Origin of the sequence: Luteimonas notoginsengisoli, from assembly GCF_042648885.1 — a bacterium.
In the GTDB taxonomy this organism is placed as follows: domain Bacteria; phylum Pseudomonadota; class Gammaproteobacteria; order Xanthomonadales; family Xanthomonadaceae; genus Luteimonas; species Luteimonas notoginsengisoli.
In genome coordinates this window covers 254,077-307,625 of the sequence record NZ_JBHRYF010000002.1, presented here as the reverse complement: position 1 = coordinate 307,625, position 53,549 = coordinate 254,077, and the positions used below count along the sequence as shown (strand labels likewise).

Annotated in this window: 48 protein-coding genes and 4 tRNA genes (1 of these 52 running past the window's edge); 23 read left to right on the top strand and 29 right to left on the bottom strand. The window is 68.9% G+C overall.

Features of this window, described 5'->3' with window-relative positions; all coding sequences use genetic code 11:
• The 6 genes from ACFOM9_RS07045 to ACFOM9_RS07020 form a co-directional block, all read right to left on the bottom strand.
• Positions 1–741 (bottom strand): elongation factor Tu (locus ACFOM9_RS07045; protein ID WP_386708127.1); only part of this gene is annotated, 741 nt, incomplete at its 3' end.
• A 90-nt stretch (positions 742–831) separates the two neighbouring features.
• Positions 832–907: transfer RNA gene (locus ACFOM9_RS07040), tRNA-Thr, on the bottom strand.
• 47 nt (positions 908–954) lie between these two features.
• Positions 955–1,028 (bottom strand) — tRNA-Gly (locus tag ACFOM9_RS07035).
• A gap of 16 nt (positions 1,029–1,044) precedes the next feature.
• A tRNA-Tyr gene (locus ACFOM9_RS07030) sits at positions 1,045–1,130 on the bottom strand.
• Positions 1,131–1,274: 144 nt separating this feature from the next.
• Positions 1,275–2,312 (bottom strand): isoaspartyl peptidase/L-asparaginase family protein, encoded by a 1,038-nt coding sequence (locus ACFOM9_RS07025; protein ID WP_386708124.1) that lies wholly within the window; start codon positions 2,310–2,312, stop codon positions 1,275–1,277.
• Between the two features lie 34 nt (positions 2,313–2,346).
• The gene (locus tag ACFOM9_RS07020) at positions 2,347–3,441 is read right to left on the bottom strand and encodes a cyanophycinase (protein WP_386708121.1); all 1,095 of its coding nucleotides are present in this window, start codon (positions 3,439–3,441) and stop codon (positions 2,347–2,349) included.
• A 128-nt stretch (positions 3,442–3,569) separates the two neighbouring features.
• On the opposite strand from ACFOM9_RS07020, the gene ACFOM9_RS07015 reads away from it, so the two are divergent.
• From ACFOM9_RS07015 to ACFOM9_RS07005, 3 genes are all read left to right on the top strand, one after another.
• Entirely contained in the window at positions 3,570–4,154 is a 585-nt protein-coding gene (locus tag ACFOM9_RS07015; RefSeq protein ID WP_386708118.1) for an RNA polymerase sigma factor, read from the top strand.
• Positions 4,132–5,262, top strand: a complete 1,131-nt coding sequence (locus ACFOM9_RS07010; RefSeq protein ID WP_386708115.1) for a FecR family protein — start codon at positions 4,132–4,134, stop codon at positions 5,260–5,262. The genes ACFOM9_RS07015 and ACFOM9_RS07010 overlap by 23 nt, the downstream gene beginning before the upstream one ends.
• Positions 5,263–5,391: 129 nt before the next feature.
• Positions 5,392–8,475, top strand: a complete 3,084-nt coding sequence (locus ACFOM9_RS07005) for a TonB-dependent receptor domain-containing protein (protein WP_386708112.1) — start codon at positions 5,392–5,394, stop codon at positions 8,473–8,475.
• A gap of 224 nt (positions 8,476–8,699) precedes the next feature.
• On the opposite strand, the gene ychF is transcribed toward ACFOM9_RS07005, so the two are convergent.
• The 8 genes from ychF to ACFOM9_RS06965 all read right to left on the bottom strand — a co-directional run bounded on the left by ychF (position 8,700) and on the right by ACFOM9_RS06965 (position 15,758).
• On the bottom strand, positions 8,700–9,791 hold the full coding sequence (gene ychF, locus ACFOM9_RS07000) for a redox-regulated ATPase YchF (RefSeq protein WP_386708108.1): 1,092 nt from the start codon (positions 9,789–9,791) through the stop codon (positions 8,700–8,702).
• Positions 9,792–9,865: 74 nt separating this feature from the next.
• Positions 9,866–10,447 (bottom strand): aminoacyl-tRNA hydrolase, encoded by a 582-nt coding sequence (pth, locus tag ACFOM9_RS06995; RefSeq protein WP_386708105.1) that lies wholly within the window; start codon positions 10,445–10,447, stop codon positions 9,866–9,868.
• Between the two features lie 44 nt (positions 10,448–10,491).
• A complete protein-coding gene (locus tag ACFOM9_RS06990; RefSeq protein ID WP_386708102.1) occupies positions 10,492–11,160 on the bottom strand; it encodes a 50S ribosomal protein L25/general stress protein Ctc in 669 nt (222 codons plus the stop codon).
• A 153-nt stretch (positions 11,161–11,313) separates the two neighbouring features.
• Positions 11,314–12,279 (bottom strand): ribose-phosphate diphosphokinase, encoded by a 966-nt coding sequence (locus tag ACFOM9_RS06985; RefSeq protein WP_386708099.1) that lies wholly within the window; start codon positions 12,277–12,279, stop codon positions 11,314–11,316.
• 128 nt (positions 12,280–12,407) lie between these two features.
• A tRNA-Gln gene (locus ACFOM9_RS06980) sits at positions 12,408–12,484 on the bottom strand.
• A gap of 6 nt (positions 12,485–12,490) precedes the next feature.
• Entirely contained in the window at positions 12,491–13,420 is a 930-nt protein-coding gene (ispE, locus tag ACFOM9_RS06975) for a 4-(cytidine 5'-diphospho)-2-C-methyl-D-erythritol kinase (RefSeq protein ID WP_386708096.1), read from the bottom strand.
• Positions 13,399–14,079: a lipoprotein insertase outer membrane protein LolB gene (gene lolB, locus ACFOM9_RS06970; RefSeq protein ID WP_386708094.1), complete on the bottom strand. Its 681-nt coding sequence runs from the start codon at positions 14,077–14,079 to the stop codon at positions 13,399–13,401. The genes ispE and lolB overlap by 22 nt, the downstream gene beginning before the upstream one ends.
• The gene (locus ACFOM9_RS06965; protein ID WP_386708092.1) at positions 14,076–15,758 is read right to left on the bottom strand and encodes a tetratricopeptide repeat protein; all 1,683 of its coding nucleotides are present in this window, start codon (positions 15,756–15,758) and stop codon (positions 14,076–14,078) included. Before ACFOM9_RS06965 ends, lolB begins: the two co-directional genes overlap by 4 nt.
• Before the next feature lie 108 nt (positions 15,759–15,866).
• On the opposite strand from ACFOM9_RS06965, the gene hemA reads away from it, so the two are divergent.
• Genes hemA through ACFOM9_RS06950 form a run of 3 tightly spaced genes read left to right on the top strand, consistent with a single transcriptional unit; the run spans position 15,867 to position 18,722 of the window.
• Positions 15,867–17,171 carry a glutamyl-tRNA reductase gene (gene hemA / locus ACFOM9_RS06960; protein ID WP_386708089.1) on the top strand — a complete coding sequence of 435 codons (1,305 nt, stop codon included), beginning with the start codon at positions 15,867–15,869 and terminating at the stop codon, positions 17,169–17,171.
• The gene (prfA, locus tag ACFOM9_RS06955) at positions 17,149–18,234 is read left to right on the top strand and encodes a peptide chain release factor 1 (RefSeq protein WP_386708168.1); all 1,086 of its coding nucleotides are present in this window, start codon (positions 17,149–17,151) and stop codon (positions 18,232–18,234) included. Before hemA ends, prfA begins: the two co-directional genes overlap by 23 nt.
• Positions 18,235–18,248: 14 nt before the next feature.
• The gene (locus tag ACFOM9_RS06950) at positions 18,249–18,722 is read left to right on the top strand and encodes a GNAT family N-acetyltransferase (RefSeq protein ID WP_386708165.1); all 474 of its coding nucleotides are present in this window, start codon (positions 18,249–18,251) and stop codon (positions 18,720–18,722) included.
• A 41-nt stretch (positions 18,723–18,763) separates the two neighbouring features.
• Here the strand turns inward: ACFOM9_RS06950 and ACFOM9_RS06945 are convergent, their stop codons facing one another.
• Positions 18,764–19,522: an FMN-dependent NADH-azoreductase gene (locus ACFOM9_RS06945; protein ID WP_386708086.1), complete on the bottom strand. Its 759-nt coding sequence runs from the start codon at positions 19,520–19,522 to the stop codon at positions 18,764–18,766.
• Positions 19,523–19,584: 62 nt separating this feature from the next.
• On the opposite strand from ACFOM9_RS06945, the gene ACFOM9_RS06940 reads away from it, so the two are divergent.
• From ACFOM9_RS06940 to ACFOM9_RS06920, 5 genes are all read left to right on the top strand, one after another.
• The gene (locus ACFOM9_RS06940; protein WP_386708083.1) at positions 19,585–20,499 is read left to right on the top strand and encodes a LysR substrate-binding domain-containing protein; all 915 of its coding nucleotides are present in this window, start codon (positions 19,585–19,587) and stop codon (positions 20,497–20,499) included.
• Between the two features lie 10 nt (positions 20,500–20,509).
• Positions 20,510–21,079 carry a molybdenum cofactor biosynthesis protein B gene (moaB, locus tag ACFOM9_RS06935; protein ID WP_386708080.1) on the top strand — a complete coding sequence of 190 codons (570 nt, stop codon included), beginning with the start codon at positions 20,510–20,512 and terminating at the stop codon, positions 21,077–21,079.
• Between the two features lie 2 nt (positions 21,080–21,081).
• On the top strand, positions 21,082–21,423 hold the full coding sequence (locus tag ACFOM9_RS06930) for a helix-turn-helix domain-containing protein (protein WP_386708077.1): 342 nt from the start codon (positions 21,082–21,084) through the stop codon (positions 21,421–21,423).
• A gap of 172 nt (positions 21,424–21,595) precedes the next feature.
• Positions 21,596–22,372: a polyphosphate kinase 2 gene (gene ppk2, locus ACFOM9_RS06925; protein WP_386708074.1), complete on the top strand. Its 777-nt coding sequence runs from the start codon at positions 21,596–21,598 to the stop codon at positions 22,370–22,372.
• Positions 22,369–22,824: a hypothetical protein gene (locus ACFOM9_RS06920; RefSeq protein WP_386708071.1), complete on the top strand. Its 456-nt coding sequence runs from the start codon at positions 22,369–22,371 to the stop codon at positions 22,822–22,824. The genes ppk2 and ACFOM9_RS06920 overlap by 4 nt, the downstream gene beginning before the upstream one ends.
• Positions 22,825–22,854: 30 nt before the next feature.
• On the opposite strand, the gene ACFOM9_RS06915 is transcribed toward ACFOM9_RS06920, so the two are convergent.
• The 3 genes from ACFOM9_RS06915 to ACFOM9_RS06905 are packed head-to-tail and all read right to left on the bottom strand — an operon-like array spanning position 22,855 to position 25,026.
• Complete coding sequence (locus tag ACFOM9_RS06915) at positions 22,855–23,127, bottom strand: acylphosphatase (RefSeq protein WP_386708068.1); 273 nt, start codon at positions 23,125–23,127, stop codon at positions 22,855–22,857.
• A 4-nt stretch (positions 23,128–23,131) separates the two neighbouring features.
• Positions 23,132–23,755 carry a TlpA family protein disulfide reductase gene (locus ACFOM9_RS06910; RefSeq protein ID WP_386708066.1) on the bottom strand — a complete coding sequence of 208 codons (624 nt, stop codon included), beginning with the start codon at positions 23,753–23,755 and terminating at the stop codon, positions 23,132–23,134.
• Positions 23,752–25,026 (bottom strand): YihY family inner membrane protein, encoded by a 1,275-nt coding sequence (locus ACFOM9_RS06905; RefSeq protein ID WP_386708063.1) that lies wholly within the window; start codon positions 25,024–25,026, stop codon positions 23,752–23,754. The genes ACFOM9_RS06910 and ACFOM9_RS06905 overlap by 4 nt, the downstream gene beginning before the upstream one ends.
• A 206-nt stretch (positions 25,027–25,232) precedes the next feature.
• Between ACFOM9_RS06905 and wrbA the strand changes: the two genes are divergently transcribed.
• The 3 genes from wrbA to ACFOM9_RS06890 all read left to right on the top strand — a co-directional run bounded on the left by wrbA (position 25,233) and on the right by ACFOM9_RS06890 (position 26,755).
• Positions 25,233–25,823: an NAD(P)H:quinone oxidoreductase gene (wrbA, locus tag ACFOM9_RS06900; protein ID WP_386708060.1), complete on the top strand. Its 591-nt coding sequence runs from the start codon at positions 25,233–25,235 to the stop codon at positions 25,821–25,823.
• On the top strand, positions 25,820–26,164 hold the full coding sequence (locus tag ACFOM9_RS06895; RefSeq protein WP_386708057.1) for a DUF2069 domain-containing protein: 345 nt from the start codon (positions 25,820–25,822) through the stop codon (positions 26,162–26,164). Before wrbA ends, ACFOM9_RS06895 begins: the two co-directional genes overlap by 4 nt.
• A 105-nt stretch (positions 26,165–26,269) precedes the next feature.
• Positions 26,270–26,755: an asparaginase domain-containing protein gene (locus tag ACFOM9_RS06890; RefSeq protein WP_386708055.1), complete on the top strand. Its 486-nt coding sequence runs from the start codon at positions 26,270–26,272 to the stop codon at positions 26,753–26,755.
• Between the two features lie 106 nt (positions 26,756–26,861).
• Here ACFOM9_RS06890 and ACFOM9_RS06885 read toward each other — a convergent pair whose 3' ends face one another.
• The 4 genes from ACFOM9_RS06885 to ACFOM9_RS06870 all read right to left on the bottom strand — a co-directional run bounded on the left by ACFOM9_RS06885 (position 26,862) and on the right by ACFOM9_RS06870 (position 33,556).
• Positions 26,862–28,124 (bottom strand): M20/M25/M40 family metallo-hydrolase, encoded by a 1,263-nt coding sequence (locus tag ACFOM9_RS06885; protein WP_386708052.1) that lies wholly within the window; start codon positions 28,122–28,124, stop codon positions 26,862–26,864.
• A gap of 292 nt (positions 28,125–28,416) precedes the next feature.
• Positions 28,417–30,639, bottom strand: coding sequence for a M20/M25/M40 family metallo-hydrolase (locus tag ACFOM9_RS06880; protein ID WP_386708049.1), 2,223 nt, complete (start codon positions 30,637–30,639; stop codon positions 28,417–28,419).
• A 125-nt stretch (positions 30,640–30,764) separates the two neighbouring features.
• Positions 30,765–33,029 (bottom strand): M4 family metallopeptidase, encoded by a 2,265-nt coding sequence (locus ACFOM9_RS06875; protein ID WP_386708046.1) that lies wholly within the window; start codon positions 33,027–33,029, stop codon positions 30,765–30,767.
• Positions 33,026–33,556, bottom strand: coding sequence for a hypothetical protein (locus ACFOM9_RS06870; protein WP_386708043.1), 531 nt, complete (start codon positions 33,554–33,556; stop codon positions 33,026–33,028). The genes ACFOM9_RS06875 and ACFOM9_RS06870 overlap by 4 nt, the downstream gene beginning before the upstream one ends.
• 358 nt (positions 33,557–33,914) lie before the next feature.
• On the opposite strand from ACFOM9_RS06870, the gene ACFOM9_RS06865 reads away from it, so the two are divergent.
• Positions 33,915–35,504, top strand: coding sequence for a tetratricopeptide repeat-containing sulfotransferase family protein (locus ACFOM9_RS06865; RefSeq protein WP_386708041.1), 1,590 nt, complete (start codon positions 33,915–33,917; stop codon positions 35,502–35,504).
• A gap of 127 nt (positions 35,505–35,631) precedes the next feature.
• On the opposite strand, the gene ACFOM9_RS06860 is transcribed toward ACFOM9_RS06865, so the two are convergent.
• Together ACFOM9_RS06860 and sufT are read right to left on the bottom strand one after the other, a co-directional pair.
• The gene (locus tag ACFOM9_RS06860) at positions 35,632–37,902 is read right to left on the bottom strand and encodes a M4 family metallopeptidase (protein WP_386708038.1); all 2,271 of its coding nucleotides are present in this window, start codon (positions 37,900–37,902) and stop codon (positions 35,632–35,634) included.
• Between the two features lie 669 nt (positions 37,903–38,571).
• Positions 38,572–39,123 (bottom strand): putative Fe-S cluster assembly protein SufT, encoded by a 552-nt coding sequence (gene sufT / locus ACFOM9_RS06855; protein WP_386708035.1) that lies wholly within the window; start codon positions 39,121–39,123, stop codon positions 38,572–38,574.
• A 104-nt stretch (positions 39,124–39,227) separates the two neighbouring features.
• Here sufT and ACFOM9_RS06850 point away from each other — a divergent pair, with 104 nt between their 5' ends.
• Complete coding sequence (locus ACFOM9_RS06850) at positions 39,228–39,695, top strand: hypothetical protein (protein WP_386708032.1); 468 nt, start codon at positions 39,228–39,230, stop codon at positions 39,693–39,695.
• On the opposite strand, the gene pdxR is transcribed toward ACFOM9_RS06850, so the two are convergent.
• The gene (gene pdxR / locus ACFOM9_RS06845) at positions 39,616–41,154 is read right to left on the bottom strand and encodes a MocR-like pyridoxine biosynthesis transcription factor PdxR (protein WP_386708029.1); all 1,539 of its coding nucleotides are present in this window, start codon (positions 41,152–41,154) and stop codon (positions 39,616–39,618) included. The two genes, ACFOM9_RS06850 and pdxR, sit on opposite strands and share 80 nt — an antisense overlap.
• Positions 41,155–41,240: 86 nt before the next feature.
• Between pdxR and ACFOM9_RS06840 the strand changes: the two genes are divergently transcribed.
• The 4 genes from ACFOM9_RS06840 (at position 41,241) to ACFOM9_RS06825 (ending at position 46,475) form a co-directional block, all read left to right on the top strand.
• On the top strand, positions 41,241–41,744 hold the full coding sequence (locus tag ACFOM9_RS06840) for a hypothetical protein (RefSeq protein ID WP_386708026.1): 504 nt from the start codon (positions 41,241–41,243) through the stop codon (positions 41,742–41,744).
• A gap of 249 nt (positions 41,745–41,993) precedes the next feature.
• Positions 41,994–44,582, top strand: a complete 2,589-nt coding sequence (locus ACFOM9_RS06835; RefSeq protein WP_386708023.1) for a TonB-dependent receptor plug domain-containing protein — start codon at positions 41,994–41,996, stop codon at positions 44,580–44,582.
• Positions 44,583–44,962: 380 nt separating this feature from the next.
• Positions 44,963–45,886, top strand: a complete 924-nt coding sequence (locus ACFOM9_RS06830; protein WP_386708021.1) for a helix-turn-helix domain-containing protein — start codon at positions 44,963–44,965, stop codon at positions 45,884–45,886.
• A 58-nt stretch (positions 45,887–45,944) separates the two neighbouring features.
• Positions 45,945–46,475 (top strand): hypothetical protein, encoded by a 531-nt coding sequence (locus ACFOM9_RS06825; protein ID WP_386708018.1) that lies wholly within the window; start codon positions 45,945–45,947, stop codon positions 46,473–46,475.
• Positions 46,476–46,563: 88 nt separating this feature from the next.
• Here ACFOM9_RS06825 and ACFOM9_RS06820 read toward each other — a convergent pair whose 3' ends face one another.
• Both ACFOM9_RS06820 and ACFOM9_RS06815 read right to left on the bottom strand, forming a co-directional pair.
• Positions 46,564–47,982, bottom strand: coding sequence for an NAD(P)(+) transhydrogenase (Re/Si-specific) subunit beta (locus ACFOM9_RS06820; RefSeq protein ID WP_386708015.1), 1,419 nt, complete (start codon positions 47,980–47,982; stop codon positions 46,564–46,566).
• On the bottom strand, positions 47,979–48,305 hold the full coding sequence (locus ACFOM9_RS06815) for an NAD(P) transhydrogenase subunit alpha (RefSeq protein ID WP_386708012.1): 327 nt from the start codon (positions 48,303–48,305) through the stop codon (positions 47,979–47,981). Before ACFOM9_RS06815 ends, ACFOM9_RS06820 begins: the two co-directional genes overlap by 4 nt.
• A gap of 242 nt (positions 48,306–48,547) precedes the next feature.
• On the opposite strand from ACFOM9_RS06815, the gene ACFOM9_RS06810 reads away from it, so the two are divergent.
• From ACFOM9_RS06810 to ACFOM9_RS06800, 3 genes are read left to right on the top strand one after another with little or no spacing between them, the layout of a single operon-like run.
• Positions 48,548–49,120, top strand: a complete 573-nt coding sequence (locus ACFOM9_RS06810; RefSeq protein WP_386708009.1) for an RNA polymerase sigma factor — start codon at positions 48,548–48,550, stop codon at positions 49,118–49,120.
• Positions 49,117–49,470 carry a hypothetical protein gene (locus ACFOM9_RS06805; protein ID WP_386708006.1) on the top strand — a complete coding sequence of 118 codons (354 nt, stop codon included), beginning with the start codon at positions 49,117–49,119 and terminating at the stop codon, positions 49,468–49,470. Before ACFOM9_RS06810 ends, ACFOM9_RS06805 begins: the two co-directional genes overlap by 4 nt.
• 3 nt (positions 49,471–49,473) lie before the next feature.
• A complete protein-coding gene (locus ACFOM9_RS06800; protein WP_386708003.1) occupies positions 49,474–49,914 on the top strand; it encodes a DUF3106 domain-containing protein in 441 nt (146 codons plus the stop codon).
• A gap of 308 nt (positions 49,915–50,222) precedes the next feature.
• On the opposite strand, the gene ACFOM9_RS06795 is transcribed toward ACFOM9_RS06800, so the two are convergent.
• Positions 50,223–51,317: an NAD(P) transhydrogenase subunit alpha gene (locus ACFOM9_RS06795; RefSeq protein WP_386708000.1), complete on the bottom strand. Its 1,095-nt coding sequence runs from the start codon at positions 51,315–51,317 to the stop codon at positions 50,223–50,225.
• A gap of 107 nt (positions 51,318–51,424) precedes the next feature.
• Positions 51,425–53,549: the 3' portion of a DUF1631 family protein gene (locus ACFOM9_RS06790; RefSeq protein ID WP_386707997.1), read on the bottom strand. 305 nt of this gene lie beyond the right edge of the window; only the last 2,125 of its 2,430 coding nucleotides appear in the window; the start codon falls outside the window, past its right edge; the stop codon is at positions 51,425–51,427.

The following is a 53,549-nucleotide window of genomic DNA, read 5'->3' as shown; positions in this document are numbered from 1 at the left end:
GATCTCGATTTCGTCGCCCACCTTGATGATCCCGCGCTCGATGCGCCCGGTCACCACCGTGCCGCGGCCCGAGATCGAGAACACGTCCTCGACCGGCATCAGGAACGGCTTGTCGATGTCGCGCTCCGGCTCCGGGATCCAGCTGTCCAGCGCTTCCACCAGCTGCAGGATCGACGGCACGCCGATCTCCGACTGGTCGCCTTCCAGCGCCTTGAGCGCCGAACCCTTGATGATCGGCGTGTCGTCGCCCGGGAACTCGTACTTGGAGAGCAACTCGCGCACCTCCATCTCCACCAGCTCCATCAGCTCGGCGTCGTCCACCATGTCCGCCTTGTTCAGGTAGACCACGATGTACGGCACGCCGACCTGGCGCGCCAGCAGGATGTGCTCGCGCGTCTGCGGCATCGGGCCGTCGGCCGCCGAGCACACCAGGATCGCGCCGTCCATCTGCGCCGCACCGGTGATCATGTTCTTCACGTAGTCGGCGTGGCCCGGGCAGTCGACGTGCGCGTAGTGGCGCGTCGGGCTTTCGTATTCCACGTGCGAGGTCGAAATCGTGATCCCGCGCGCCTTCTCTTCCGGCGCCTTGTCGATCGCGTCGTACGCCTTGAACTCGCCGCCAAACCGTTCCGCGCCAATCTTCGTCAGCGCCGCCGTCAGCGTCGTCTTCCCGTGGTCCACGTGACCGATCGTGCCCACGTTCACGTGGGGCTTGGTGCGCTCGAACTTACCCTTGGCCATGATTTCAATCTCGCTGACGTAGATGTGTGTATTGCTGTTGTGGAAGTTCGGCCGGGGTTGGCCGGACTCTCGCGGAGGCTTCCGCGCATGTGGTGCTCACGAATGGAATCGAACCATCGACCTCCTCCTTACCAAGGAGGTGCTCTACCGACTGAGCTACGTGAGCGATGAAACTGTGTGCGTGTCGCAGGGATATCAATGGAAGAGCAGCAGTGGAGCGGGAGACGGGAATCGAACCCGCACCATCAGCTTGGAAGGCTGAGGTTCTACCGTTGAACTACTCCCGCGACATGCGGAACCGGGTGGTGGAGGGAGGTGGATTCGAACCACCGAAGGCGTAAGCCAGCAGATTTACAGTCTGCCCCCGTTGGCCGCTTGGGTATCCCTCCGGTCTTTTGTGCAAACCCATGAAACAGCCCGCGATTTTGACGTGGGCCGGATTTCATGTCAACGGTGGACATCATCTTTCTTTGCCGGGCCGAGCGTTCCGGCGGTTCCCGGGGCGGCTTCGGCCGAGATCGGTCGCCGGTTTCTCAGGGCGCGACGGCGCCTTCGCCCGGAAGCGCCAGTGATTCGTCCGAATACAGCGCCACGTGGGGCACGCCGTCGGCGCCGATCCAGCCGCGCGCCATGCCTTCGGTGTTGAACGGCATCCCGACCTGGCCGTTGGCCGCCAGCACGATGGCGCCGCCGTCGCCGCCCATGGCCGGGATCTCCTGGTTGATCACCGCCGCGCCCGCCTGGGCCGGGGTTTCCTTCAGGTAGGCCATGCGCGCGCAGATCTCATGCGCCGCGGAGACACGGATGTAGAACTCGCCCCAGCCGGTCCCGGACACGGCGCACTGCGCATTGGCGTAGGTGCCGGCACCGATGATCGGGGAATCGCCGATGCGGCCGTAGCGCTTGTCGGTCATCCCGCCGGTCGACGTGCCGGCCGCCAGGCTGCCCTTCGCATCCAGCGCCAGTGCGCCGACGGTGCCGAAATGCCTGGCAACCTCCGGTTCGGCATGGGCCTGGCCTGCGGCGTCTTCCTTCAGCGCGCGCTGGAGCTGCTGCCAGCGCCGCTCGGTGCGGAAGTAGGACGGATCGACCAGTTCGACGCCCCGCTCCTTGGCGAACTTCTCCGCGCCGTCGCCGGCCATCATCACGTGCGGCGAGTGCTGCATGACCTCGCGGGCCAGCAGGATCGGGTTCCTGACGTGGTGCACGCCGGCAACTGCGCCGGCCATGCGGGTGGCGCCATCCATCAGCGAGGCGTCCAGCTCGTTGCGGCCGTCGTGGGTGAACACCGCTCCCTTGCCGGCGTTGAACAGCGGGTTGTCCTCGAGCACGGTGATCGCGGCGGTGACCGCGTCCAGCGCCGGCTTGCCCGCGGCGAGCTGCTCGTGGCCCTTGCGCAGCGCCTCGGTGATCGCGGCGCGCATCCCGGCCTCGTCGGCCTCGCTGGTGCCGTTGCGCTCAAGCCCGGCGCCGCCGTGGATCACCAGCATGGTGGCGGGGCTTTCGGCGGCGAACGCCGGAACGGCGGCCAGCAGCAGGAGGGCGGCACACAGCGGACGCAACGCATTCATGTGGGAATCCCGGAGCGGAAGAAGTCGAACGATTCTAGCGAGTGGCCGCGCGCGCGGCCGGAGTGGCTTCGCGCAGCACCAGCTTGCCCTGGCTTGCGGTGGCGATCTTTTCGAACGCGGGTGCCTGGACCTCCAGACCCGGCAGCCGCAGGCGGCTGCCCGCGCCGATGCCGATGACCCGCACCGCATCCAACTCCAGCGGCTGGCCGGGCTCGACCCGCCCCGGCGGCTGCGTCGGCTGCACCAGCCAGGCGAAGCCGTCCTGCACGCCGGGATACAGCCTGGAGATCCCGTCGCCATCGATGCACAGCGCCGCACTTTCGTCGATCCCGAGCCCGGCGACATCGGCAACGCCCTCGCTGCGCAGTCTGGCGACGAAGGCTACCAGGCGACCCAGGCGGTCGCGCTTGGCGAAATGGCTGTCGGTGATGACGTCCCGCAGCAACGGCAAGTGCAGGAAATCGCCGACCAGGGTCATGCCCGGGCCGAGCGGGTCGCGCAGCGCCACCTCGGAGGTGATGCTGCCGCCGTCCATCGCGCCGTAGCTCCAGGCGCCGAGGATCGCCAGGCCCGCACTGGTGCCGCCCAGCGGCTTGCCGTCTTGCACGTGGCGGTCGAGGACGTCGTTGAGCGGCGTGCCCTTCCAGTAGCGCACGTAATTGGCCTGGTCGCCGCCGGCGATGAAGATGCCGTCCGCCGCCTCGAGGGTCGCGAGCACCGCCGGGTCGCTGGCGGCCTTGCGGTCGCTGAAGACGAAGGTCTGCGCCGAAGCGACACCGCCGATCTCGCTGTAGAACTCGTCCTGCGCCTCGGCCGCGCCGGACGCGCGCAGGACCACGATATGGCCATGGCCGGCACGCTCGATCATCCAGCGCACGGCCTCGTGCGGCCATTCGCCGCCGCCGACCAGCATCAACCCCGGCTCCACGGGGTCCGGCGTGGCCATGGCCAGGTCACCGATCGTGTAGTAGCGGTAGCCATCGCCCTCGGCGACCGGTGCCGGTACCGGCGGCCCGGCCGTCGCCGCAGCCACGACCCCCGGCAGCAGGCACGCGGCCAGGACCACGCCGGCAAGCAGCCGCGACGGCGCGCGGCTCAGGGAAGCGGACAACTTCGCGAACAGGTGCATGCAGTCGATCCGTGTGGCAATGGCGGTCGTCAAGAAAGAGAAGACGAGCGGCCAGGGCCTTTCCCTACCCGGGGGCAAGGGCTCGCAGGCCACTGCCGCATCGCTGCGAATGACGATAACGTGACGCGATGGACGATTCCCTGGACGACTGGTTCGCACGCGAGATCCTCGTCCACGAGGGCGCGCTGGTGTCGTTCCTGCTTCGGGCCTGGCCCGATCGCGCCGAGATCCACGACCTGCGCCAGGAAGCCTACGTGCGGGTCTACGAGGCGGCCGGCAAGTGTCGCCCGACCACGCCGCGCGCCTTCCTGTTCACCACCGCCCGCCACCTGATCACGGACCGACTGCGTCGCGGGCGGGTGGTTTCGATCGAACCGGTGGGTGATCTGGACGCCTTGAACGTCTTGATAGACGAGGTGTCCCCGGAACGGCGGCTGGACGCGCACCAGACCCTGCACAGGCTGGCCGCGGCGTTCGACCGGCTGCCCCCGCGCTGCCGCGAGGTGATGTGGCTGCGCCGGGTCGAGGAATTGCCGCAGAAGGAGGTCGCCGCCCGGCTCGGCATCAGCGAGAAGACGGTGGAGAAACAGGTCGCCAAGGGAGTCCGGCTGATGGCCGGCTACTTCTATGGCAATGGAGAGGATCGTCGGGCCACGCGGCCCGCCGCGGAGGTCGGCGATGGAGCAGGACATGGACAGCAGCATCCGGATTGAACGCGCGGCCGCCGCATGGCTGGCCCGGCGCGACGCCGGCGGCTGGGCCGCGCGCGACCAGGACGAACTGGACGACTGGCTGGCCGCCTCCACCGCGCACCGCGTGGCATGGCTGCGCTTGCGGGCGGCCTGGCATGAAAGCGGCCGTCTCAAGGCGCTCGGCGCCGGCCTGCCCGCGGGCCAGGTGCCCGCGGCCGGGCGATGGGCGGCGCCCTCGTCGGCGGGCGGTCCGCCGGATCGTTCCACATGCGCGACGACGCGGTGGCTCGATCCTGGTGCGCCAGCAGGCGCGGTCCGACGGCAACCGGTCGATGCGGCGGCGCTGGTATTCGCGCCGAGGCGACTGAAGCCTCAATCCCGCCCGCGGCGTCTGCCTCGCCTCGCCGCCGTCGCCGCGATGGCGGCCGTCGGCATCTCGCTGCTGTTCGGCTGGGGCCTGCATTCGCCCGCCGTGCAGCCGGTGGCCTACGGCACCGCGGTCGGCGCCCTGGAGACGGCCGCGCTGGCGGACGGCTCCGAGGCCACGCTGAGCAGCGACAGCCGCATCGTCGTCGCGCTCTCGCGGCGCGAGCGCCACATCGACCTGCAGCGCGGCGAGGCGTTCTTCCACGCCGCCAAGGATGCGAAGCGGCCGTTCATCGTCGCCGCGGCCGGCCACCAGGCGATCGCGGTCGGGACCCGCTTCGCGGTGCGCCGCGACACCGACGGCATGCGGGTCGTGGTGACCGAAGGTCTGGTGCGGCTGGAATCCGAACCCGGCGCCGACGGCCGGCGCCAGCCCAGCCTGCTGCTGCCGGCCGGCAGCGTGGCGCTGGCCGGACCGCACGGCGTCGTGGTGCAGTCGGGCACCGTCGAACAGGCCAGGCAGGCGCTGAGCTGGCGCGAGGGCTTCCTCGCCTTCCACGACACGTCGCTGGCCGCCGCGGCCGCCGAGTTCAACCGCTACAACGCCCGCAAGATCGTCATCGGTGCGCCGTCGGTCGGCGCGCTGCGGGTCGGCGGCAGTTTCCGCTGGTCCAACGCCGAGGCCTTCGTCCGACTGCTGGAACAGGGATTCCCGGTGCGCGCCGAATACGGCGACAAGGCCATCGTGCTGCACGACCGCTAGGCCATGCCGGGCGCCTGCGGGCGCTGCGGCGGGGCAGGTGGGATTTGAGTCGTTCGTTCGTCACGTAAGGGGAGTAGCGGGCATCGCCCGCATCATCCGGGGAGGGGTCCTTTGTCCAGTCGAGTCCGCATGCTTCCGATCGCCGCAGCCTGCCTGCTTGCGATGTCCGCCTACGCGCAAGCCGAACCTGCGCGTCCCATCAACATTCCCGCCAGCGACCTGGTCACCGCGCTGGACAGCCTGGCCAGGCAGTCGGGCGCGCAGCTGATCTATCGCGCCGACCAGCTGCGCGGCGCGCGCACCCGCGGGGTGCAGGGCAACCTGCCGGCCGACGCGGCGCTGGACCGGCTGCTGCAGGACACCGGATACGTGCCCAGGCGCGATGCGTCGGGCGCGGTGGTGATCGTCAAGGGCGAACAGCACGCGCAGGCGGCACCGCGCCCGGCCTCGTCCCGCCCTGCCACGCCCCCGCCGCCCGAAGCAGCACCGGCGCCGGTACCGGAAACGACCGAGCTGCAGACGATCCAGGTCACCGGCTCGCGCATCCCGCGCGCCCAGATCGAAGGGCCGGCGCCGATCACCCAGATCACGGCCGAAGAGATCCAGGCCGCCGGCCTGACCTCCGTCCCGGACTTGCTGCGCTCGCTGAGCCAGAACAGCGGCAGCGTTTACGGCCAGCAGAACACCACCAACGCGCAGTCCACGCCCGGCTCCCAGGCCGTCGACCTGCGCGGCCTTGGCCCCAACCACACCCTGGTGCTGATCAACGGCCGCCGCATCGCCGACTTCCCGCTGCCACTGAACAGCCGCAGCAACTTCACCGACATCGGCAACATCCCGCTGGGGATGATCGACCGCGTCGAAGTGCTGACGGGCAGCGCATCGGCCGTCTACGGCTCCGACGCCATGGCCGGCGTGATCAACTTCATCCTCAAGAAGTCCACCGACGGCACCATCATCGATTACCGCTACGGCGACACCGAGCGCGGCGGCGGTGAATCCCACCGGCTGACGCTCACCAGCGGCTTCGAACGCGACGCCTTCAGCGGCATCGTCGGGGTGGAGCTGCTGGACAAGCAGCCGCTGTGGGGCACCGACCGCAGCGTGCAGGACTCGACGCTCGACGCGCCGACATCGCGCCGCCGGCTGCCCCGCATGATCGCCCAGCTCTACGACTGGGACGACGATGTCAACATCGCGCCCGCCGACGGATGCGCGGCGCTGGCGGGCCTGAACGAAGGCACCACGGTGTTGGCCGACGACCGCTTCGGCGAACCGTACTGCGGCAGCGAGCGCGCCATCGCGTATCGCACGATCCAGAACGAGCGCAAGGGCGCCAACGTCTACGGTTCGCTCGAATACCGTTTCTCCGATGCCTTGTCCTGGTTCGCGGACGTGCAGTTCGGACGGCAGAAGGTCAAGCTGCTCACCGGCACCAACGGCAACGACGTAACCAGCGACCACATGGCCTGGGAGTTCCACGACCCCGCCTCGACCGACAACAACGACAAGATCTTCTACAACGCCAACACCGGCCATTACGAGATCTGGTCGCGCCAGTTCGCGCCGGAGGAAGTGGGCGGGCTGGAAAACCGGATGAACAGCACCGAGCAGAAGACGCTGGCGGTGACGACCGGCTTCAATGGTGCATTCGGCGAGAACTGGGACTGGGAAGCGTCCTACAACCACTCCGAGTACAAGGCGGTGGTGAAGATGCCGCGCATCAAGGCCGACGTCGCCAACCGATTCTTCCTGGGCGAACGGCTGGGTTACGACGACGATGGCTACGCGATCTACCGGCCCGACCCGACACGCCTGTTCACGCCGCTGACGCCCGCCGAATTCGCCAGCTTCGGCGTGATGTCGACCTGGCATCCGGTGGCCAAGAACAACAACGTCAGCTTCACCGCCAACACGCCCGTCCTGTTCTCGATGCCGGCCGGCGACGTCGGCTTCGCCGGCGCGATCGAGTACGGCGAGCAGTCCTATCGCATCAACCCCGATCCGCTCGCGCTCACGGCCGACGCCTATTACGGCCCACGCTATGGCGACGGCAGCGGCAGCCGCGACCGCTGGAGCGCGGCGGGTGAACTGCGCCTGCCGCTGTTGTCCTCGCTGCAGGCCAGCGTGGCCGGCCGCTACGACCGCTACAGCTACGGCAACCAGGCGCCGGGCAAGTTCACCTACAGCGCCGGCCTGGAATGGCGTCCGGTCGACACGCTGCTGGTGCGCGGCTCATACGGCACCGGGTTCCGCGCTCCCGACATGCACTACCTGTTCGCGGGTGCGGATTACTACCGCACGCTGTCGACGGACTATTACCAGTGCCGCACCGACGAGCCGGATTTCAGCGACGGCGACTGCTATGACGACGGCACCTGGGACGCGAACACGTTCGACGTTTACGCCGGCAACATGCAGCTGGACGTGGAAACCAGCAAGTCGTTCACCGCGGGCTTCGTCTGGTCGCCGACCGCCGATTTCGACCTGGCGGTGGACTACTACAAGATCAGCATTTCCAACCAGGTCCAGGCGCAAAGCCGGGAACGGCTGCGGGTCGACGAGGCCAACTGCCGGCTCGGCGTCACCAACGATGGCACGCCGGTCGACATCACGTCGCCGACCTGCGTGGACGCGCTGGCCCGCGTCATCCGCGAGGATCCGACCGACCCCCTGAGCACCATCACCAGCGTCCACTTCGCCCCGATCAACATCGCCAACGAGGAAACCTCGGGCATCGACGTGACCGCCAACTACCGGTTGCGGACGGCCAGCGCCGGCAACTTCGACTTCAACGCGAACTACAACTGGGCCCACGAGCACACCCGCCGGCAATATCCGGGCGACCCGACCGAGGACATGCTGGACGTCAGCTTCAGCTCCACCACCCTGCCCCGCAGCAAGGGCAACGTCGGCGTGAGCTGGGACAACGGCGCCTGGGGCACCAGCCTGTTCGGCACCTACCTTGGGCGAGTGGCCAACTACGACAACGACGCGTGGACGCCGGCCACCTGGCGCTTCAACGCAGGCGCGCGCTACGACATCACCGACCACCTGCGCGTGTCGCTGTCGATCAACAACCTGCTCGACAAGATGCCGCCGAACGATCCCACTTGGGCCAACTATCCGTACTACGACACTTCGTGGTTCGACAGCATGGGCCGCAGCTACTACGTGCAGATCACCTGGAAGCTGGGCGGCGAGCCTCTGTAAGCGACCGATTGCTTCGCGGCATCGGCAGGGCCCGCCACCGGCGGGCCCTGTTGTTTCCGGGGATGCCGGCACTCGGCAAAGCCTGCGGCCGGGCACGACGGCCCCGCTTTCCATCCAGCATCCTGCAGCTGCGCGCGCGCTGGCTTGCCCACTGGATTCCTAGGCCGCGTCACGACAAGGCCCCGCAATGCGGGGCCCCGTGATGCCGACCGTGTATCGGGAAGTCAGACGTTGAAGCGGAAATGCAGCACGTCGCCTTCCTGCACGCGGTATTCCTTGCCTTCCAGGCGCAGGCGCCCGGCGTCGCGCGCGCCGGCTTCGCCGCGGTACTTGATGAAGTCGTCGTAGCCGATGGTCTCGGCGCGGATGAAGCCCTTCTCGAAGTCGGTGTGGATGACGCCGGCGGCCTGCGGCGCGGTCGAGCCGCCCTTGACCGTCCACGCCCGCACTTCCTTCACGCCCGCGGTGAAATAGGTCTGCAGCCCTAGCAGCTTGTAGGCCGCGCGGATCACGCGGTTCAGGCCCGGCTCCTCGAGACCGATGCTGGCCAGGAACTCGTCGCGATCGGCGTCGTCGAGCTGCGAGAACTCTTCCTCGATCGCCGCCGACACCGGCACCACTTCGGCGCCCTCGCCCGCCGCGCGCGCGCGCACTGCGTCCAGGTGCGGGTTGTCGTCGAAGCCGTCCTCGAGCACGTTGGCGACGTACATCACCGGCTTGAGCGTCAGCAGGAACAGGTCGCGCAGCTGGGCGTGGTCCTCGTCGGACAGCGCCAGCGCACGCGCCGGAGTGCCGGCATCGAGCGCGGCGCGCACACGCGCCAGCACTTCCACCCGCGCCTTCGCGTCCTTGTCGCCCGTCTTGGCCGAGCGTTCGGCGCGCTGCAGCGCCTTGTCGACCGAATCGAGGTCGGCGAGCGCCAGCTCGGTGTCGATCGTCTCGATGTCGGCGATCGGGTCGACCTTGTTGTTGACGTGGATGACGTCGTCGTTCTCGAAGCAGCGCACCACGTGGGTGATCGCGTCGACCTCGCGGATGTGGGCGAGGAACTTGTTGCCCAGGCCCTCGCCGCTGGCCGCGCCGGCGACCAGACCGGCGATGTCGACGAACTCGACCGCGGTCGGCAGCACCTTCTGCGGCTTGACGATCTCGGCCAGCGCATTGAGGCGCGGATCGGGCACGGGCACGACGCCGACGTTCGGCTCGATGGTGCAGAACGGGAAGTTGGCCGCGGCGATGCCCGCCTTGGTCAGCGCGTTGAAGAGGGTCGACTTGCCGACGTTCGGCAGGCCGACGATGCCGCATTTGATGCCCATGTGGATCCGGGGTCTGGAATTCGGGATTCGGGATTCGGAAAGCAGGCGCTTTCCAAATCCCGAATCCCCAATCCCTAATCCCTGCTCGTATGCAGCCGCTTCATCGCCTCATTGAAATCGCCCCGCACCGCCAGTGGCAGCACGTCGAGCGCATCGTCGATCGCCCTTGCGATTTCGATGTCGTCACCGGCGCTCGCGCGCCCCAGCACCCACGGGGTGACCTTGTCCTTGTGGCCGGGATGGCCGATGCCGATGCGCAGGCGATGGAACTTGCCGTGCCCGAGCAGGCGCATCGTGTCGCGCAGGCCGTTCTGGCCGCCGTGGCCACCGTCAAACTTCAGCCGCGCCACGCCGGGCGGCAGGTCGAGTTCGTCGTGCGCCAGCAGCGTTTGCTCCGGCTCGATCTTCCAGAACCGCATCGCCGCCAGCACCGACTTGCCGCTGAGGTTCATGAAGGTCGCCGGCTTGAGCAACCAGACGCTGCGGCCGTCGACGTCGACCTTGGCCGTCTCGCCGAACAGCTTGGCATCCACCTTGAAGCGTTCGCCCGCCTTGTCCGCGAGCACGTCGACAAAACGGAACCCGGCGTTGTGCCGGGTCCGTGCATGTTCGGGGCCGGGATTGCCCAGCCCGACGATGAGTCGCAAGCCTTCCATTCCAATCGCCCGCTGCACCGTGGCGGGTGCAGCGGGCGCTGCGACTACTTCTCTTCGCCTTCCGACGCGTCCTTGCTCTCGGCCTTCGGCGCCTCGGCGGCGGCTTCGTCGCCCTCGGCGGTTTCTTCGGCCTCGACGCGGCCATGGCGGGCCACGACCACGGCCACGTCATGGTCGGAACCCAGCTTGAGCTGCGGGATCTCGACGCCCTTGGGCAGCACCAGGTTCGACAGGTGGATCGTGTCGCCGAGCGCGAGGGTCGACAGGTCGACCTCGATGTTCAACGGCAGGTCGCCCGGCAGGCAGGCGATCGCGACTTCGGTCAGCTCGTGCATGATCACGACGTCGGCGGCCTTGCCGGCCGGCGAGGTGTCGCCGTTGACGAAGTGCAGCGGCACCGACATGCGGATCGCCTCGTTCTGGTTCACGCGCTGGAAGTCCAGGTGCATGATGATCTGCTTGTACGGATGGCGCTGCATGTCACGCAGCAGCACCTTCTCGACCTTGCCCTCGACGTCCAGGTCGATGATCGAGGAATAGAACCATTCCTTCTGGCTGGCGACCCAGGTCTTTTCCTGCTCGAGCTGGATGCTCTGCGGCTCGGCGCTGCCGCCGTAGATGATGGCCGGAATGCGGCCCGCACGACGCAGGCGGCGGCTCGCACCCTTCCCCTCGTCCTTGCGGCCGGTTGCCGTGAGTTTCTGATCGGACATTTCGTTTACTCGCTTTGCTTGTTGTTGACCGCCTCGCGGCGGTTGTGAAGCTCACCCGCGACCAGGCGAGCTGTCGTTCCCGGGATCGGGAATCGGGACTGGAGGCTCGATGCTTCGAATCCCCAATCCCCAATCACGCATCCCGGCCCTGAATCAATCCACGTACAGCGAACTCACCGACTCGCCGAACGCGATCCGGCGGATCGTTTCGGCCAGCAACTCGGCGACGCTGAGCTGGCGGATCCGGGGGCATTGCCTGGCCGCTTCCGACAGCGGGATCGTGTCGGTGACCACCAGTTCGTCGAGCTGCGACCGGGTGACGTTGTCGATCGCCGCGCCCGACAGCACCGGATGGGTGCAGTACGCGACCACCTTGGTCGCGCCCTGCGCCTTGAGCGCCGCCGCCGCCGCGCACAGGGTGCCTGCGGTGTCGACGATGTCGTCGACCAGCACGCAGGTCTTGCCGGCGACGTCGCCGATGATGTTCATCACCGTGGCCACGTTGGCCTTCGGGCGGCGCTTGTCGATGATCGCGAGGTCCGCGTCGTCCAGGCGCTTGGCGATGGCCCGGGCGCGCACCACGCCGCCGACGTCCGGCGAGACCACGATCAGGTTGTCGGTGCCGTGCGCGCGCCAGATGTCGGCCAGCAGCAGCGGCGAGGCGTAGACGTTGTCGACCGGGATGTCGAAGAAGCCCTGGATCTGGTCGGCGTGCAGGTCCACGGTCAGCATCTGGTCGGCGCCGGCCGCGGTGAACATCTTCGCCGCGACCTTGGCCGTGATCGGCACCCGGGACGAGCGCATGCGCCGGTCCTGGCGGGCGTAGCCGAAGTACGGCACCACCGCGGTGACGCTGCTGGCCGATGCGCGCTTGAGCGCGTCGATCAGGACCAGCAACTCCATGAAGTGCTCGGCCGTGGGCGCGCAGGTGGACTGCAGCACGAACACGTCCTGCCGGCGCACGTTCTCCTCGATCTCGACCTGGACCTCGCCGTCGGAGAACGTCGACACCAGCGCCTTGCCCTGGCGCACGCCCAGTTCGCGGCAAACCGCCTGGGCCAGCGGCCGGTTGGCGTTGCCGGAAAAGATCAGCAGGTCGCCGTCCTCGTTGTTCTTCATGGTGCTGACTCCGCTGCGCTCTGACCGTTGCGGTGGGGGGGAACCGTGATTGGCTCGCGACTGGTGATCCGGAAAAGCGGCGCGATCGCTGCTTCTGCAAATCCCCGATCGCGGATCGATCATGGCGGTGGCAGGGGCGGCAGGATTCGAACCTGCGAATGCCAGGATCAAAACCTGGTGCCTTGGGCCTCTTGGCGACGCCCCTGCAGTCTCAATATGGAATTTGCGTCGTCCCGCCTGCCTGCCGCTCTTGCCATGCCCGAAGCGCGTCGAGCAGCGGCGATTGCGCCGCGCCCCGCGCCATCCAGGCCTTGAGGCCCGCGGGCAATCGCGCCAGCGCCGCTTCGGCGGATTCCCGGTCGGGAAATTCGACGAAGCAACCGCTGCCCGTTCCGGTCAGCCGCGGCGATCCCACCCGTGCGAGCGCGGCGAACGCCGCTTCGACGGCGGGTTCGCGGCTGCGCAGCACGGGCTCGAAGGCGTTGCCGAGCGAAGCGCCTGAAACAAAGTCGGATATTGTCGCGGGCGGGGCATTTCGCGTCAATTCGGGTGCCTGGAAGAGTTCAGCGGTGGCGACGTGGACGCCGGGATCGGCGAGCACGTACCAGGCCGGCGGCAGGTCCAGCGGCGTCAGCCGTTCGCCGACCTCTTCGGCCCAGGCGTTGCGCCCGCGCACGAACACCGGCACGTCGGCGCCCAGCTGCAGGCCCAGCGCGGCCAGTCGTTCCAGCCCGAACTCCAGTCCCCACAGGCAGTCGAGAGCCTGCAGCACCGTGGCGGCGTCGGACGAGCCGCCGCCGAATCCACCACCGACCGGAATGCGCTTTTCGACGGCGATGTCGACACCCATCGCGATATTGGCCGCATTTTTCAGGATTTTCGCCGCGCGCACCACGAGGTCGTCTTCGGCTTCCACGTGCGGCGCCGAAGCGCCATGCCGTGCCACCACGCCGTCGGCCCGGCGCCGAAGCCGGATCGTGTCGCCCCAGTCCAGCAGCCGGAAGACGGTCTGCAGTCGGTGATAACCGTCGGGACGGCGGCCGACGATGCGCAGGCACAGGTTGAGCTTGGCCGGGGCCGGCCACGACGACCAGCCCGCTTCCGCCCCCCCTGCCGGCGTCACGGCGCTTCCGGCGCCCACGACCAGGTATCGATCGCCAGCCGCACCCGGGCGTCGCCTCGGGCGGCGTTGATTCGATCGGGCAACTGCAGCCGCTGGCCGCCCTCCGGCCCACCTGCGCCGGGATGCGCCTCGCGCCAGCCGAGATAGTCGACGATCCAGCCATCCTGTTCGATCCGCGCCAGCGTGCCGTCGGCGGTGAACTCGAGGCGGGCTGGGCCAAACGCCTGCACGTCCGCGCGCGCGCCCGCGGCCCAAGCCGCCAGCGCGCCCACCGGAACCTCCAGCCCGGTGGCTTCGCGCAGCAGGCGCACCACGTCGGTGTCGCTGCGCGGCCCGCCCGCGATGCCCTCGATCCGCGCCGAAGCGGCGTCGCCGGTGAGCCGCCAGCTCTGCCGGCTGACCGGCGCGCTCAAGGTCACGTTGTAGCGATCGGCCGACTGCCGCCACTCGATCCGGCCACTGCCGCCGTTGCGGCCGTTGGACAGCGCCACGCGGCCGTCGAACGCCAGCGTCGGCAACGCGTGCAATACCCGTTCGCGCGCCTGCTGGGCGGCGATGGCGGTTTTTTCGGCGGCGGTCGACAGTTCGCCGATCGCCACGCCCTTTCCGTGCGGGACGGTGACGCAACCTGCCAGCAGCAGGCAGGCGGCCGCGCAGGCGATACCGAGCCTGCTCATGCGCCGGTCTTTTCCAGCGCGCGCTTGAGCGAGCGGTTGTCGGGATCGAGCTTGCGCGCTTCCTCGAAATACCGACGCGCCTCGTCCTTGTGGCCGGTCACCCACAGCACTTCGCCCAGATGGGCGCCGATCTCCGCGTCCTTCTGCAGCGCGAAGGCGCGCCGCAGCTCGGCCAACGCCTCGTCGTTGCGGCCGAGCCGATACAGCACCCAGCCGTGGCTGTCGATGATCGCCGGGTTGTCGGGGTCGGCAACGCGGGCGCGGTCGATCAGCTGCAGCGCTTCTTCGTAACGCGTCGTGCGGTCGGCAAGCGTGTAGCCCAGCGCATTGAGCGTGGGGACGTTGTCGGGGTCGGCCACCAGGATCCGGCGCAGGTCCGCCTCGGCGCGGGCGATGTCGTCCCGGCGTTCCCACATCAGGCCGCGTGCGTACAGCAGTTCGGGCTCGTCGGGATAGGCGGCCAGTCCGCGCGCATAGGCGTCGAGCTCGCCACTGGCATCGCCGTCGTCCAGGCGCAGCTCGGCTTCCAGCAGGTAGCCGTCGCGGCGCGCATCGTCGTCGAGCGAGGCATCGGCCTGCAGTTCGCGCAGCGCGGCCCAGCTTTCCTGGTCCCGGTCCAGGTCGTGCAGCACCTTGGCGATGCGTAGCCGCGCCTGCGCTCGCGGCGGCCCGCCGGCGACGCTGCGGTACCACTCCAGCGCTTCGGCGTGGAGGTCGAGGAACTCTGCCGTCTGCCCGAGCAGCAGCCGGCGCGCGGGGTCGGGACTGGCGGCGCCCTGCTTCAACTCCTCGTAAAGCTCGCGCAGCGCCGGCTTGTCGTCGGCTTTGGCCAGCAGCGAGGCGCGCAGGCCGTAGAGCTGATCGTCCTGCGGTCCCTGCGCGAGGACGGCGGCGGCGGCCGCGCTGTCGCCCAGGGCGTCGTATTCCGAGGCGATCGACAGCCGCAGGTCGGGTGTCATCGGTTCGGTTTTCGCCAGCGTCGCCAGTACCGCGCGGGCCTGGTCCGGCTGGTCGGACTCGCGCAGCTGGCTGGCCCGCAGCAGGGCCACCCGCGGTTCGTCCGGGAAATGCTCGATCACGGCCGCGACGATGCGTTCGGCCAGGGCGGCGTCGCCCAGCCGCTGCGCCAGGCCGCCCATCACCAGCCAGGTCTGCAGGTCATCGGGAACCGCGTCGGCATCGACCAGTTCACCCAGCACCTGCGCGGTGGCCTTCGGATCCTTGCCGCCGCTGCCCATGGCCGCGACCGCGTAGCGCCAGCCCCGGGGGTCCGGGTCGCGCAGCAGCGATTCCAGCTGCCGGCGCGCGGCACCCAGCTTGTTGTCGCGCAGCGACAGAGTGGCCTCGGCCGCCCCCATGGCCAGCGAATGCGGGGCGCGCTGGCGCCACAGCTTCAGCGCGCGGGCGCTGCGGGCGTTGTCGTTGCCCAGCAGCGCGATGCGGGTGGCGCGCTCGGCCAGGCCGGCATCGCCCTCGACGCTGCGCGCGGCCTGCAGGTACCAGTCGGCCGCCTCGTCCAGGCGCCCGGCGTGCAGCGCGTACTCGCCGGCCATGGTGGCGGTCAGCGTGTCCGGCGTCATGGCCGGCGGCTCGGCGGCCTGCGCCGCCAGGGGCGCGAAACACGCGAACAGCAGCGTCGGGAGCAGGGTCGAAAGCGGGAAACGGAGGGTCACGGGCATCTGGCGCGGCCGGGCCGTAAAATGTCGGCCTCAAGTCCAACGAGCTTATCGCAAGCGCCTGAATGCAGGAGCGTCCAACCGCCTCCTCATCCGTGCAGCCCGCCCTCCATGAGCCTGTTCGCACTCGGCGTCAACCACCAGACCGCCCCGGTCGCATTGCGCGAGCGCGTCGCCTTCAACGACGACGCCGTCGTGCCGGCGCTGGCGGCCCTGCGCGCGCTGCCGCAGGTGCGCGAGGTGGCGTTGCTGTCCACCTGCAACCGGACCGAGCTGTACGCGGTGACCGACGACGACGGCGCCGCGCTGGTCGAGTGGCTGGCCACGCACCCTTCCGCGAATGCCGCCGGGCCGGGCCCCGCAGAGGCGCTGCACGCCTATCTGTATCGTCACCAGGACGGCGACGCGGTGCGGCACCTGTTCCGCGTCGCCACCGGGCTGGATTCGCTGGTGCTTGGCGAACCGCAGATCCTTGGCCAGGTCAAGCACGCCTGGGCCACCGCGCGCACCGCGGGTACCCTGGGCGGACAGCTCGACCGCCTGTTCCAGCACGCCTTCGTCACCGCCAAGCGCGCGCGCACCGAAACCCGCATCGGCAACAGCCCGGTGTCGGTGGCGTCGGTGGCGGTGCGGCTGGCGCAGGAATCGTTCGCGCAGCCGTCGGATTCGACCGTGCTCCTGATCGGCGCCGGCGAGACCATCGAACTGGCCGCGCGCCACCTCGCCCAGGCGAAGGTGAAGCAGCTGCTGGTCGCCAACCGGACCTACGCGCACGCGCAGGACCTGGCCATGCGTCACGGCGGCGTGGCGCTGCCGCTGGACGAGCTCGACCGCCACCTGTTCCTCGCCGACATCGTGTTCTCGGCCACGGCCAGCCGCACGCCGATCCTGTCGAAGGCGCAGGTCGCCGCGGCGCTGGCGGCGCGCCGGCACCGGCCGATGCTGCTGCTCGACCTCGCGGTGCCGCGGGACATCGCCCCGGACGTCGCCACGCTCAAGGATGCGTTCCTGTACACGGTCGACGACCTCGAGCGCGCGGTGGAAGACAACCGCCAGGGCCGCCGCGAGGCCGCGGAGGCCGCGGAGGCCATCGTCGACCTGCAGGTCGCCCGCTACGTCGAGGTGCTGGCCGCCGGCACCCGCAACGCACCGCTCAAGCGCCTGCGCGCACATGGCGAAAGCACGCGCGTCGAGGTGCTGGCGCGTGCCAGGCAGCAGCTCGCCGCGGGCCAGTCGCCCGAGGCGGTGCTCGATTTCCTCGCCCACACCCTCACCAACCGCCTGCTGCACGCGCCCACCGTGGCGCTGCGCGAAGCCGCGATCAGCGGCGACACTGAACTGATGCGCGCCGTCGACCGGCTCATGCACGGTGCGGGCGCCGACAAGGACGATGATGCTGCCGACCCTGCGCCGTAAGCTCGAGGCCCTGGCCGAACGACGCGACGAACTCGAACGCCTGCTCGCCGATCCCGGCGTCGCCGCCGACCAGGATCGTTTCCGGGCCTTTTCCCGCGAGTTCTCCCAGCTCGAACCGGTGGCCGCGGCGCTCGCCGAGGAACGCCGCGCGCGGGACGACCTCGCCGCCGCGCAGGCGATGCAGGCGGACCCCGAGCTGCGCGAACTCGCCGACGACGAAATCGAAGCCGCCAACGCGCGCCTGGCCGAACTCGACGACACGCTGATGGCGCTGCTGGTGCCGCGCGACGCACGCGACGAAGGCGACCTGTACCTCGAGATCCGCGCCGGCACCGGCGGCGACGAGGCCGCGATCTTCGCCGGCGACCTGCTGCGCATGTACACCCGTTACGCCGAGCGCCAGGGCTGGCGGATCGAGGTCGAGACGGCAAGTACCGGCGAGCACGGCGGCTTCCGCGAGGTCATCGCCCGCGTCGAGGGCCGTGGCGCCTACGCGCACCTGAAGTTCGAGTCCGGCACCCACCGCGTGCAGCGCGTGCCGGAAACCGAATCGCAGGGACGCATCCATACGTCGGCGGCGACCGTGGCGATCATCCCGATCGAGGAGGACGGCGCGCCGATCGAGATCAATCCCGCCGATCTCAAGGTCGACACTTTCCGTTCGTCCGGCGCCGGCGGCCAGCACGTCAACAAGACCGAATCGGCGATCCGCATCACCCACGTGCCCAGCGGCCTGGTGGTCGAGTCGCAGACCGAGCGCTCGCAGCACGCCAACCGCGACAAGGCGATGAAGCGGCTCAAGGCAATGCTGGTCGACGCCGAGGCCGCCCGGCAGGCCGCCGCCACTGCGCAGAGCCGCAAGCTGCAGGTCGGCAGCGGCGACCGCAGCCAGCGCATCCGCACCTACAACTATCCGCAGGGCCGCATCACCGACCACCGCGTCGACGGCCTGACCCTGTACGACCTGCCCAACGTGCTCGAAGGCGCCCTGGACCCGCTGGTCGAGCGCCTGTCGCGCGAACACCAGGCCGACGAACTCGCACGGCTGACCCAGGAGGCATGACCATGGACGCCCCGATGGGCACCACGGTTTCCCGCGCCGGCCCGGCCGACCTCGACGCGCTGGCGATGCTGTTCGATGCCTACCGCCAGTTCTACGGCCAGGCGCCGGACGTGCCGCGCGCGCGCCAATGGCTGCGCGAACGGCTGCGCTTCGGCGAATCGGTGGTGCTGGTCGCCCGGCGAGGCGGCACGGTGGCCGGCTTCGTCCAGCTCTATCCGATGTTTTCCTCGGTGCGGACGGCGCGGACCTGGATCCTCAACGACCTCTACGTGGATGCCGGCGCGCGCCGCCGCGGCGTGGCCCACCGGTTGCTCGATGCCGCCGCGGCGTTCGCACGCGAAGACGGGGCGGCGGGCATCAGCCTCGAGACCACCCGCGACAACGTCGCGGCGCGGGCCCTGTACTCCCACGCCGGCTGGCATGAAGACGCCACCCAGTGGTATTCGCTGTCCCTGGCCGACCCCACGGACACCGGGTCCGCGACGTAGCGCTCGCGGCGCTGACGCCGGCCATGCCGGCCGGCGGGACTTCAGGCGGCGATCGAATCGGTCGCCACGGCAACGGCGAGACGGTCGACGAGGCGGTCGACCGACGCTTCGGCATCCGCCAGCGAACGCGTCAGCCGCTCGCCGCCGAACTCGTCGTATTCGGCGGCCACCGCGTGCATGCGGGTGATGCCGATGTAGCCGAACGCGGTGCGGATCGATGGCTCGACGTGGTTCATGGCCTCGATCCGTCCGCCGGGCGCGTAGCCATGATCGCCGCGCGACCCGAGCACCACCAGTTGCTTGCCCATGTCCGCGAGCAGCGGCCAATACGGATCGCCGGCGCGGGTCCGGTCGAAGCCGAACGTCCGCCCGACCCGCACGATGTTGTCGATCCACGCCTTGAAGCCGGAGGGCACCCCGAAGTTGTACATCGGCACCCCCGCGACGATGAGATCGGCTTCAAGCAGCTCGTCCACCAGTCGGTCGCTCTGCGCGAGCACCTCCCGCATCCAGGGCTCGCGGCGTTCGGCGGGCGTGAACGCGGCATGGATCCAGTCGCCCGTCACCGGCGCCGGCGGCGCCAGCCCGATATCCCGATAGACGACCGGATCGCCAGGCCGCAGCGCTCGCCAGCGCGAGACGAAGCGCGCCGACAGGCGGCGTGTGTGGGAGCCGTGGGGGCGTTCGTCCGAGCGACCGGGCCGGGCGCTGGCATCGAGATGTAGCAGCCGAAACATTGGGATATCCTCCTGGACGGGCATATTTTCTTTGGCCATCCGACGGCCATGCCCCATGTTCATGGCGAAGCCTAAGCGCGACAAACGATGATTCTTCAGCCCTTCAGCGAATAAATTTTGCGCCGATGCCCTCCCGGAAACTGCCGCCGCTGACCCAGCTGCGCGCCTTCGAAGCCGCAGCCCGCCACCGCAGCTTCAAGCGGGCCGCGCTGGAGCTGTCGGTCACCCCGGCGGCGATCAGCCACCAGGTGCGCGAACTCGAATCGTCGATCGGCCTGCTCCTGTTCGAACGCCGCACCCGGGAAGTCGTGCCGACCGCGGCCGCGCTGCGTCTTCATCCGGTCCTGCGCGACGGGTTCGATGCATTCGCGGCGGCCCTGCACGCGCTCGCACCGGCCGCGAGCCAGACGGTCACCCTGTCGACAACGCCGGCCTTCGCCAGCCAGTGGCTGTTGCCGCGCCTGCCGGAGCTGCAGCGCCTGCATCCACGGATCGAACTGCGCCTGCACGCGAGCGACCGCGCCGTCGACCTGGCCGTGGACGACGTCGACCTCGCGCTGCGCTACGGCGACGGACCGTTCCCCGACCATGAAGCGCTGCGTTTCGCCGATGACAGGCTGCTGCCGGTCGCCAGCCCGGCACTGGGGCTGCGCGCGCCCGCGGAACTGGCCGGCCACCGGCTGATCCACTTCGAGTGGCGGCGCGATGCCGGGGACCGCCCCACCTGGCGGACCTGGATGCGGGGGGCCGGAATGGAGCATGCGGATGTCTCGCACGGCCTGCGCTTCAGCGAGGTGGCCCACGCGATCCAGGCAGCGGTGGCCGGACAGGGCGTCGCGCTGCTCAACGAGGTGCTGGTCGCCGATGCGCTCGCACTCGGCGTGCTGGTCGCGCCGTTCGGCCCGCAGCTCGAGGCGCCCGGCTGGACCCTGCTGCGCCAGCGCCATCGGCGCCCCGGCGTGGCGCAGCAGGCGGTCTGGGACTGGCTCGCCGGCCTTCGCGGCGTGGCGCCGTCCGAACGCGACGCGGCGATGGCGTAGGCTTCGCGCCATGACTGCGAACAACTCATTCATCCCGCTGTCGCTGTGCGTGCTCACCGTCTCCGACTCGCGCACGCTGGCCGAGGACAGTTCCGGCGACCAGCTCGTCGCGGCGCTGGAGGCAGAGGGACATCGGCTGCACGAGCGCGCGCTGCTGCCCGACGACCGCTACCGCCTGCGCGCCGTGGTGTCGCGCTGGATCGCCGAGGACGCCATCGATGGCGTGCTGGTCACCGGCGGCACCGGCTTCACCGGTCGCGATTCCACGCCCGAGGCGCTGCTGCCGCTGCTCGACAAGCAGATGCCCGGCTTCGGCGAGCTGTTCCGGGCGATCAGTTTCGAGGAAATCGGGACGTCGTCGCTGCAGTCGCGCGCGTTCGCGGGGTTGGCGAACGGGACGTTCGTGTTCTGCCTGCCCGGGTCGACGTCGGCCTGCCGCACGGCGTGGGACAGGATCATCCGCGCGCAGCTCGACGCCCGCACGCGCCCCTGCAACCTGGCGACGTTGAAGCCGCGCCTGCGGGAAAATCCGCAGGTCGATGCGCGGGCTTCCGGTCCGGAACGGTCCAAGAAGGAGTGAGCATGTCCATCGACCAGACCCTGCGACTGCTGGCCAAGGCGCGCGGCCTGAGCGTGGCCGACATCGCGACCGCGATCCCGCGGGCAGGCGTGGCCACGGTGTCGGCGTGGATGCGCGGCGAGAAGCTGCCCGGCCGCGACCAGCTCGACGCCCTCGCCCGCACTTTCGGCGTTCCCGCCGGTGCGCTGCTGTCGGAGCTCGCCAGCACCCTGGATCCCGCGCGCACGAGAGGCGAGCACGACCTGCTGGCCGCCTATCGCGATCTGGGCACCCGCCAGCAGGGCGCATTGCTGGAAGTCGCCCGGGGCATGGCCGGCCACAAGGCCGCGCGGAAGAATTCCTAGCGGGCCGTGATTCTGGCCGCAGGCACTGGGAGGATCACTGATCGAATATCGTCATGCATTACGCGACGGAAGCGATGAGCCACTGATCGCGGCGCTCCCAACGATGCATCGCGAAGAATCGCCGCGGTCGCCATCGCCCGGCATCGATCCGGCAACTGCCCCAGGAACCCGCATGAAGAAGCTCAAGCGCAAGGCGTACAAGAAGCAGCTCGAACCGATGCAGCTGGAGCTCGTCGCGATGGCGCGCTGGCTCGCGCACGCGGGCAAGCGCATCGTGGTGGTGCTCGAGGGCCGCGACACGGCCGGCAAGGGCGGCGTCATCGAGGCGATCTCCGAACACGTCAACCCGCGACAGTGCCGCGTCGTCGCGCTGCCCAAGCCCAACGACCGCGAGAGCACACAGTGGTACTTCCAGCGCTACGTGCCGCACCTGCCCGCGGCTGGCGAGCTCGTGCTGTTCGATCGCAGCTGGTACAACCGCGCCGGCGTTGAGAAGGTAATGGGCTTCGCCAGCGATGCGCAGGTCGAGGCCTTCCTGCAGCAGGCGCCGGTGTTCGAGAAGCTGCTGGTGGACGACGGCATCGTGCTGTTCAAGTACTGGCTGTGCACCGACCAGGCGCAACAGGAGGAACGCTTCGCCGAGCGCCTGGACGATCCGCTCAAGCGCTGGAAGCTGTCGCCCATCGACCTCACGGCGCGCAGCGCCTATGCCGATTACACCCGCGCGCGCGAAGCGATGCTGAAAGCGACGCATACCGGCCACGCGCCATGGACGCTGGTGGATTTCAACGACCAGAAGCGCGGCCGCCTGACGCTGATCCGCGACCTGCTCGACCGCCTGCCCGACACGCGCACGCCGCCCGCGCAGGTCGAGTTGCCGCCGCTGCCGGGCAGGCCGCGCAAGGAGCGCTACGGCGTGCTCGAACCGATCCCGACATTCGGCGAGTGAGTCGCACGAGCGTGCCGAGGGGCCGCGCGCCGGCGCACGCCTTCGCCTTCGCGCTGCTCGCCGTACTGGCCTGCAGTCGACCAGTGTCCGCGCAGACGCCGCAGACGCAGCCGGCGCGCGGGGAGCCGCCGCAGGAGGCAGTGGAGACGCTGGACGCGCTGCATGTCACCGCGCAGCGACCGCCGACGGCGCAGCAGCGATTGCAGGAACATCTGCAGCGCAACTGGCACCCGCCGCGCAGTGCCGAGCAGTTCGGGTTGGACGGCGGCGTCCCTGCGTGGCTCGGCCAGCAGCTGCTGCGCGGCATGACCGCGACCGCACGCACGCTGCCTGGGTGGAAGCGTCAGATCCAGCCGGCGATCGCGCGCCCGCCTCCGCTCGACGACGAGCAGATGGATCGTTCACAGGCTTGGGAGGCTGCGCCGCCTTCGCACGGCGCGCAGCCGCGCTGAGCGGGTCGGCACGCTCCGCACCCGTCGCGCTCAATCCGTGGTGAAGTCGCCCGCCTCGACCGCGGCGGCGTCGAGTTCCTCGCGATGCACGACCTCCACCCGGGCGTTCGCCGGGCCGACGTGGAGCCACTGCGCCAACGCGTCGATGGCCTCGTCCGTGCCTGCGGCGACCACCTCGACCTGTCCGTCGGGCAGGTTGCGCGCGTGGCCGCACAGTCCGAGCCGTCGCGCCTGCTCGCGGGTACTGGCGCGAAAGAACACGCCCTGCACCTTGCCGCTGACCAGGAAGCGCGCGGCGGCCATGGCGTCAGCCCTTGGCTTGGGCGGCTCCGGGTTCCACGGCAGGACCACCGGCGGCGGCGATCGCACCTTCGATGTCCCTGGCGCTGACCGGGCCGAGGAACTGCTTGGCGACCGTGCCGTCGGGCGCGATCAGGTACGTCATCGGCAGGCCGCGCGGGGTGGCAAAGTCGGCCGGCGGGTTGTAGACGTCGATGATCGCCACCGGGTAGACCACCGGATGCTTGCCAAGGAACGCGCGCAGGTCCTTGGGATCGATGTCCTCGTAGGCCAGACCGATGACTTCGACATGCTGGCGCATGGCGTCGAGCGCCGAGAGCTCCGGCATCTCCTCCAGGCACGGCGCGCACCAGGTGGCCCAGAAATTCACCACCACCCAATTGCCGCGATGTTCGGCCAGGTCGTACGGCTTGTCGTCGATGGTCGTGGTGCGCAGCGTCGGCTTCTCGACCTTGTCGGCGGCGTCGGCCGTCGGCGTCGGCGTTTCCGGCGCCTTGGCGATGCCTGCGGCAGGGACCTGCGTTTTCGCCGCATCCGGCGGCGGCGGCGCCGTAGCGTCATCGGCCGGGCGCTTGCAGGCGGCGAGCATGGCGGCCAGCAGGCACAGGGCGATCAGGCGGCGATGGGTCATGAGGGTTCCCTGGGAAGGTCGTAGAGACTGGAGACGCGGCGCTTGAGCAGGTCGCGCAGCGGAATGCGCAGTTCGTCCAGCGTGCGGATGGCGTTGAGACCCAGCGCGTCGTCCCGGCACGGCAGGTGCGCTTCGCTGATCGGGATGCGCAGGTTGCACGCTTCGTACAGTTCGGCCAGCGACAGGTCGTCGAGGTCGCGGGCCAGCAGCCACTCGCCCGATTCGGCGCGCGTGACCAGGCCGATCTCGCTCAGCTGCGCCAGCATCTGCTGCACCAGGGCGTCGGTGAGCATCGGCTCCATGCCCTGGATCTCGTCGCTGTGCAGGCCCTTGCCGTCCTGGCGCGCGATCGCGAAGCGCCCGAGCATGCGCAGCAGGCCGTAGAGTTCGTGCCCGATCGGCAGCCGCATCGACGCCGGCTGGTAGCGGAAGGCAGATACCGAGGAGGCGAACGAAGCGCCAAGCAGGATCGAGACCCAGCCGAAATAGATCCACAGCAGGAAGATCGGCGCGAAGGCGAGCTTCTGATAGATCTTCTCGTAGGCGCCGAAGCTGCCCAGATACAGGCCGATGCCCCATTTCACGAACTCCAGCAACAGCACCGCCAGCGCCGCGCCCGCCATGGCATGCCGCCACTGCACGGTGCGATGTGGCACGACGCGGTAGATCGCGGTGAACGCCATCCACTCGATCATCATCGGCGCCAGCTGCAGCATCACGCCTTCGAGCCACTGGCCCGAGGCGGAATTGAAGATGCCGAGCGCGAAGAATCGCGTCGACAGCGCAAGGCTGGCGGTAGCCACCAGGGCGCCCAGGGTCAGCACCGTCCAGTACACGAGGAAGCGGCTGAATTTCGGACGTGCGGTCTTCACCCGCCAGATCTTGTTGAACGTGGCCTCGACGCTGATCAGGGTGATCAACAAAGACGCCACCAGCGCGATCACGCCGACCGCGGTGAGCTTGTCGGTGTTCTGCGAGAAATCGCGCAGGTAGCCCTCGATCGCCCGCGCCGAGCCGGGCACGAAGTTCGAGAAGATGTAGTCGCTGAGCTTGTCGCTCCAGTCGGCGAATGCCGGGAACACTGACAGCACCCCGAACACCACCATCGACAGCGGCACCAGCGCGAACACCATCGTGAACGACAGCGCGCCGGCCGACTCGAACAGGCGGTCGTCGAGGAAGCGGCGCCACAGGAAGCGCAGGAACGTCCCCGACCGCGCGCGGTCGTGCATGCGTTCGCTCCAGCGGTAGAGGGTGTCGAGCGGCTCCATCGGGCGAAGGGTAGCAAAGGCGGTATGCGGGGATCGCGTGCCTGGGCGCCCTCGCCCGCCATCCGGCGCAGCGGGGATGGCGGCTTCGACGAATGGGTCACGCGCTGCGCTCGGTCCTGGCGAGCGCGACCGCTGGCCTGCCACACCATCGCGCAACGCACCCGACCTGCGACAATGCCGCCACTGACTGCACCGCGGCGAATGCCATGCCCGAGATCCTCGTCCTCTACTACAGCCGCGGCGGCTCCGTTGCCAGACTCGCGCGCCACGTCGCGCGCGGTATCGGCGAGGTCGAGGGCATGTCGGCGCGGTTGCGCACGGTGCCGCCGGTCGCGGCGGTGACCCAGGTGGCCGCGCCGCCGGTTCCCGAGGAAGGCGCGCCCTACGTGCAGCCGGCGGACCTGGACGAATGCGCGGGCCTGGTGCTCGGCAGCCCGACCCGCTTCGGCAACATGGCCGCGCCGCTGAAGCACTTCATCGACAGCCTCGGCGCGCAGTGGGCCAGCGGCACGCTGGTCGGCAAGCCGGCGGCGGTGTTCACCTCCACCGCGACCATGCACGGCGGGCAGGAATCGACGCTGCTGTCGATGATGTTGCCGCTGCTCCACCACGGCTGCGTCATCGCGGGCATCCCGTTCACCGAAGGGCCGCTCAACACGACCCGCGGCGGCGGCACGCCCTACGGCGCCAGCCACGTCTCCGGCCTGCAGGACGACCCGCAACCCAGCGACGACGAAGCCCTGCTGGCGCGCGCGCTCGGCCGTCGCGTGGCCGCGATCGCGGCGAAACTCGCATGACCGCGTCCACGAGCTCGCGCGTCGTGCTGGCGGTGGCGCTGTTCGCGCTGTCGGTGCTGTACGCATTCTGGTTCCACGATGACCGGCACCGGCTCGCCGCGCTCCTGGTCTTCGCCCTGCCGCCGCTGCTCGCGCTGGCAGCCGTGCTGCGCGGCGGCGCCACGGCGTCGCGCGGCAGGTTCTGGGCCGGCGTCCTGGCCCTGTTCTGGTTTTCGCACGGCGTGATGGTGGCCTGGAGCCGACCGGCCGACGCCGGCTGGGCCTGGGGCGAGATCGTGCTGGCGCTGGCGGTCATCGTGGCGGCGAACTGGCCCGGCCTGCACGCGAAGTTCCGCAAGTAGAATCGCCCCTGCGCGGCCATGCCGCCGGGACGCGCGACCCACGACGCACATCGCGGCCACGCTCAGGATCGGCTGCAACCACTCTTTGCAATACGGATATCGGATATGGACGAACTTCTCGTCGTCACGACCGGCGGCACCATCGACAAGGTGTATTTCGACGACAAGTCCGACTACCAGGTCGGCGAACCGCAGATCGGACGCATCCTCGAGGAGCTGGGCGTGGCGTTCCGCTTCCGGGTGATCCCGATCATCCGCAAGGATTCGCTGCACATCGACGCCGGCGACCGCGAACTGCTGCGCGCCACGATCGCCGCGCAGCCGGCGCGGCAGGTGCTGGTTACCCACGGCACCGACACCATGGTCGACACCGCGAAGGTGCTCGCCACGATCGCCGACAAGACCATCGTCCTGACCGGCGCGCTGAACCCGGCCCGTTTCCGCGGCTCGGACGCCGAGTTCAACATCGGCTGCGCGGTCGGCGCGGTGCAATCGCTGGCCCCGGGCGTCTACATCGCCATGAACGGCCGCATCTGGGATCCGCTCAGGGTGCGCAAGAACGTCGACGCCAACCGCTTCGAAGCGCTCTGACCGTCCAGGGGTGACCTCGCGGCGCTTTTCCTGCGCCTGCCGCAGCACTGACAGCGCCAGCGAAGCGCCGGTTTTGGACCTACCCCAAAGCCGACGCGCGTCGTCGTCAGCGACGGGCCATCGGCGGCAGCGGGCCGCCGGTGTGCATGGCGCGCGTCTTTGCCGTTTCGCCCAGGAACGCCAGCGCGAATTGCGCGAACTTGACGCTCGGCTGCGCGGTGTCGCCCATCATCGCGAGCGTGTCGCTGGTGGTGTGGATGTACGGGAACGATCCGCCCGGGTCGCCGGCCTCGAACATCATCGCCGCCGGGTATCCGGCATTGGTCCACGACGCGTGGTCGGAACAGCCGTAGCCGCAGGTATAGGTGCCGCGCGTGTGCCCCAGCGGCGCCAGGTAGGCGTCGAAGAGCTGCACGAAGAAGGCCTTCAGGCTGGTGCTGGAATAGTCGGTGACCAGCTTCATGTCCTGCACCGCGCCGGCCCTGTAGTTGGTCATGTCGACCTGCAGCACGGCCACCACGTCGACACCGGCACCGCGGTACGCCTGGGCGATGGCGTTCGATCCCCGCAGCCCCACTTCTTCGGCGGCATACCCCATGAACTTGACCGTGCGCTTTGGCCGCCAGCCGCTGGCGAGCGCGATCCGCAGGGTCTCGGTCAGCACGGCGATGCCCGAGGCGTCGTCGTCGGCGCCGGGTGCGGACTGGACCGGGCTGCCACCGCCGTTGCCGTTGATCGAATCCAGGTGCGCGCCCAGCACCACCACTTCATCGGGCAGCGTGGTGCCGGCGATGGTCAGCACGACCGAGGGCTGCGTGGAGCAGGCGGCGCAGGCGGTGAACAATTCCGTGGTCACGTCGCTGCGCCCGGCCGCCATCGACGCCCAGGTGTCGCGGATCCACTCGGCGGATTCCCTACCCGTCGCGCTGGCGAAGTAGCGGTTCTGATAGCTCGACAGGTGGGCGATGGTGTCGCGGATGCGCGATTCGCGCACCTGCGGCAGCCAGTGAACCACCGTTGGCTGGTTGTCCAGCGCGTAGCTGGCCTGGGTCGCGGCGATCGCCGCGGTCGAACGATCCGAGCGCAGGAACGCCTCGGCTTTCTCGCGCGTATCGAACGCGAAAAACCCGCCGCAGCGCTGCTCGATGCGATGCACGAGGCCCGCGGCTTCCTCCAGCCGGGCCGCGTCGACTTCCGAAACGACCAGGTCGGTGCCGGTCGCATCGCGATGCGCCCGGCGTGGACGGGCGAGACCGGAAAGGCCACGGAATGTCTCACGCGAACTGACCAGGAAAACCTTGCGAGGTGATCCCGGCACGGTCGCCACCGGGACGGGCGCAATGGTCGACACCCGATCGTGCTGCTCCATTGCCCCGGTGCTCCGCGCAAGCAGTGCGGGCCGCGAGTGCGACGGGGCATGGCTCGGATCGACATCCGGAGCGCCCGAACAGGCCGCGCAGAGCAGCCCGGACAGGATGGAAACCAGTCCCCACAATCCGGTGCGTCGCATGGGCCACCTCCGCGCGCACGATAGCACCGCGGCAAGGCCCGGAATGCCCCGCCGATGCACGCGTTGGCCGTGGCCGATCAGCAGGAACGGGCGAAAGCACAGCGCGCCCCGCCCGTTCCCTCAAGCATCCGCCGACCCATGGTTCACCGGGTCAGAAGGTAACGCCCCAGCTGTCGATCCTGCCGGTATCGCCGCGTCCGCGGTCGGTGACCCGCAGCCGCCACGCGCCGTCCAGGTCTTCGGTCGACAGGTCAAGGGTGAAGCTTCGAATCAGGTCGTTGCCGCTGCCGCCCGTGCGGTTGTGCAGCAGGTAGGCGCTGCCGTCGGGCGCGATCAGGTCCACCCGCAGGTCGCCGATGTAGCTGTGGCGGATGTCGACGTCCACCTGCGCGTCGGCGGGCGCCTTGCCGCTGCGACCGACCACCGTGACGGCGCTGTACACCGTGGCGAAATCGCTGATCGCGACATCGTCGGCATTGGCGTAGGTCTGCACCCCGCCCCCGCCTGCGCCGGTGGCGTAGTCGCCAACCACGCTGACCCCCGAGAACGCGGAGTAGCCCTTGATCCGCACGTGCCAGGTACCGGCGGCAGGCGACGCAAAACTGCATGCCTCGCTGTTGCCGGACTTGTAGGGACGGCAGTCATAGGCGCTGTCGGTCGGCGCGCTGCCGAAGCGCACGTACAGGTCGGCGTCACCACTGCCGCCTGACATGGTGAACGCCAGGCTCGACGCGCCGGCAGGCACCTCCAGCGTGTAGGCCAGCGACTGGCCCGCGGCTCCGGACAGCCCGGTCACCGGCACGCCTTTCTCCAGCACGCCGCCTTCGCCGCCGGCCGTGACGGTCACCGCTCGCGTCCTGCTGCCGCTGGCGCCCGCGTCATCGGTGACCGTCAGCACCACGTCGTAGGTGCCCGCCGCGGCATAGGCGTGCGTCGGATTTGCCTGGCTCGACGTGCCGCCGTCGCCGAAGTCCCAGCTGCGCGAGGCGATGGCGCCGTCGCTGTCGCCGGAGGCATCGGTGAACGTCGCCGACAGCCCGTCCACCGCGACGCTGAAGTCGGCCACGGGCGATGCGTTGTCGCTGCCGCCGCCCGCGGTCTTGGCCAGCTCGCCGAGGAAGCCCAGGCCGAGCCGGGCCAGCGGCACGCTGGGCGCGGCGCTGCCGCCCATGTTGGCCAGGGTGTCGTCGGGCGTGTGGATGTCGTTGTTGAACCCGGCCTCGAACATCATCGCGGCCGGATAGCCGGCGCTGGTCCAGGATGCGTGGTCCGAACAGCCGTAACCGCAGGTGTAGGTGCCGCGGGTCAGGCCCAGCGGCGCGAGGTATTCGTCGAACACGTCGCGCACGAACTGCTGCAGGCCCGCGTTGCTGTTGTCGGTGATCAGCTGCATGTCCACGCCGGCGCCGATGGCGTAGTTGGTCATGTCCAGCTGCAGCACGCCCACCACGTTCTTGCCCTGTGACTGGAACGATTGCGCGATGGCGTTGGAGCCGCGCAGGCCGACCTCCTCGGCGGCATAGCCCATGAACTTCACCGTGCGCTTGGGCTGCCAGCCGTTGGCGAGCGCGACGCGGATCACTTCGGTGAGCGTGGCGATGCCGGAGGCGTCGTCGTCCGCGCCAGGCGCATCCATGGCATCGCCGCTGCCGGAATACGAAATTGAATCCAGGTGTCCGCCGAGCACGACGATTTCCCCGGGCAGCTCCGCGCCCTGCACGGTCAGGATCACCGAAGGCTGGGTGCTGCAGTTGTCGCAACCGGTGAACAGCTCGGCGCTAACGTCGCTGCGCCCCGCGGCCAATCCCAGCCAGGTGTCGCGGATCCATTCCGCGGCCGCCTGGCCGTGGCTGCTGGCGTAATAGCGGTTGGGCCAGGCCGTGGACAGGTGTTCGATGGTGTCGCGGATGTTGGCTTCCTGCACCTGCGCCAGCCAGGGATCGACCGTGTCCTGGTTATCGACCGTGTAGTCGGCCAGGAACACCGTGTCGCGCGCCAGCGCGGAGCGATCGGCCGCGATGAATGCCTCGGCTTCGGCGCGGGTGTCGAAGGCGAAATAGCCGCCGCAGCGCTTCTCGCGCTCGTGGACCACGATGCTGACCTCGCCAAGCTGGTTGGCCTGGACCCGCGCGACCACCAGGCGATTGCCGGCGGCATCCCGGCGCGCCATGCCATCGCGGGCGATCGCCTGCAGGCCGCCGCGCCAGGTGTCGTCCGACACCACGATGAAGACGGGGGCGAAAGGATCCTGCTGCGGGCCCAGCGCGGCGGTCTCGCCGGCATGCCCGGAGTCGCGCGCCGAAGCCTGCGTGGCCGGAAGGCCGCTCAGCAGGAGTCCGGCAAGCAGCCCGGCAAGAAGAGTGCGTGGTGTCATCGAGTCGCTCCTCTGCGATCCGCGGGCGCATTGCCGGCGGATCGATCGTTCTGGAATGGATGGGGCGGCAGGACTGCCCGCGAGAAGAAAAAGGCCCCGGTCTTTCGACCGGGGCCGTGTGCCACTTAGAACGTGATGCTCCAGCTGTCGATCTTGCCGGTGTCGCCGTTGGCGTTGTCCCTCACGCGCAGCTGCCAGTTACCGTTGATGTTCTCGCTCGACAGATTGACCGTGTAGGTCTTGATGATGTTGTCGGTGCTGCCACCGGAACGGTTGCTCAGCAGGTACAGGCTGCCGTCCGGCGCGACCAGGTCCACCCGGAGGTCGCCGATGTAGGTGTGCTTGATGTCCACCTTCACCTGCGTCGCCGAGGGCGCCTTGCCGCTGCGGCCGGAGACTGCGATCGGGCTGTTGACGGTTGCATTGTTGTTGATCGGATAGTCGGTCGTGTTCGAGTACGTCTGCGAACCACCGCCACCGCCGCCAGTGCCGTAATCGCCGACCAGGCTGACGCCCGAGAACGCCGAGTAGCCCTTGATGCGCACGTAGTAGGTGCCGGCCGACGGCGAGGCGAAGGTGCAGCTCTCGCTGTTGCCCGACTTGTAAGGGCGGCAGTCGTAGGAGCTGTCCGTCGGCGCGCTGCCGAACTTCACGTACAGGTCGGCATCGCCGCTGCCGCCGGACATCGTGAACACCAGGTTCGACGCGCCGGCGGGTACCGCCAGCGTGTACGCCAGCGACGCACCGGCCGAACCCGACTGGCTTCCCACCGGCACACCCTTGGTGAGGACCACCGTGCCCGGATTCGGACCCGGACCAGTGCCGCCGTCACAACTGACGCCGACCCCGGCGAACGCCGACGTCACGTCGGCCGCGCTGAAGCCCAGGTCGCTGGCTGCTTCCTCGACGCCGCAGGCGCCCTGGTCGAAGTCGGTGCTCGAGGTCCAGTAGTCGCGGTTGGCGCGCGCGAAGGCCTGGAACGCCTTCTGCGTGTTCCAGCCGCTCTTGTTGGCCAGCAGGTAGAACGCCTTGTTGTAGACGCCCGACGAGTAGTGCACGTCCATGCCGTTGTAGTAGTCGTCGGCATGGCCGATCGAAGCGCCGTCCTGCGGCGGGTTGGCCATGTAGCGCAACGCGCCGTTGCCCTTGAAGATCTGCGCGCCCACCAGGAAGTCGTTGCTGCCGCCGTTGAAGAAGTATTCGGCGGCCTCGCCGGCCATGTCCGAGAACGCCTCGTTGATGCCGCCCGACTGACCCGAATAGTTCAGGCCGGAGTTCTGCTCGGTGTAGCCGTGCGAAACCTCGTGCGCCGACACGTCGAGGCTGACCAACGGGTAGAACGTGCTGGCGCCGTCACCGAAGGTCATCGCCGAGCCGTCCCAGAACGCGTTCTCGTAGTTGCTGCTGTAGTGCACCTTCATCGTCAGCTTGAAGGTCAGCGGCGCCGAGCCGATGTAGGCGTCGAACATGTCGAAGATGACCTTGCCGAAGTAGTGCGCGTCGTTGAGCGGCGAGTAGGCGCCGTTGATCGACTTCACCGTGTTGCGCGGGCAGGTGTAGGCGAACGCGGTGCTGCCGCTGGTGCCGCCGTTGAGGTTGACCGTCTTCACCACGGAATTGTCCATGGTGCAGGTGCTGCCGCTCTGGGCGACATCGAGGAAGCCGTGGTCGGTGCCGTATTCGTACTGCCCGGTCTTCTGGTTGCCGCCGGGGCCGGTGCCGATCTCCGCGTTCTGCAGGTTGTCGTACTGCTTGAGGATGCGGCCGCTGTTGGCGTCGATGATCACCACAGGGCGGGTCGGGCTGCCGCCGTTGGCGGCATCGGCGAAGAACGTCACCACGTACGCCAGGTGCGCGCGGTCGTTGTCGTCGACGTACACCATCTTCCGGCTTTCCTCGCGCTCCACGCGCATCGCCAGCAGGCGGTTGCCCAGAGTCGCGCGCTTGGCGGTGGCCAGCGCCTGGGCACTGGTCAGCTTGGAGTCGGTGGTCGCCGGCAACTCGCTGTCCAGCCCACCCACCTTGCGTCCGAACATCGCGCGCACCTGGCCGCTGGCATCCTCGCTGACGACGATCTGCTCGCCGTACACCGGGATGCCGTTCCAGGTCTGGGTGTAGCGGTAGTTGCGCACGCCATTCTCGATGGCGCGGGCGTTGACCACGGCCAGCGCCGAGTCGGCGTCGAGCGAAAGCATCTCGGCATGGCGCAGGCCGGCCTGCTTGCTGACCCCGATGGCCACGCTTGCGTTGGCGTACTGGCTGTTGAGCGCGGCGACGTCCTGCTTCTGCAGGTCGACGCGGGTCGCGGCCTGGGCCGAGACCGCGGCCAGCGCGAGCGCGAGCGGTGTCACGACGTAGAGCGCGAGTGGATGGTTGCTGGAATGGATCACGATTGCATTTCTCCCGAATGGTTGGATATGTCGATCGCCGCATGGCGATCTCTCTCGACGCTTGTCCAACTGCACCGTCGCGGGCTTGTGTTGCCCGCATCCGGCTTGCGCACTGCTTCTTCTCGGAACCCGGCGACCAGCGGCGACGGCCCCCCGCCCGCTGGCTCAGGCACCTGCAGCTTCTTCAGATGTCGATCGTTGACGCGTCCGACGAACTTCCGGCGATCCAGGTCAACGCTGTCGGCGCGGCCCATGGATGCGATGCCCTGCCCGCCTTGCCCGTTCGCGGTGCAACAGCCACCGGCGCGACCGGCGAACGGAACGCTGCCGGGAACCGGCTTGAAGCGAAGCTTCGGAAAAGACCCGGCATCGATGGCCTCGTGCTGGAAGGAACCGCCGCTGGCGGAGAACCGATGGAACGGGTCGAACGCCGCCCATCGGGAACAGACGCATGACGCAATGCGTCCTGTATTGACGATAAATGACAGAGAAAAAAAGAAACACGCTGCAGGTGCAGCAATTTCCACCCATTAAGCGTGACCCACTGCGCGATTCGCGGATGTAGACGGTTACATCCGGAACTATTTCGTCGAGTTCTGTCTTCGGCGGTCTCGGGCTTCATGAACCTGTACACGGCAAGGGCCGTACGCACAGCCTCCTCACCGACAGCTGCTGGCGTCGCGAACCACCCGGTCGATGCGATGCCTGCCGGGCGCCGGAGGGTGCGAGCCGGTGGCGTCCAATTGGCCTGCCTTCCAAGGTCGGCTGACGCAGCCCCTCATCTTTCGCGAAGGGAGCTTTCTGCTCGCGGCCTGACGCCGCAGCGCGCCGCCACCTATCATCGGCGTTCCCCGGTTTCACGACGCCGCGATGCCGCAGTCCACGATGAGTCCCGCCGCCTCCGACCCGCGACTGGCCGGCCTGCCGCCCGCGGCACTGCCGCGCATGCAGGCGGCGATGCAGGCGATCCGGCAGGGTGATGCCGATTCGGTGCTGCGCCTGGCCGGCGAGGTTCTCGCCATGGCACCCGAGCATCCCGAGGCGCTGCGGCTGATCGGGATCGCGCACAACGCCAGCGGACGCCACGCGCAGGCGCGCGATGCGCTGCAGCGTTCGCACGACCGGCGCCCCGGTGATGCGCTGGTGCTGATCGACCTGGGCAACGCGCAGCAACGCTGTGGCGACCCGCAGACCGCGCGCGCGAGCTGGCACAAGGCCGGCGAACTGGCGCCCGGGCACCCGATGCCCTGGTACAACCTCGGCCGCGCCCTGCAGCTGGAGGGCCGCACCGGAGAGGCGATCGCCATGCTGTCGCGCGCGGTGGAACTGGCGCCGGACTTCATGCCCGCTCGGATCCTGCTGGGCGACGCGCTGGTGCACGCCGGGCGCTTCGAAGAGGCCGACGCCCACTACCGCGAGGCGCTATGGCGCAATCCCGCCTGCGGCGATGCCTGGCGCGGGCTGGCGAACATGAAGGTGCGGCCGCTGTCGGACGAGGATCGCGAGCAGCTCGCCCTTAATCACAGCCGCGCCGACATCGGGGAACCGGACCGCGTCGCGATGGGCTATGCGCTGGGCAAGGCCAGCGAGGACCACGGCCGCCACGAAGAAGCCTTCGCCGCGCTGCAGTCGGCGAACGCACGCTTGCAGCGCGAAGCGCCGTGGGATGCCGCGGGTTTCAGCGCGCGCGTGGACGCCATCATCGCCGCGACCGCGCAGCTGCCCGCGCCGATCGATCCCGCGCTCGGCGGCGAGGTGGTTTTCATCGTCGGCATGCCGCGTTCAGGCTCGACGCTGTTCGAGCAGATCCTCGCCGCGCATCCACAAGTGGAGGGCGCGAGCGAATTGCCCGACCTGGGCAACGTGCTGGACGAGGAGTCGGCGCGACGCGGGCGGCCGTTCCCGGAATGGATCGCCGAGGCCGACGCGGGCGACTGGCAGCGCCTGGGCCGCGACTACCTGCAGCGCACGGCGCGCTGGCGCGAACGGCGGCCGCGCTTCACCGACAAGATGCCGGAGAACTGGCTCCTCGCCGGCGTGCTGCGGGCGATGCTGCCGGCCGCAACCGTGCTCGAAACCCGGCGCGATCCGCTGGAAACCGCCTGGTCCTGCTACAAGCAGCATTTCTACCGGCTGCCGCATTTTTCCTGCGACTTCGACGACATCGCCGCGTTCATGCGCGACAGCCAGCGCGCGATGGCGGCCCGGCGCGAACGCGATCCGGCCCATGTGCCGCTGCAGTCGTACGAGGCGCTGCTGCGCGATCCGGAGACGGCGATCCGCGAGCTGCTCGATACCTGCGGCCTGGCATTCGATCCGGCGTGCCTCGCGTTCCATGCCGCGCCACGCAGCGTGCGCACTGCCAGCGCCACCCAGGTCAGGCAGCCGCTGCAAGCGGACACCGGCCGTGCCGGCGGCTATGGCGCACTGCTCGATCCGCTGCGTGCCGCGTTGGCGCGCGTCGGCCTGTCCTGAGCCGCCCTCGACGGCGGAGTGTTCTCAGGCCCCGCACATGCGAACGGGCGGGGACATGCCCCGCCCGTTCAAGCTTCCCTGCGTCCGTTCGGATGCCGGTCCCGGCCGTGGCCGGGACTGGATGCGATCAGAAGGTCACGCTCCAGCTGTTCAGCATTCCGGTGTCGCCCCTGCCGTTGTCCTTGACGCGCAGGTTCCAGGTGCCGTTGAGGCTTTCCCCGGACAGGTCGACCGTGTAGGTCTTGTTGATGTTGTTGCTGCTGCCGCCGGTGCGGTTGTGCAGCACGTACGCGGTGCCGTCCGGGGCCACCAGGTCGACCTTGAGATCGCCGATGTAGCTGTGGGTGATGTCGACCTTCACTTCGGTTTCGGCGAGGCCGGAACCGGTGCGATCGGCGACCGTGACCGGACTGCGGAACGAGCCGTAGTCGTTGATCACGAAGTCGTCACCGTTGGTGTAGGTCTGCACTTCGTCGCCACCCGGATCGCCGCCATCGCCGTCGTAAGCACCGACGAGGGTCACGCCGCTGTACGAGGTGTACGCCTTCACCCGGACGTAGTACGTGCCCGCCGAGGGAGTCGGGAACTCGCACACTTCCGAGTTGCCGGACTTGTACGGGCGGCAGTCGTACACCGTATCCGTCGCTTCCTCGCCAAACTTCACGTACAGGTCGGCGTCACCCGTGCCCCCGGAAATGGTGAAGCTCAGGTTCGCCGCGCCCGCCGGGACGTCCAGCGTGTACCGCAACGCGTGGCCGGAGGCGATTTCCATGCCGGTCACCGGCACGCCGTTCTCCAGCGCGACCGGATCCGGGTCAGGCGGCGGGCCGCCACCGCATTCGACATCGACGCCGGCGAACGCCGCGGTCACGTCGGCCTTGGTGTAGCCCAGGTCTTCGGCCGCCGTCTCCACGCCGCAGGCGGCGTCGTAGAAGTTGACGTCCGGGGTCCAGTAATCGCGGTTGGCGCCCGCGAAGGCCAGGAACGCCTTCTGCGTGTCCCAGCCATCGGTGTTCGCCAGCAGGTAGAACGCCCGGTTGAACACGCCCGACGAGTAATGCACGTTGAGGCCGTCGTAGTAGTCGTTGGCGCTGCCGATCGAGATGCCGTCGAGGGTCGGATCCTCGAAGTAGCGCAGCGCCTCGCCCGGCGCCTTGAAGATCTCGCCACCCACCAGGAAGTCGTTCTCGCCCTTGAAGAAGAACTCCGCGGCTTCGCCGGCGATGTCGGAGAACGACTCGTTGATGCCGCCCGACTGGCCCGAATAGATCAGCCCCGAGTTCTGCTCGGTGAAGCCGTGGGAGACCTCGTGCGCGAGCACGTCGAGGCCGACCAGCGGGTAGAAGGTGCTGGCGCCATCGCCGAAGTACATCGTCTGCGTGGCCGGCTCCCAGAACGCGTTCTCGTAGTTGGTGCTGTAGTGCACCTTCAGCGTCACCTTGCCGGTCAGCGGCGAGGTCTGCAGGTAGTCGCTGTACATGTCGAACACGACGTGGCCGAAGAAGTGCGCGTCGTTGAGCGGCGCGAACGCGCCGTTGATCGCCTCGACCGTGTTGCGCGGGCAGGTGTACGTCCAGGGCGTCGAACCGGTTTCGCCGTGGTTGAGGTTGATCGTGGTGACCTTCTCGCTGTCCATCGTGCAGTTGGCGCCGTTTTCCTGGACGTCAAGGAAGCCGAAGTCGGTGCCGTACTCGTACTGTCCGGTCTTCTCGTTGCCGCCGGGGCCGGTGCCGATCTCCGCGTTCTGCAGCGCGTCGAACTGCCTGAGGATGGCGCCGCTGGCGGCGTCCACGATCACCTTGGGGCTGGTCGGCGAGCCGCCCTTCGCGGCATCGGCGAAGAAGGACACTTCCCAGGCCATGTGGGCGCGGTTGTCGTCGTCGATGAAGACGACCTGGCGCGATTTCTCGGCCTTGACCCGCATGGCCAGCAGGCGGCTGCCGAGGGCGGCGCGCTTGGCGACCGCGAGCGCCTGGGCGCTGCTGACCTTGGCCGCCACGGCGGGCAGTTCCCTCTCGAGGCCGGCCACCTTGCGGCCGAACAGCGCGCGGACGGCGCCATTGGCGTCTTCGCTGACCACCACGTGCTCGCCGTAGATCGGCACGCCGCGGAAGGTCTGCTGGTAGCGGGTGTTGCGCACGCCATCGCGGAGGGTGCGGGCGTTGAGCACGGTCAGGCCGGAGTCCGGTCCGAGGCCGAGCATCTCCGCATGGCGGATGCTGGCCTGCTTGCTGACGCCGATCGCGACGCTGGCCTGGGCGTAGCGGCTGTTGAGGCTGGCGACATCCCCCTGGTGCAGGTTGACCCGCGTGGCGGCATGGGCCGACATCGCCATGCAGGCGAGTGCCAGCGGCGTGATGGTGACGAGCTGTAGGGAACGCTTCTTTGAGTGGATCACTCTTTGGATCTCCCGATGGGTTGGACGTGCGACCGGCCGCGTGGCCGGTCCTCTCTCTTGCTTTCCAACGACTGCGCCCGGTCGCCCCCCGCGGCCGTCGCACCCCTGCTGCTGTCTGCCGTCCGGTATCCGGACACCGCGGGTGTCCTTGGGACCCCCGGGGCGCGATGGATGGCCATCGCTTCCTCCGCAGCTTCGTGCCGCACGAACCTCCTTCAACGAAGAAGTGAAACCAAGCGGGACCGGTCTGGAACGGTCCCGACACACCATGGACACAGGACCGGCATCGACGCGGGCGTCGCCCCGGGCCGGCCGCGAAGGCCGAGCGGAAACGAGGTTCCCCGACACCGCAGGCCAGTACGGGACGCATCCCGGAAATGACCCTGTGCGTCCCGATACTGACCAAAAACGGCAACTCAGCGGGCGTTCACACTGCAATTGCCGCCGCGAATTGATCAATCTGTGACGAATATCACATTAATGGCCAACCCAAGCCTCAGGGTGCATGGCCGCCCGCCGTACGTGCCGGCGGTGCGCCCGGCCAATGCGGCGGCGGCCGCATCCGGAGATGCAGCCGCGGGGCAACGAGGTATCCGCACCATGCGATGCGGAGTCCACCGGCTGGCGGAGACCGGCGGGGAAAAGCGACCGCGCGATCGCGCGATTGCGCTACAGCATTCCGGTTTCGAGCTTGGCCGCGTCGGACATCATCGCCCGGTTCCACGGCGGGTCGAACACCAGCTCGACGTCGGTGTCGGTGACTGTCGGGATCATCTCCAGCTTGCTGCGCACGTCATCGACCAGGATGTCGCCCATGCCGCAGCCCGGCGCGGTGAGCGTCATCTTCACTTCCACCAGGCGATTGCCGTCCTCGCCGTGGGTGACGTTGGCTTCGTAGACCAGCCCCAGGTCGACCACGTTGATCGGGATCTCGGGATCGAAGCACGTCCGCAGTTGCTGCCACACCAGCTTCTCCACCGCGTCGTCGCTGGCGTCCTCGGGCAGCGAGAGCGGTTCGGCCGGCTCCTTGCCGATCGCATCGCCGTCCTGGCCGGCGATGCGGAACAGGTTGCCCTCGATGAAGACCGTGTAGCTCCCGCCGAGCGCCTGGGTGATGTAGCCGACGCTGCCCGCCGGCAAGGTCACGACGTCGCCCTGCGGCACCAGGACGGCGCTGCAATCGCGTTCCAGGCGGACGGGTTCGCTGCTGCGGGAATACATGGTCGGTCGTGGGCCTGTAGTGGGTGCTGTCCGGAAAGGTCGTGGCCGCCGGACGGCGGTACAGGCCCAGGATGGTGGCGGCCGCTCGCCGCGCAAGGGCGCCATTGTATCGCCGCCCGGGCGGTATGCTGTCCGGCTTTCGCCTCGACGACCGGCCGATGCCCCCGCTTGCGCCCCGCCCCCTGCCCTTGCTCGCACTCTTCCTGCTGCTGCTCGGCAGCGTCGGCATCGCCGCCGGATGGGTGCTGTCGTCGCAGGCTGTGGGCGGGCAGGCGAGCTGGATCGCCGTGCTGGCCGCGCTTGATGCGGCGCTGATGCTGCGCCTGGGCACGATGCGTCCCGGCTGGGCGCGCGCCGCGGCCGCGGTAGCGGGCACGATGCTGGCCATTGGTCTGGCCAACTGGGGCATCGTCGCCTCGGAGATGGGCGCGCCCATGGGCCTGTTGCCATGGGAATCACTGTTCCGGCTGGGCCCCGGTTTCGTGTGGCTCCTTACGAAGCTCGCGAACGGCCCCGTCGATTTCGCATGGTGGGGCGCTGCACTGGTCGTCGCGGCGGTTGCATCGCGCTGAGCACGGGGAAAACTGCATCCAGGCTCTGCCTGAAAAGCACCAGCGCCTGCTCGATCTGGGGCACCGACAACCCGCCAAAGCCCATCAGCAGTCCGCCGCGATCCTGCGGGCGCAGGTAGTAGGGCGCGATCGAATACAGGCCCAAGCCCTGTCCCTGGGCATGCCGCACCAGCGCGTCGACTTGCGCGTCGCCCCGGCCGGGCAGCCAGACCACCAGGTGCATGCCCGCCTGCGAATCCTCGATCTGCAGCCGTCCACGGCTGCAGGCGCGCAGCCCGTCGATGAGCGCTTCACGGCGGAGCTTGAGCTGCTGCGCGGTCAGCCGCAGGTGGCGTTCGAAACCACCGCTGGCGATGAAATGGGCCAGCGCTGCCTGCTCGATTCCGGGCGAGGAAAAGTCCGCCATCCATTTCGCGGCGATAAAGTCCCGCCGCAGCTGCGGCGGCATCACCAGATAGCCCAGCCGCAGGGCCGGGAACATCGCCTTGGAAAACGTGCCGACGTAGACCACGCGGTTGTCGCGGTCCAGCGACCGCAGGGCGGGCACGGGCTTGCCCTCATAGCGGAACTCGCCGTCGTAGTCGTCCTCGAAGATCCACGCGCCGGTGCGGGACGCGTGCCCGAGCAGCTCCGTGCGCCGGCGCAACGACATCACCGCGCCGGTGGGAAACTGGTGCGACGGGGTGACGCACACGAGCTTCGTTCGACGCTGGACGATTTCGCCGACCACCAGTCCCTGGGCATCGACGCCCACGGCTTGCATGGACGCGCCTCGCGAAAGCAGCACCTTGCGGATGGCGTCGTAATGCGGCTCCTCGATCGCGACGGTGTCGCCCGGGTCGAGCAGCACGTCGGCGATCAGGGCGATCGCCTGCTGCGTGCCGCCGACGATCAGGATGTCCTGCGGCGAGACGTGCACGCCGCGCCGGCGCGCCAGGTAGTCGCAGGTCGCCTCGCGCAGCGCCAGGAGCCCCTGGGAAGGCGGGTACTTGGGGGAGGTGTACTGCGCCGCCCGCGACAGCTCGCGCGCCCATGCGGTAGTAAGCGCGGGATTGGTCATCGGCACGCCGTACTGGAAGCTGTGCACCGCCCCGGTCACGTCGCGGCCCGGGATGGCCGAGTGGTCGTGGCAATCGCGCATCCGCCGCGCGCGCACCGACTGCGGCCCGATCTCCTGCTGGACCACAGGCGGCGGCGGGGGCGCCTCCGGCAGTGGATGCGCGATGTAGCTGCCCGAGCCGGTGCGGCCGTCGATGAAGCCTTCGGCGCGCAGTTGTTCGTAGGCCGCCAGCACCGTGTTGCGCGACAGGCCCAGTTCCTGCGCCAGCAGTCGCGTGGGCGGCAGGCGCGTGCCGCCGCAGGCCCCGCCGCGCATCGCCGCCTTCAGCGCGCGGGTGAGCTGGGCGTGCAGCGGGCCATCGCCGTCGAGTTCCAGGTACATCGGTTGCTCCGCGGGCATTGGCCCTATTCCAATCGAACCGATTGGCCCTTGATAGTGCCATTGCGGCGGTTCCTCATAGGGCCAATTCCACCGGAGGCCAAACGATGACCCTGCTGTTGGCTCCAGCTTCGTTCGGGGCGCGCGCCCCAGCCGCGCGCGTGCCCGGGTTCCTCGTCGCTGGCGTTGGCGGAGCGGTCGTCGACCTGGCCGTGGCCGCCGCCTACTGGGCGCAGTTCCAGGTCGATCCGATCCGCATCCCGCAGGGGATCGCCGCGTGGTTCATCGGACAGGCCGCCTACGCCGGTGGCACGGCGACAGCCTGGTTCGGACTGCTGGCCTATTGCGCCCTGATGTGCGGCGCGTGCGCGCTGTACCAGAGCGCAGCCCGGCGATGGTCCGTGCTGCGGCGAAGCCCGTGGGTGTATGGCAGCGCGTATGGCGCCTTGGCCTATGGCGTCATCTTCTGGATCGCGTCGCCGCTGCTGACCGGCGAAACCGGGTCGACCAGGCCCGACTGGATTGCGCTGTGCGTGGCCACCTACGTCGTGGCGATCGGGATGCCGGCGGCCCTTGTGGCGCGTGCGGGGCTGGGCGGTAAACGCCGCTGATACAAGCGCCGGCCCCCTCTTCGACCTCTGCCTGATCAATCGCTGCCGGTCTTCCCCGGTGGCGCGACGTGGCGAGTCCGCGCGGACGACGATCGCGCGTCGCGTTCCCGATTCCCGGCTGCTGCACATTTTTTCCCCGGCGCGATGCACAGCGGCGCAGGTTAAGGATTCGTAATTTCAGTCGACCCGCATCGCGATGCCGCGGCGCGGGCCTTATCCGAAAACCGGAACGACTGGAGAGAATCCGAGATGACCTTGCAGACCCACAAACTCCGCGACGCAATTGCGGTCGCGCTCGTCGCTGGCGCAACCGGCGTCGCCGGCAGCGGCGCTGCCTTCGCACAGGACCAGAACCAGGACACCAGCGCCGACGACGCCACCACCCTCGATCGCATCGAGGTCACCGGTTCGCGCCTGAAGCGCTCCGAGATCGAAGGCGCCCTGCCGGTCACGGTCATCGACCGCGCCCAGATCGACGCCAGCGGCGAAGTCTCCGTGTCTGATTACCTGCGTACCACCAACTTCAACTCGGTCGGCCAGTTCCGCCCGCAGTCGGGCAGCTCGGCCCAGGCCGGCGCGTTCGCCGACCTGCGCGGCCTCGGCAGCCAGCGCACCCTGGTGCTGATCGATGGACATCGCGCGCCGAAGGCGCCGTTCGCGGCGGGCGCCGGCACCGACCTCAACGCCATCCCGCTGGCGGCCGTCGAGCGCATCGAAGTACTGACCGACGGCGCCTCGGCCGTGTACGGCGCCGACGCGGTCGGCGGGGTGATCAACCTGATCCTGCGCAAGGACTACAACGGCGCCCAGGTCACCATCGGAAAATCGAGCCCGAAGTGGGGCCCGACCGACGAAGCCTCGATCCTGTTCGGCGTCAGCGGCGACCGCGGCCACATCGTCGGCGGCTTCTCGCACAACCGCCGCGCCATGATCTTCACCAATACCCGTCCGTGGGGCAGCGAACCCGGCGCCAGCACCTTCGGCAACAACTATTTCTCGGTCGACGCCGACGGCAACATCGTCAACTCCAACTTCGTCAACGGCATCGACTTCTACAATCCGGTTGAAGGTGGCTGCACCAACGAGGATTTCTACATCAGCCCGATCAACGGCCGCTGCGTGTACGACTTCAACGCCACAGCCGCCGACGAGGCCAGCTACGGCAACAAGGCGTTCTTCCTCAACGGCGAAGTGCAGATCAACGACGACTGGTCGACCTACCTCAGCACCACCGTCACCAACGCCGGCAGCTTCGGCCGCTACGCGCCCGTGCCGGGCGTGGTCGTCATCGCGCCGGACGCGGCGCAGAACCCGGTGCCGGGCGCCACGACCTACCTCTACCACCGCTTCGCCGCCGCGGGTAACCGTGACACCGAAACCAACGCCAACGCCTACGACATCCTGCTCGGGTTCCGCGGCACCGTTGGCGACACGGTGGATGTCGACGTGGGCGTGCGCTACAACACCTATCGCTACGACGAGTTCGGCCGCAACTTCATCGTCGGCTCGCTGGCCGAACAGGCGATCAACGACGGCCGCTACAATATCTACGATCCGGGAGCCACGCCGGTCGACGTGCTGAACTCGATCAAGGCCACGACCACCCGCAACAGCGTGTTCACCACCAAGGAAGCCTTCGGCAACATCACCTTCAACGACGTGTTCGAGATGGGCGGCGGCAGCGCCGGCCTGGTCGTTGGTGGCGAGTTCCGCAAGGAAGACTACGCCGACATCTTCGACTCGCTGTCGTCGGCCGGCGTGATCCTCGGCAGCTCGGGCGCTTCTTCCGGCGGCGGCCGGGAGGTCAGTTCGATCTATGCGGAAATGCTGCTGCCGTTCACCTCGACCCTCGAGGCCGACATCGCGGGCCGCTACGAGAAGTATTCGGACTACGGCAGCAACTTCGCCCCGAAGGTCGCGCTGCGCTGGCATCCGATCGACAGCCTGACCCTGCGTGGTTCGGTGGGCCGTGGCTTCGTCGCCCCGACCTTGGACATCATCACCCAGGAAACCGCGTTCTCGGCCGACTCGGTGTTCGATCCGGCCACGTGCCTGTTCTTCGGTGCCGACACCGCAGAGGACTGCGCGGCGTTCGGCGGGGACGACCCGGTGCAGGTCAATGCGTTCCGCGAGAAGGCCGAGGGCCTGGGCGCCGAAGAATCGAGCCAGTACTCGTTGGGCGTCGTATGGGATGCCACCGACTGGCTCAACGTGACCGTCGATTACTGGAACATCAAGATCGAGGAGCGCATCGCATTCTTCAGCTCGCAGCAGTTGATCAACATCGACAACGGCGACGATTCGACCCCGATGCCCGGCGCGCCCTGCTCGCTGACCCGCGACCCGAACCGCGGCAACGCAGTGGTGGAAGTCCACAACTGCTTCTTCAACCAGGGCGAAGTCAAGACCGATGGCCTGGACCTGACCCTGCGTACCAACTTCGACCTGGCCGGCGCCGGCAGGTTGACCAACGTGCTGCAGGCCAGCTGGTCGCACGAGTTCACCATCGACGGCGGCGCCGACCAGGTGCAGTCGCAGGGCTTCCCGGCCGTTCGCGCAACGCTCAACAACCAATGGCAGCGCGGCGACTGGGGCGTGGGCTACATCGCCCGCTACATCGGCTCCAATGGGTCTGGGGCGAGCGCGACGGAAAGCTACCTCACGCACGACCTGCAGGCGAGCGTGGAGCTGCCGTGGAACGCGAAGTTCACCGTCGGCGTCAACAACGTCGGCGACAAGATGCCGGAGTTGATCAGCTTCAACGGTCGCCCCTTCAACTTCTTCCTGTACGACGCTTACGGCCGCACCCCCTACGTCCGGTACGAACAGCGCTTCTGAGAACTCCCTGCGAGCGCACGGGGAGGGGTTCGCCCCTCCCCTTTTTTTGGCGCCGCGCGACTTTTGAAGTTCCGGGGGCGGCCGCGATGCCGCGCACCGCCGCACACTCGGGCGGAACCGCAACAAGGGACCATGTTTGCAAGACCCGCGGAACAGCATGCCGATGCGCCAGCGCCGATGCTTGTTCCCCGTCTGCGGTGCTTCCCTCTCCAGGCAAGGGCGACGAGGCTGCAGCCATTCCAGAACATGCAGCGACCAACGCCCGTCCGCGGACATCGGCCCGACCCCAATCGGGCCGTTCTTTTTTTCGGAGATTGGCACCTGCGGCATCCGCGCGATTGGCGCTCCCGCCGCGATGGGCCCGCGGATAACGTCGTCGCATGGATATCCGCATCCGACCCGATTACCGCCGACCCTTGGGCATGCCGCCGGGGATCGCCTTCCACGCGCTGCAGTTCGCCGGTTCGCTGCAACTGGAACCGACCGACGGGCGCTGCCTGCACGTCGTCCACGCGCGCGGTCGTGGCACGCGGCTGCAGGTGCCGGCCGGATGGCTGACGCTGTGCATGCCGCTGACGGGCTGCCTCCAGTTCGAGACCGCGGAAACATGCTGGGAACTTCCTGCAGGCCAGCTGCAGGCCTGGCGCGATGCGCCCGTCCGCGTGAGCGACCACCGCTCGGGCGCGTGGCTGGCCCTGGCGGGGCCAATGGCTGCCTGGCATCGCCACTTGCAGTTTTCGGCGCAGGTTCGCCCGGAAATGTTCCCGATGCGCTGCCCGTGCAGCCGCGATCTGCGCCGGCTCCTGGTCATGCTGGCGCGGTCGGTGCGCGCAGGATCCGCCATGCAGCGGGATCCGGCGAGGCTGGTCGAGGCGGTATGCACGGCCGTGCTGGAACAACAGCAGGATCTCGCCAACCGGGTGCCGCTCTGCAGCGGTCGCACCCTGCAGCGACGCCAGCAGACCATGTTGCGCCTGCTGCGCGTGCGCCACCTGATCGAGACCAGTCGTGGCGAACGCCCCGACCTGGTCAGGCTGGCGCGCAGTGCCAGCTACTCCCCCTGGCACCTGATCCGCATCCATCGCGATGTGTTCGGAGAGACTCCGTCCGAATACGCAGCGAGGCTCCGCCTGCTCCAGACCTGGGCGCTGGTCCAGGACACCAGCACGGCCATCTGCGAAATATCGGAGGCGCTCGGTTTCGAGAGCCAGAGCGCATTCTGTCGCTCGTTCAAGAAGTCCTTCGGCTGCACCACGACCCAGGTGCGCAAGACGCAACGCGATGGACGTTCGCTCGCCGCGTAGCGCGGGCATTCTCGACCACGTTGACGCAATCCGTTCCCTCGCCCCAACAGGACACCCGATGCCCAACCATGTGATCGACGCGCGCGCCGACAGGCTCACCCTCGCCGCGCACTGGACGCTCGGCGGCATCGCCGTCGGCACGCTGGACCTGGCCTTTGCATGGGCCTTCTGGCAGCCGCACGGCGTCGGCCTGGCGCGCATCCTGCAGTCGATCTCGGCGGGCGTGCTCGGCAACGCGAGCTTCAATGGGGGCTTGGCCACCGTGGCGCTCGGCGCTGGCCTGCATTACTTCATCGCCTGCATGTTCGTCGTGGCGTACTTCCTGGCGAGCCTGCGCGTGGCGGCGCTGCGCAGGCGCCCCGTCGCCTGTGGGCTGGCCTACGGGGTGCTGTTGTACCTGGTCATGAACTTCGTCGTTTTGCCGCTTTCCGCGACCGGCCTGCCGGACTTCGGCAACGTGCCGTGGGTCGCGAGCAGCGTCGTGATGCACGCCGTGTTCGGGCTGATGTGCGGACTATGCGTACGCTGGAGCGCGATCCGTGCCGAAGCCATGCCCACGCGAGCGGACGCTCCTCCCACGCCGGTGTGAGCGTTCGTGGAGCTGCCTTGCCACCTCCTTGCCGCAGTGATCGCCCATCGAGCAGACGATCGGGGCGCCAGCCCATCCCAGGGCTGCGTCAATGCCCGCCGTCGAGCGCCTTGACCTCGCTGACCAGTGCGCTCGCCATCTCCGCGCCGTCGCCGTAGAGCATGCGGGTGTTGTCGGCATAGAACAGCGCGTTCTCGATCCCGGCGAAGCCGGTGCCCTTGCCACGCTTGATGACGATGGTGTTCTTCGAATCCACCACGTCGAGGATCGGCATGCCGTAGATCGGCGATGCCGGGTCGGTCTTGGCCACGGGGTTGACCACGTCGTTGGCGCCGATCACCAGTGAGACGTCGGTGTTGGCGAATTCGGGATTGATGTCGTCCATGTCGACGATCAGGTCGTAGGGGACGCCGGCCTCGGCAAGCAGCACGTTCATGTGTCCGGGCATGCGTCCGGCGACGGGGTGGATCGCGAACTTCACCTTGACCCCGCGCTCCATCAGCTTCTTCGCCAGCTCCCAGATCTTGTGCTGGGCCTGCGCCACGGCCATGCCGTAGCCGGGCACGATCACCACGCGCTCGGCGAACGCCATCATCGCGGCGGCGTCCCCGGCCTCGATCGGCTTCTGCGCGCCGCTGATCTCCTGCGCCTGGCCGCCTCCGCCGAAATTGGAGAACAGCACGCTCTTGATCGAACGGTTCATCGCCTTGGCCATCAAGCGTGTCAGCAGCATGCCGGCCGCGCCGACCATCATGCCGGCGATGATCAGCGCCTCGTTTCCGAGCACGTAACCCTCGAACGCCACCGCCAGGCCCGTCAGCGCGTTGTACAGCGAGATCACCACCGGCATGTCGGCGCCGCCGATGGGCAGCGTCATCAGCACGCCGAGCACGAGGGCGGCGATGAAGAACGCGATGATGAGCGTTTGTCCAAGGCCGGGCACGCCGAGCGAATGCACCACCATGCCGCCCAGCACGACGGCGGCCACCGCGACCGCGGCATTGAACATCTGCTGGCCCGGGAATGTATAACGCTTGTCCATGCGCCCGTCGAGCTTGGCCCAGGCGATGATCGACCCCGACAGCGAGACCGCGCCGATCAGCGCGCCCACCACGCCCAGCACCAGCGTGCTCTTCGAAGGCGCCGCGCCGACACCGGCGAACCGCAGCAGTTCCACCGCGCCGATGGCGGCGGCCGAGCCGCCACCCATGCCGTTGAACAGCGCCACCATCTGCGGCATGTCGGTGATGGCCACCTTCTTGCCCCACACCCAGGTCAGCGCGATGCCGATCACCGCCGCGGCCACGATCAGGCCGAGGTTGTGCAGCCCCGGCAGGAACAGTGTCGCCACGGTGGCGATCACCATGCCCACCCCCGCCCAGCGGATGCCGCTGCGCGCGGTGAGCGGCGAGGCCATCCGCTGCAGGCCGAGCAGAAACAGGGTCGCGGCGACCAGGTAGCTGGCCTTCACCGCCAGCAGCAACAGTTCCGGCAGCGTCCAGCTCACGGCTTGGCCTCCGACTGCGTGGGGGCCTTCTTGCTGGACTTGAACATGTCCAGCATGCGCTCGGTGACGACGTAGCCGCCGGCGGCGTTACCGGCGCCCAGCACGACCGCGAGGAAACCGATCACCTTCTCCAGCGGCGTGTCGGCGTGCCCAAGCACCACCATGGCGCCGATCAGCACGATCCCGTGGATGAAGTTGCTGCCCGACATCAGCGGGGTATGCAGGATCACCGGTACCCGCGAAATGATCACGTTACCGGCGATCGCCGCCAGCATGAAGATATAAAGAATCACGAAGGCATGCGCCCCGAAGCCGTCGCCCATCGCCGCTCTCCCCATCCCGGTTTCCCGCATCATAACCGTCCCCGCCGCATCCGCTGGGGCGGCGGTGTCAACGCAGCCGGCGCCGGTGCGTTTCCAGGTCAATTCCCGTTCCATGCGGCGCCGATGACATGCCACAGGCTACGCTCCACGAGTGCTCCGTCCAGGGCCCGACCCGTCGCGCCGCGCGACGGCTCGCTGTCCGGACAGCCCCCGTTGCCCGCGCCGCCGTTAAGCTCGACCCGGTGAGCACCGAAGCCGACGCCATTGCCGATCCCGTCGCAGCCACCGGCGATGCGACGCGGGCGCACGCCACGCTCGACGGTTTCCTGGGCGGCGTCGGGCCGCGCGCTTTCCGCTTCGCCGAGGCCGGCCTGCGTCACCGCGAGGACGCGATGGACGCGGTACAGGAGGCGATGATGAAGATGCTCGCCTATCGCGACCGACCTGCGGACGAATGGACGCCACTGTTCTGGAGCATCCTGCGCAGTCGAATCATCGACGTGCAGCGGCGGCGCACGTTCCGCCTGGGCTGGCTGGGAAACGCCGGCCCCGGCGGCGAGGATGCCAGCCTGGACTGGGCCGACGAGGGCGCCGGTCCCGCGCGCACCCACGACGGACGCGAGGCCTACGGCCGGCTGGTGGCGGCATTGCGCGAGCTGCCGCGACGCCAGCGCGAGGCGTTCACGCTGCGCGTGCTGGAGGAGTTCGACGTCGCCGACACGGCGCGGATCATGAAGTGCAGCGAGGGTTCCGTGAAGACCCACCTGTCGCGTGCCCGCGCGTCTCTGCAACGGCAACTGGAGGATTTCGCATGAGCAACGACAACCGCGACGCAAGCTTCGACGCGGCGATGCGGCAACTGCACGAGTCGGCCGTCGACCGAGTCTCCGGACGCACGCGGCTGCAGCTCCAGCAAGCGCCGCGCACGACGCCGGCGACGTCGCGGGCATGGCCGCAACGCCACGCCTGGCCGCTGGCGGCTTCGTTCGCCGCCGTGCTGGCATTGATGATCGGCATGCAGCTGGGCAACGGGCCCGCGCCCGCGCCCGCAGCGTCGGCGACCGTTGCCGATGCCGATGCGGAGATCGACGCCGTGCTCGACGAAAACCCCGACCTCTATGTGTGGCTGGCGTCCAACGACGCATACGCCCTGGCAATGGACTGACCCATGCACACCCTGCCGACCCTTGTCCTTGCCATGGCCGCGTTGATGTCCTGCGCGGCGATGGCGGCCTCTCCGTCTCCTGCCGACGCAAAAGACACCGCCACGCCGATGCCCGCCTGGGAACAGCTCACGCAGGCGCAGCGCGACGCACTCATCGCACCCCTGCGCGCGCGCTGGAACGACAGCCCCGAACGACGCGCGCGCATGTACGAGTACGCGCAGCGCTGGCAAAACATGACGCCGGAACAGCGCAAGCGTGCCCACCGCGGCATGAAGCGCTGGAAGCATATGGATCCCGGACAGCGGGCGCAGGCGCGCGCGCTGTTCCAGAAGATGCGAGGCATGTCGAAGGAGGATCGCAGCGAACTGCGCGAGCAGTGGCACGCGATGACGCCGGAACAGCGCCGCCAGTGGGTCGAACGGAATCCGCCGGTCGAACGCTAGGGCCGCAGGCCTGGCCCCTGGAGCGGCTTCAGCCGCGAGGCTTCGATCATGCTCCGCAATGGCATTGCCTGGACGGAGATGACATTCGAACGCGACGCATCGGCTCTCGCGGGAGACTGAGCCGCGAGCTTGGGATCGTTTGCGCAAGCAGCAGACGTTCGGCGACTGGCGGCTGCAGCCACTTCTGCAAGCCAATTTCATTCGTCGTACCCGCGAATGCGGGGAGACAGCGACCTTGGCTTGGCTGCGGGCAAAAGCTCGCGGCTGAAACCGCTCCTGCAAGCGACGAGGGCGGCGATCGCCCAGGATCAGGCCGGCGGGCTTGGCCAGACGGTCTTTGCCAGCAGCTCGTCGTTCCAGTCGAAAGCGAGCACGCCGTCCCGGAGCAGGAGCGAGACGAAGTTGAAGACGTTGCGCGCATACATCTCGCTGGCGTGCAGCGCGCCGCCGCTGGCCAGGTTCAACGGGCCCGCGATGACCACGCCGCCGTGCTCGACGGTTTGCCCCGGCTGCGTCAGCTCGCAGTTGCCGCCGGCCTCGGCGGCCAGGTCGACGATCACGCTGCCGGGCTTCATCCCGGTAACCATCGCCGCGGAAATGATCTTCGGCGCAGGGCGGCCTGGCACCGCTGCGGTGCAGACGATGACGTCGATGCCCTTGAGGTGCTCGCCCAGTCGGCGCTGCTGCTCGGCGCGCTCCTCGTCGGTGAGCTGGCGCGCGTAGCCGCCTTCGCCCGCGGCGCTGACGCCGAGGTCGAGGAATTTGCCGCCCAGCGATTCGATCTGTTCGCGTGTTTCCGGACGCACGTCGAAGCACTCCACCTGCGCCCCCAGCCGCCTGGCAGTGGCCACCGCCTGCAGCCCGGCCACGCCGGCGCCGACGATCAGCACCTTCGACGGCCGGATCGTGCCCGCGGCGGTGGTCAGCATCGGGAAGAACCGGGGCGCCAGCTGCGCGCCGATCAGCACTGCCTTGTAGCCGGCCATGCCGGCCTGCGAGCTGAGGATGTCCATTGCCTGCGCGCGGGTGGTGCGTGGCAGCCGTTCGAGCGGGAAGGCGACGATCGCGTTCGCGCGCAGCGCCTCGGCGCGCGCCGGGTCGGCGTCGGGCTGCAGGCTGCCGACCAGGACCGCGCCCCGCTTCAGGCGCGCGATCGCCGCCGGGCCGGGCGGCTGCACGCACAGCGCGACATCGGCCTGCGCCAGCGCCGCTTCGGTGTCGTCGACCAGCTGCGCGCCAGCGTCGGCGTAGGCGGCGTCCGGGAAGTGCGCGCCATCGCCCGATCCGCGTTCGACCCGCACGGTGGCACCGGCGGCGACGAACTTCCTGCAGGTTTCCGGGGTGACGGCGACGCGCCGCTCGCCGGGCGCGGTCTCGCGTGCGATACCGATCGTCACTGTCATGCCTGGCTCCGAGGTCCGGTCGTTCGCCATCGTAGCGAATCGCCCGCGGCGGTGCGATTGCACCGCGGGGCCCGGGCATCGGTGCTGCCTGCCCGGCTCGCGCCGGCTCAGTTGACCGTGGCGGCCGCCGGCACCTCGTTGAGCCGCTGCCAGAGCTGCTTCATCGCCTCGTCGAACGGCGCGTCCACCGAGCGCACGATCGCTTGCCCGTTGCCGACCAGCAGCGCGAGCTCTTCCGGCGACACCACCATCTTGCGCGCGCCGCGGCGGTTGACGATCAACAGCCGCGAAGTCAGCGGACTGATCCATGCCACGCGCGCGGCGGTCTCGCGACCTTCATCGTCGACCAGGCGCAGCCCCTGCCCGGCACGCAGCCGGCGCATGCGCGCGGCGATGGCAGGATCGAACTCCAGCGCGTCGTGGCCGCCCACGACGCGCAGGATCGGCGGCTTCTGCTCGTCATCGAACGCGTCGGCGCCGCCTTCGTCGGCGCGCGGCACGTGCACCTTGCGCACCGTGTCGGGCAAGCCGAGCGCGGCGATGATGCGCGCCATCGAATCGCGCGCGCTGCCGGCATCGAGCCCGCAGCTCGAATAGCAGTCCACCAGCGGCGCCTGCAGTGCGAGCAGCTGGTCGGCCACCACCGCGCCGCGGGCGTGCGCGGCGTCGTTGTCGACCTGCACCATCGCGTCGCCCAGGGCGATGGCCGCGTGGTGGCGCGCCGAATCGGCGCCATCGCGCAGCCAGGTCTGGGTGAGGTAATGACGCCATTGGCCATCGAGGAAATTCGCGATCGCCTCGGTCAGCGGGCGATCGGCGACGCGCGAAGCCACCAGGCCTTCGGCGGCGCGACGCGCGTGCTGCAGGCGCTCGCGCCCGTGAATCGCCTCCGCGGTGCGCTTCTCGGCGAGTTCGGAACGCTTGCGCTGCTGGTCGAGCTGGTCGCGCAGCTCGGTGGCGGCCAGTTCGAAGATCGCCTGGTCGTCGTCGTACTCGGCGACCACGCGGTCGACCGCCTGCTCGGCGCGATCGAGCGTCTCGCGATCCTGCGGCGTGTCGCCGGCATTGCCGTCGCAGGCCTCGGTGAGCACGTCGAGCAAGCGCCGCGCCGGATGGCTGCGGCGATTGAACATCGAGTCGTCGGTCAGCGCGACCTTCAGGTACGGCACCACCAGCTTGCCGTACATGGCGCGGGCGCGCTGCATCAACTCGTTGGCCTCGACCAGCGACTGGAACAGGATGCCGACCAGGTCGATCGCGTCCTGTTCGTCATTGCTCAGCGCGGTGTCCTCGGGATCGAAGCCGAGCTGGCGGATACCGTCCAGGATTTCCTCGCGCAGCGCGCCGGCCAGCGCGTAGCCGCTTTCACCGGAAAGCGCGCGGACGAACGGCGCGGGGTCGTCGCCCTGCAGCATGCGCGCGACGTTGAGCAGGTCCTCGGTGCCCAGCACATGGTTGGCGGCGTCGGCGGCTGCGTGTTCCGCCGCCTGTCGCGCGGCCAGTTCACTCGCTTCGGCCTGGCGCGTGCGCCAGGTGCGCAATTGTTCGCGGACCACGTCGCGGTAGCGCGGCACGCGCCCGGCGAAGTCCGCCGCCTGCGGCGCTGCCCCGCCGGCGGCGGCCACCTGCGAGGCGATGGACGCACCGAACTGCTGCGCCGGCATCGGCCCCGCGAATCCGGGCATGCCCGCAGGCATCGCCTGGCCCTGCATCGGCATTGGCCCAGCGAAGCCCGGCCCCGCCTGGCCGCCTCCAGCGGGTTGCGCGTAGCCCTGCATGTGTTCGACCACGCCACCGTCGGGCACCCACAGCCCGTCACCGGCGCCCGCATCCGCGCGACCTGAAGCGGATGGCGCCGGCGCCGGCGCCATCCTGCCGCCGTAACGCTGGGGTTTCGCGGCGCCCATGCCGCCGAAGCCGGCCGCTTCGAGCGCTGCGTTGGCACGCTCGTAGATCGTGCCCAGCGCGTGCGGCAGGCGTTTTTCGTGCAGCCGGAACACCATCGTCCGCAGGCCCGGCGTCAGGTCGTCGTGCTCGAACAGGCCGGTGAAGGCCGCGACCGCCGCCTCCGGGCGCATCGGGTTGGCGCGCTTGCCGTGCGCGCCGAGCGCGTTGGCCAGCGATTGCAGGCGTTCGTCCATCATTTCAAGCGGGTGCAGGAACTGATGGTCGAGCAATTCCGTGGTCTGCTGGCCGGCGAGGTGGATTTCCAGCTCGTCCTCGGACATCAGG

Excerpts from the sequence above, each read along its gene's own strand:
- ACFOM9_RS06865 (WP_386708041.1), top strand. The coding sequence starts at position 33,915 with ATGAGTCCCGCCGCCTCCGACCCGCGACTGGCCGGCCTGCCGCCCGCG.
- hemA (WP_386708089.1), top strand. The coding sequence starts at position 15,867 with ATGAGCCTGTTCGCACTCGGCGTCAACCACCAGACCGCCCCGGTCGCA.
- moaB (WP_386708080.1), top strand. The coding sequence starts at position 20,510 with ATGACTGCGAACAACTCATTCATCCCGCTGTCGCTGTGCGTGCTCACC.
- ACFOM9_RS06890 (WP_386708055.1), top strand. The coding sequence starts at position 26,270 with ATGGACGAACTTCTCGTCGTCACGACCGGCGGCACCATCGACAAGGTG.
- ACFOM9_RS06895 (WP_386708057.1), top strand. The coding sequence starts at position 25,820 with ATGACCGCGTCCACGAGCTCGCGCGTCGTGCTGGCGGTGGCGCTGTTC.
- ACFOM9_RS06815 (WP_386708012.1), bottom strand. The coding sequence starts at position 48,305 with ATGGGCGACGGCTTCGGGGCGCATGCCTTCGTGATTCTTTATATCTTC.
- ACFOM9_RS07010 (WP_386708115.1), top strand. The coding sequence starts at position 4,132 with ATGGACAGCAGCATCCGGATTGAACGCGCGGCCGCCGCATGGCTGGCC.
- ACFOM9_RS06985 (WP_386708099.1), bottom strand. The coding sequence starts at position 12,279 with ATGAAGAACAACGAGGACGGCGACCTGCTGATCTTTTCCGGCAACGCC.
- ACFOM9_RS06930 (WP_386708077.1), top strand. The coding sequence starts at position 21,082 with ATGTCCATCGACCAGACCCTGCGACTGCTGGCCAAGGCGCGCGGCCTG.
- ACFOM9_RS06825 (WP_386708018.1), top strand. The coding sequence starts at position 45,945 with ATGCCCAACCATGTGATCGACGCGCGCGCCGACAGGCTCACCCTCGCC.
- ppk2 (WP_386708074.1), top strand. The coding sequence starts at position 21,596 with ATGAAGAAGCTCAAGCGCAAGGCGTACAAGAAGCAGCTCGAACCGATG.
- ACFOM9_RS06915 (WP_386708068.1), bottom strand. The coding sequence starts at position 23,127 with ATGGCCGCCGCGCGCTTCCTGGTCAGCGGCAAGGTGCAGGGCGTGTTC.
- ACFOM9_RS06950 (WP_386708165.1), top strand. The coding sequence starts at position 18,249 with ATGGGCACCACGGTTTCCCGCGCCGGCCCGGCCGACCTCGACGCGCTG.
- ACFOM9_RS06835 (WP_386708023.1), top strand. The coding sequence starts at position 41,994 with ATGACCTTGCAGACCCACAAACTCCGCGACGCAATTGCGGTCGCGCTC.
- ACFOM9_RS07025 (WP_386708124.1), bottom strand. The coding sequence starts at position 2,312 with ATGAATGCGTTGCGTCCGCTGTGTGCCGCCCTCCTGCTGCTGGCCGCC.
- ACFOM9_RS07020 (WP_386708121.1), bottom strand. The coding sequence starts at position 3,441 with ATGCACCTGTTCGCGAAGTTGTCCGCTTCCCTGAGCCGCGCGCCGTCG.
- pdxR (WP_386708029.1), bottom strand. The coding sequence starts at position 41,154 with ATGCCCGCGGAGCAACCGATGTACCTGGAACTCGACGGCGATGGCCCG.
- ACFOM9_RS07015 (WP_386708118.1), top strand. The coding sequence starts at position 3,570 with ATGGACGATTCCCTGGACGACTGGTTCGCACGCGAGATCCTCGTCCAC.
- ACFOM9_RS06830 (WP_386708021.1), top strand. The coding sequence starts at position 44,963 with ATGGATATCCGCATCCGACCCGATTACCGCCGACCCTTGGGCATGCCG.
- ACFOM9_RS06905 (WP_386708063.1), bottom strand. The coding sequence starts at position 25,026 with ATGGAGCCGCTCGACACCCTCTACCGCTGGAGCGAACGCATGCACGAC.
- ACFOM9_RS06990 (WP_386708102.1), bottom strand. The coding sequence starts at position 11,160 with ATGTCCGATCAGAAACTCACGGCAACCGGCCGCAAGGACGAGGGGAAG.
- ACFOM9_RS06910 (WP_386708066.1), bottom strand. The coding sequence starts at position 23,755 with ATGACCCATCGCCGCCTGATCGCCCTGTGCCTGCTGGCCGCCATGCTC.
- ACFOM9_RS06805 (WP_386708006.1), top strand. The coding sequence starts at position 49,117 with ATGAGCAACGACAACCGCGACGCAAGCTTCGACGCGGCGATGCGGCAA.
- ACFOM9_RS06840 (WP_386708026.1), top strand. The coding sequence starts at position 41,241 with ATGACCCTGCTGTTGGCTCCAGCTTCGTTCGGGGCGCGCGCCCCAGCC.
- ACFOM9_RS06945 (WP_386708086.1), bottom strand. The coding sequence starts at position 19,522 with ATGAACATGGGGCATGGCCGTCGGATGGCCAAAGAAAATATGCCCGTC.
- ACFOM9_RS06795 (WP_386708000.1), bottom strand. The coding sequence starts at position 51,317 with ATGACAGTGACGATCGGTATCGCACGCGAGACCGCGCCCGGCGAGCGG.
- wrbA (WP_386708060.1), top strand. The coding sequence starts at position 25,233 with ATGCCCGAGATCCTCGTCCTCTACTACAGCCGCGGCGGCTCCGTTGCC.
- sufT (WP_386708035.1), bottom strand. The coding sequence starts at position 39,123 with ATGTATTCCCGCAGCAGCGAACCCGTCCGCCTGGAACGCGATTGCAGC.
- ychF (WP_386708108.1), bottom strand. The coding sequence starts at position 9,791 with ATGGGCATCAAATGCGGCATCGTCGGCCTGCCGAACGTCGGCAAGTCG.
- ACFOM9_RS06940 (WP_386708083.1), top strand. The coding sequence starts at position 19,585 with ATGCCCTCCCGGAAACTGCCGCCGCTGACCCAGCTGCGCGCCTTCGAA.
- prfA (WP_386708168.1), top strand. The coding sequence starts at position 17,149 with ATGCTGCCGACCCTGCGCCGTAAGCTCGAGGCCCTGGCCGAACGACGC.
- ACFOM9_RS06880 (WP_386708049.1), bottom strand. The coding sequence starts at position 30,639 with ATGACACCACGCACTCTTCTTGCCGGGCTGCTTGCCGGACTCCTGCTG.
- ACFOM9_RS07005 (WP_386708112.1), top strand. The coding sequence starts at position 5,392 with ATGCTTCCGATCGCCGCAGCCTGCCTGCTTGCGATGTCCGCCTACGCG.
- ACFOM9_RS06885 (WP_386708052.1), bottom strand. The coding sequence starts at position 28,124 with ATGGAGCAGCACGATCGGGTGTCGACCATTGCGCCCGTCCCGGTGGCG.
- pth (WP_386708105.1), bottom strand. The coding sequence starts at position 10,447 with ATGGAAGGCTTGCGACTCATCGTCGGGCTGGGCAATCCCGGCCCCGAA.
- ACFOM9_RS06965 (WP_386708092.1), bottom strand. The coding sequence starts at position 15,758 with ATGCCCGTGACCCTCCGTTTCCCGCTTTCGACCCTGCTCCCGACGCTG.
- lolB (WP_386708094.1), bottom strand. The coding sequence starts at position 14,079 with ATGAGCAGGCTCGGTATCGCCTGCGCGGCCGCCTGCCTGCTGCTGGCA.
- ACFOM9_RS06800 (WP_386708003.1), top strand. The coding sequence starts at position 49,474 with ATGCACACCCTGCCGACCCTTGTCCTTGCCATGGCCGCGTTGATGTCC.